At 70.7% G+C, this 57,232-nt stretch carries 50 protein-coding genes, 1 pseudogene and 1 riboswitch (2 of these 52 cut by a window edge); of the genes and pseudogenes, 36 read left to right on the top strand and 15 right to left on the bottom strand.

The genetic code is table 11. The features are described from left to right. From ABZ876_RS03960 to ABZ876_RS03940, 5 genes are all read left to right on the top strand, one after another. Positions 1-118, top strand: partial view of a UbiX family flavin prenyltransferase gene (locus ABZ876_RS03960; RefSeq protein WP_361773771.1) — the 3' portion only. 566 nt of this gene lie to the left of the window's left edge; the window shows 118 of its 684 coding nt (coding positions 567-684); the start codon falls outside the window, past its left edge; it ends in the stop codon at positions 116-118. A gap of 124 nt (positions 119-242) precedes the next feature. Continuing rightward, positions 243-698 carry an Lrp/AsnC family transcriptional regulator gene (locus ABZ876_RS03955; RefSeq protein WP_361773768.1) on the top strand — a complete coding sequence of 152 codons (456 nt, stop codon included), beginning with the start codon at positions 243-245 and terminating at the stop codon, positions 696-698. Positions 699-811: 113 nt separating this feature from the next. Beyond that, positions 812-1,975, top strand: a complete 1,164-nt coding sequence (gene mqnE / locus ABZ876_RS03950; protein ID WP_361773765.1) for an aminofutalosine synthase MqnE — start codon at positions 812-814, stop codon at positions 1,973-1,975. Between the two features lie 74 nt (positions 1,976-2,049). Then, entirely contained in the window at positions 2,050-2,574 is a 525-nt protein-coding gene (locus ABZ876_RS03945) for a GNAT family N-acetyltransferase (RefSeq protein ID WP_361773762.1), read from the top strand. Positions 2,575-2,695: 121 nt separating this feature from the next. Next, the gene (locus tag ABZ876_RS03940; protein WP_361773759.1) at positions 2,696-2,995 is read left to right on the top strand and encodes a DUF4229 domain-containing protein; all 300 of its coding nucleotides are present in this window, start codon (positions 2,696-2,698) and stop codon (positions 2,993-2,995) included. A 53-nt stretch (positions 2,996-3,048) separates the two neighbouring features. Here ABZ876_RS03940 and ABZ876_RS03935 read toward each other — a convergent pair whose 3' ends face one another. Continuing rightward, positions 3,049-4,110, bottom strand: coding sequence for a YihY/virulence factor BrkB family protein (locus ABZ876_RS03935; RefSeq protein ID WP_361773757.1), 1,062 nt, complete (start codon positions 4,108-4,110; stop codon positions 3,049-3,051). A gap of 536 nt (positions 4,111-4,646) precedes the next feature. Between ABZ876_RS03935 and ABZ876_RS03930 the strand changes: the two genes are divergently transcribed. Continuing rightward, a complete protein-coding gene (locus ABZ876_RS03930) occupies positions 4,647-6,584 on the top strand; it encodes an AMP-binding protein (protein WP_361773754.1) in 1,938 nt (645 codons plus the stop codon). Positions 6,585-6,669: 85 nt separating this feature from the next. Here the strand turns inward: ABZ876_RS03930 and ABZ876_RS03925 are convergent, their stop codons facing one another. Beyond that, entirely contained in the window at positions 6,670-9,474 is a 2,805-nt protein-coding gene (locus ABZ876_RS03925; RefSeq protein WP_361773751.1) for an AAA family ATPase, read from the bottom strand. 184 nt (positions 9,475-9,658) lie between these two features. On the opposite strand from ABZ876_RS03925, the gene ABZ876_RS03920 reads away from it, so the two are divergent. Beyond that, positions 9,659-10,453: a hypothetical protein gene (locus tag ABZ876_RS03920; protein WP_361773748.1), complete on the top strand. Its 795-nt coding sequence runs from the start codon at positions 9,659-9,661 to the stop codon at positions 10,451-10,453. A gap of 336 nt (positions 10,454-10,789) precedes the next feature. Here the strand turns inward: ABZ876_RS03920 and ABZ876_RS03915 are convergent, their stop codons facing one another. Then, positions 10,790-10,993, bottom strand: a complete 204-nt coding sequence (locus tag ABZ876_RS03915; RefSeq protein ID WP_043442843.1) for a cold-shock protein — start codon at positions 10,991-10,993, stop codon at positions 10,790-10,792. Positions 10,994-11,347: 354 nt separating this feature from the next. Between ABZ876_RS03915 and ABZ876_RS03910 the strand changes: the two genes are divergently transcribed. The 6 genes from ABZ876_RS03910 to ABZ876_RS03885 all read left to right on the top strand — a co-directional run bounded on the left by ABZ876_RS03910 (position 11,348) and on the right by ABZ876_RS03885 (position 17,414). Further along, positions 11,348-12,196 carry a menaquinone biosynthesis protein gene (locus ABZ876_RS03910; protein ID WP_361773745.1) on the top strand — a complete coding sequence of 283 codons (849 nt, stop codon included), beginning with the start codon at positions 11,348-11,350 and terminating at the stop codon, positions 12,194-12,196. A gap of 57 nt (positions 12,197-12,253) precedes the next feature. Beyond that, the gene (locus ABZ876_RS03905; protein ID WP_361773742.1) at positions 12,254-13,996 is read left to right on the top strand and encodes a serine/threonine-protein kinase; all 1,743 of its coding nucleotides are present in this window, start codon (positions 12,254-12,256) and stop codon (positions 13,994-13,996) included. A 50-nt stretch (positions 13,997-14,046) separates the two neighbouring features. Next, positions 14,047-14,772: a prepilin peptidase gene (locus ABZ876_RS03900; RefSeq protein WP_361773739.1), complete on the top strand. Its 726-nt coding sequence runs from the start codon at positions 14,047-14,049 to the stop codon at positions 14,770-14,772. Positions 14,773-14,842: 70 nt separating this feature from the next. Continuing rightward, entirely contained in the window at positions 14,843-16,057 is a 1,215-nt protein-coding gene (mqnC, locus tag ABZ876_RS03895; RefSeq protein WP_361773736.1) for a cyclic dehypoxanthinyl futalosine synthase, read from the top strand. Between the two features lie 7 nt (positions 16,058-16,064). Beyond that, complete coding sequence (locus tag ABZ876_RS03890; protein ID WP_361773733.1) at positions 16,065-16,670, top strand: hypothetical protein; 606 nt, start codon at positions 16,065-16,067, stop codon at positions 16,668-16,670. A gap of 48 nt (positions 16,671-16,718) precedes the next feature. Beyond that, a complete protein-coding gene (locus ABZ876_RS03885; protein ID WP_361773730.1) occupies positions 16,719-17,414 on the top strand; it encodes a demethylmenaquinone methyltransferase in 696 nt (231 codons plus the stop codon). A gap of 107 nt (positions 17,415-17,521) precedes the next feature. On the opposite strand, the gene ABZ876_RS03880 is transcribed toward ABZ876_RS03885, so the two are convergent. Both ABZ876_RS03880 and ABZ876_RS03875 read right to left on the bottom strand, forming a co-directional pair. Next, positions 17,522-17,860, bottom strand: a complete 339-nt coding sequence (locus ABZ876_RS03880) for a PASTA domain-containing protein (protein ID WP_361773727.1) — start codon at positions 17,858-17,860, stop codon at positions 17,522-17,524. 93 nt (positions 17,861-17,953) lie between these two features. Beyond that, positions 17,954-18,460 (bottom strand): GNAT family N-acetyltransferase, encoded by a 507-nt coding sequence (locus tag ABZ876_RS03875; RefSeq protein WP_361773724.1) that lies wholly within the window; start codon positions 18,458-18,460, stop codon positions 17,954-17,956. A gap of 49 nt (positions 18,461-18,509) precedes the next feature. Here ABZ876_RS03875 and ABZ876_RS03870 point away from each other — a divergent pair, with 49 nt between their 5' ends. The 3 genes and pseudogenes from ABZ876_RS03870 to ABZ876_RS03860 all read left to right on the top strand — a co-directional run. Then, positions 18,510-19,844, top strand: coding sequence for a geranylgeranyl reductase family protein (locus ABZ876_RS03870; protein ID WP_361773721.1), 1,335 nt, complete (start codon positions 18,510-18,512; stop codon positions 19,842-19,844). A 71-nt stretch (positions 19,845-19,915) separates the two neighbouring features. Further along, a complete protein-coding gene (locus tag ABZ876_RS03865; RefSeq protein WP_361773718.1) occupies positions 19,916-20,437 on the top strand; it encodes a hypothetical protein in 522 nt (173 codons plus the stop codon). Then, positions 20,428-20,845, top strand: a pseudogene (locus ABZ876_RS03860) (FAD-dependent oxidoreductase); the annotation flags it as partial. The gene ABZ876_RS03865 and the pseudogene ABZ876_RS03860, both read left to right, overlap by 10 nt. A gap of 156 nt (positions 20,846-21,001) precedes the next feature. On the opposite strand, the gene ABZ876_RS03855 reads toward ABZ876_RS03860, so the two are convergent. Further along, the gene (locus tag ABZ876_RS03855) at positions 21,002-21,811 is read right to left on the bottom strand and encodes a C40 family peptidase (protein ID WP_361773715.1); all 810 of its coding nucleotides are present in this window, start codon (positions 21,809-21,811) and stop codon (positions 21,002-21,004) included. A gap of 820 nt (positions 21,812-22,631) precedes the next feature. On the opposite strand from ABZ876_RS03855, the gene ABZ876_RS03850 reads away from it, so the two are divergent. The 14 genes from ABZ876_RS03850 to nuoN are packed head-to-tail and all read left to right on the top strand — an operon-like array spanning position 22,632 to position 38,754. Then, on the top strand, positions 22,632-22,991 hold the full coding sequence (locus ABZ876_RS03850) for an NADH-quinone oxidoreductase subunit A (RefSeq protein WP_003992243.1): 360 nt from the start codon (positions 22,632-22,634) through the stop codon (positions 22,989-22,991). 13 nt (positions 22,992-23,004) lie between these two features. After that, positions 23,005-23,559: an NADH-quinone oxidoreductase subunit B family protein gene (locus tag ABZ876_RS03845; protein WP_361773712.1), complete on the top strand. Its 555-nt coding sequence runs from the start codon at positions 23,005-23,007 to the stop codon at positions 23,557-23,559. Next, entirely contained in the window at positions 23,556-24,353 is a 798-nt protein-coding gene (locus ABZ876_RS03840; protein ID WP_361773709.1) for an NADH-quinone oxidoreductase subunit C, read from the top strand. The genes ABZ876_RS03845 and ABZ876_RS03840 overlap by 4 nt, the downstream gene beginning before the upstream one ends. Beyond that, the gene (locus tag ABZ876_RS03835) at positions 24,350-25,681 is read left to right on the top strand and encodes an NADH-quinone oxidoreductase subunit D (RefSeq protein ID WP_361773706.1); all 1,332 of its coding nucleotides are present in this window, start codon (positions 24,350-24,352) and stop codon (positions 25,679-25,681) included. Before ABZ876_RS03840 ends, ABZ876_RS03835 begins: the two co-directional genes overlap by 4 nt. After that, positions 25,678-26,613: an NADH-quinone oxidoreductase subunit NuoE gene (nuoE, locus tag ABZ876_RS03830; protein ID WP_361773703.1), complete on the top strand. Its 936-nt coding sequence runs from the start codon at positions 25,678-25,680 to the stop codon at positions 26,611-26,613. The genes ABZ876_RS03835 and nuoE overlap by 4 nt, the downstream gene beginning before the upstream one ends. Next, positions 26,613-27,965 carry an NADH-quinone oxidoreductase subunit NuoF gene (nuoF, locus tag ABZ876_RS03825; RefSeq protein ID WP_361773700.1) on the top strand — a complete coding sequence of 451 codons (1,353 nt, stop codon included), beginning with the start codon at positions 26,613-26,615 and terminating at the stop codon, positions 27,963-27,965. The genes nuoE and nuoF overlap by 1 nt, the downstream gene beginning before the upstream one ends. Next, positions 27,962-30,466, top strand: a complete 2,505-nt coding sequence (locus ABZ876_RS03820; RefSeq protein ID WP_361773697.1) for an NADH-quinone oxidoreductase subunit G — start codon at positions 27,962-27,964, stop codon at positions 30,464-30,466. Before nuoF ends, ABZ876_RS03820 begins: the two co-directional genes overlap by 4 nt. Then, positions 30,463-31,830, top strand: coding sequence for an NADH-quinone oxidoreductase subunit NuoH (nuoH, locus tag ABZ876_RS03815; RefSeq protein WP_361773694.1), 1,368 nt, complete (start codon positions 30,463-30,465; stop codon positions 31,828-31,830). Before ABZ876_RS03820 ends, nuoH begins: the two co-directional genes overlap by 4 nt. Further along, positions 31,823-32,434, top strand: a complete 612-nt coding sequence (nuoI, locus tag ABZ876_RS03810; protein ID WP_361773691.1) for an NADH-quinone oxidoreductase subunit NuoI — start codon at positions 31,823-31,825, stop codon at positions 32,432-32,434. The genes nuoH and nuoI overlap by 8 nt, the downstream gene beginning before the upstream one ends. Beyond that, the gene (locus ABZ876_RS03805) at positions 32,431-33,273 is read left to right on the top strand and encodes an NADH-quinone oxidoreductase subunit J (RefSeq protein WP_361773688.1); all 843 of its coding nucleotides are present in this window, start codon (positions 32,431-32,433) and stop codon (positions 33,271-33,273) included. The genes nuoI and ABZ876_RS03805 overlap by 4 nt, the downstream gene beginning before the upstream one ends. After that, positions 33,270-33,569: an NADH-quinone oxidoreductase subunit NuoK gene (gene nuoK / locus ABZ876_RS03800; protein WP_071384283.1), complete on the top strand. Its 300-nt coding sequence runs from the start codon at positions 33,270-33,272 to the stop codon at positions 33,567-33,569. Before ABZ876_RS03805 ends, nuoK begins: the two co-directional genes overlap by 4 nt. A gap of 15 nt (positions 33,570-33,584) precedes the next feature. Then, on the top strand, positions 33,585-35,531 hold the full coding sequence (gene nuoL, locus ABZ876_RS03795; protein ID WP_361773686.1) for an NADH-quinone oxidoreductase subunit L: 1,947 nt from the start codon (positions 33,585-33,587) through the stop codon (positions 35,529-35,531). Between the two features lie 5 nt (positions 35,532-35,536). After that, positions 35,537-37,108 (top strand): NADH-quinone oxidoreductase subunit M, encoded by a 1,572-nt coding sequence (locus ABZ876_RS03790; protein ID WP_361773683.1) that lies wholly within the window; start codon positions 35,537-35,539, stop codon positions 37,106-37,108. Beyond that, the gene (gene nuoN, locus ABZ876_RS03785; RefSeq protein ID WP_361773680.1) at positions 37,105-38,754 is read left to right on the top strand and encodes an NADH-quinone oxidoreductase subunit NuoN; all 1,650 of its coding nucleotides are present in this window, start codon (positions 37,105-37,107) and stop codon (positions 38,752-38,754) included. Before ABZ876_RS03790 ends, nuoN begins: the two co-directional genes overlap by 4 nt. A gap of 67 nt (positions 38,755-38,821) precedes the next feature. On the opposite strand, the gene ABZ876_RS03780 is transcribed toward nuoN, so the two are convergent. Next, entirely contained in the window at positions 38,822-39,424 is a 603-nt protein-coding gene (locus ABZ876_RS03780; protein ID WP_361773677.1) for a Uma2 family endonuclease, read from the bottom strand. A gap of 199 nt (positions 39,425-39,623) precedes the next feature. On the opposite strand from ABZ876_RS03780, the gene recQ reads away from it, so the two are divergent. Further along, entirely contained in the window at positions 39,624-41,600 is a 1,977-nt protein-coding gene (gene recQ / locus ABZ876_RS03775) for a DNA helicase RecQ (protein ID WP_361773674.1), read from the top strand. A 43-nt stretch (positions 41,601-41,643) separates the two neighbouring features. On the opposite strand, the gene ABZ876_RS03770 is transcribed toward recQ, so the two are convergent. From ABZ876_RS03770 to fahA, 7 genes are all read right to left on the bottom strand, one after another. Further along, on the bottom strand, positions 41,644-44,385 hold the full coding sequence (locus ABZ876_RS03770; protein WP_361773948.1) for a fumarate reductase/succinate dehydrogenase flavoprotein subunit: 2,742 nt from the start codon (positions 44,383-44,385) through the stop codon (positions 41,644-41,646). A 32-nt stretch (positions 44,386-44,417) separates the two neighbouring features. Then, positions 44,418-45,185 (bottom strand): ABC transporter ATP-binding protein, encoded by a 768-nt coding sequence (locus tag ABZ876_RS03765; protein ID WP_361773671.1) that lies wholly within the window; start codon positions 45,183-45,185, stop codon positions 44,418-44,420. Continuing rightward, the gene (locus ABZ876_RS03760) at positions 45,169-46,032 is read right to left on the bottom strand and encodes an ABC transporter permease (RefSeq protein ID WP_361773668.1); all 864 of its coding nucleotides are present in this window, start codon (positions 46,030-46,032) and stop codon (positions 45,169-45,171) included. Before ABZ876_RS03760 ends, ABZ876_RS03765 begins: the two co-directional genes overlap by 17 nt. After that, a complete protein-coding gene (locus ABZ876_RS03755; protein ID WP_361773665.1) occupies positions 46,029-47,372 on the bottom strand; it encodes an ABC transporter substrate-binding protein in 1,344 nt (447 codons plus the stop codon). Before ABZ876_RS03755 ends, ABZ876_RS03760 begins: the two co-directional genes overlap by 4 nt. A gap of 15 nt (positions 47,373-47,387) precedes the next feature. Next, positions 47,388-47,615, bottom strand: a complete 228-nt coding sequence (locus ABZ876_RS03750; RefSeq protein ID WP_030347217.1) for a ferredoxin family protein — start codon at positions 47,613-47,615, stop codon at positions 47,388-47,390. Positions 47,616-47,648: 33 nt separating this feature from the next. Further along, positions 47,649-48,425, bottom strand: a complete 777-nt coding sequence (locus ABZ876_RS03745) for a GntR family transcriptional regulator (RefSeq protein ID WP_361773662.1) — start codon at positions 48,423-48,425, stop codon at positions 47,649-47,651. 269 nt (positions 48,426-48,694) lie between these two features. After that, complete coding sequence (fahA, locus tag ABZ876_RS03740; RefSeq protein WP_361773659.1) at positions 48,695-49,909, bottom strand: fumarylacetoacetase; 1,215 nt, start codon at positions 49,907-49,909, stop codon at positions 48,695-48,697. Positions 49,910-50,131: 222 nt separating this feature from the next. Between fahA and ABZ876_RS03735 the strand changes: the two genes are divergently transcribed. The 3 genes from ABZ876_RS03735 to ABZ876_RS03725 all read left to right on the top strand — a co-directional run bounded on the left by ABZ876_RS03735 (position 50,132) and on the right by ABZ876_RS03725 (position 53,778). Beyond that, entirely contained in the window at positions 50,132-51,394 is a 1,263-nt protein-coding gene (locus ABZ876_RS03735; protein WP_361773656.1) for an ATP-grasp domain-containing protein, read from the top strand. 52 nt (positions 51,395-51,446) lie between these two features. Further along, entirely contained in the window at positions 51,447-52,649 is a 1,203-nt protein-coding gene (locus tag ABZ876_RS03730; protein WP_361773653.1) for an FAD-dependent oxidoreductase, read from the top strand. Between the two features lie 259 nt (positions 52,650-52,908). Continuing rightward, a complete protein-coding gene (locus ABZ876_RS03725; protein ID WP_361773650.1) occupies positions 52,909-53,778 on the top strand; it encodes an HAD family hydrolase in 870 nt (289 codons plus the stop codon). Here the strand turns inward: ABZ876_RS03725 and ABZ876_RS03720 are convergent. Further along, positions 53,775-54,284 (bottom strand): transglycosylase SLT domain-containing protein, encoded by a 510-nt coding sequence (locus ABZ876_RS03720; protein ID WP_361773945.1) that lies wholly within the window; start codon positions 54,282-54,284, stop codon positions 53,775-53,777. The genes ABZ876_RS03725 and ABZ876_RS03720 overlap by 4 nt on opposite strands. Before the next feature lie 19 nt (positions 54,285-54,303). Beyond that, a riboswitch (cyclic di-AMP (ydaO/yuaA leader) is annotated at positions 54,304-54,503 on the bottom strand. A 736-nt stretch (positions 54,504-55,239) separates the two neighbouring features. Between ABZ876_RS03720 and ABZ876_RS03715 the strand changes: the two genes are divergently transcribed. After that, entirely contained in the window at positions 55,240-56,250 is a 1,011-nt protein-coding gene (locus ABZ876_RS03715; RefSeq protein WP_361773648.1) for a polyprenyl synthetase family protein, read from the top strand. A gap of 577 nt (positions 56,251-56,827) precedes the next feature. Next, on the top strand, positions 56,828-57,232 hold the start of the coding sequence (locus ABZ876_RS03710) for a DUF2092 domain-containing protein (RefSeq protein WP_361773645.1). 879 nt of this gene lie beyond the right edge of the window; 405 of the gene's 1,284 nt are visible here — the first part of the coding sequence; the start codon lies at positions 56,828-56,830; its stop codon lies beyond the right edge, outside the window.

Below are 57,232 nucleotides of genomic sequence, written 5' to 3'. Positions count from 1 at the left end.
GCACATCCAGGACCTGGTGGACTTCGTGGCGGGGCGGGCGCTCGACGCGGTGGGCGTCGAACACCGGCTCTACCGTCGCTGGAAGGGCGAGCTGGGCGGCGGAAGCCGTACGACCTGAGGGCCGGCCGCACGTCGGCCGACAGCGGTAACCCCCTCACTTCCGGGGCCCCGGCAGACCTCATCAGACCTTTTCGTACCTCTTCAGATCTCTTCAGACCTCTTCAGTGGAAGGCATCGATCGCATGGACGCGGTGGACAGGCAGCTCATCCAGGCCCTGAGGGAGAACGGTCGGGCCTCCTACGCGGAGCTGGGACGCCTCGTCGGCCTGTCCGGGCCCAGCGTCACCGATCGCATCAACCGCCTCGAGGCGGCCGGCGTCATCACCGGTTACCGTGCGACCGTCAACGCCGCCTCCCTCGGCCTCGGGGTCACCGCCCTCATCGGTATCTCGCTCTCCGACGCCGCCGACCACGAGGACGTGGCGCACCGGCTGAAGGACCTTCAGGAGATCGAGGACTGCTGGTTCATCGCCGGCGACGACTCGTTCATGCTCAAGGTGCGCGTGACCGACGTGGACGGCCTGGAGAAGACCATCCGCAGGCTGTCCGGTACCAAGGGTGTCTCCCGTACGCGGACCACGATCGTGCTGTCCACCAAGTGGGAGAACCGGGTGGGGGAGCTTCCGGAGACCCACTAGGCGAGAAGCGCCGGGTGCAGTGCGCCGGGTGGGGACGCCGGGTGGGGGGCGCCGTCCGCCCGGACGGCGAAGGGTACGGTGGGGTGGGTTTGTCCTGAGGGAGAGGCAGAAGCATGGATGTCGGGCTCAAGCGTGAGCTGGAGGACAAGGTCCGGGCCGGTGAGCGGCTGACCCGCGAGGACGGCATCGCGCTGTACGAGTCGGACGATCTGGCCTGGCTCGGCGGCCTCGCGCACGAGGTACGGACCCGCAAGAACGGTGACGTGGTCCACTTCAACGTCAACCGTCACCTCAACATGACGAACGTGTGCACCGCGTCCTGCGCGTACTGCTCGTTCCAGCGCAAGCCGGGCGAGAAGGACGCGTACACGATGCGCATCGAGGAGGCGGTCAAGCTCGCCAAGGCGATGGAGTCCGAGAACCTCACCGAACTGCACATCGTCAACGGCCTTCACCCGAACCTGCCGTGGCGTTACTACCCGCGCTCGCTGCGCGAGCTGAAGGCCGCCCTGCCGAACGTCTCGCTGAAGGCGTTCACGGCGACGGAGATCCACCACTTCGAGACGATCTCCGGTCTTTCGGCGTCCGAGATCCTCGACGAACTGATCGACGCCGGTCTGGAGTCGCTCACCGGCGGCGGTGCCGAGATCTTCGACTGGGAGGTCCGGCAGCACATCGTCGACCACAGGACCCACTGGGAGGACTGGTCGCGCATTCACCGCCTGGCGCACGAGAAGGGTCTGAAGACCCCGTGCACCATGCTGTACGGCCATATCGAGGAGCCGCGCCACCGCGTGGACCACGTACTGCGGCTGCGTGAGCTGCAGGACGAGACGGGCGGATTCCAGGTCTTCATCCCGCTGCGCTACCAGCACGACTTCGTGGACCTGAAGGACGGCAAGGTCCGCAACCGCCTTCAGGCGCGCACCCAGATGGCGACGGGCGCGGAGGCACTGAAGACCTTCGCGGTCTCCCGTCTGCTCTTCGACAACATCCAGCACGTCAAGGTCTTCTGGGTGATGCACGGTGTGCAGACCGCGCAGCTGGCCCTCCAGCACGGTGCGGACGACATGGACGGCTCGGTCGTCGAGTACAAGATCACGCACGACGCGGACAACTACGGCACGCCGAACAAGCTGACCCGTGAGGACCTGCTGGACCTGATCCGTGACGCGGGTTTCCGCCCGGTGGAGCGGAACACGCGGTACGAGATCATCCGCGAGTACGAGGGCCCGGACCCGGCGCGCCGCGACGAGCCCCAGCCGATGCGGATCTGACCCCTCCAGTGAGTGGGGGTGAGGGGCGCCACACCTGCTTGAACCCCAAATGAGGTAATAGATAGCCTCGCGCCATGCCCCTTACCTTCGCTCTCGATCCCGCCGTCACCCCTGCCCTGCGCGACGGCGTGCTCGATCTGTGGACGGATGTCTCCAACGCCGACGGGGCCGTCGGATTCGTGCCGCCGGTCACCCGGGAGGTGGTACGGCCGGAGCTGGTCCGGCATCTGTCTGCGATGAGCGAGGGGCGCACCCGGCTGCTCGTCGGGTACGAGGCGGAGGGGCGGGTGGCCGCAAGCGCGTTCCTCACCTTCAACACGCACCGGCTGATGACGCACTGGCTGTGGCTCTACACGGTGATGGTGCACCCCCGGCACCAGGGCAAGGGCTACGGCCGCGACCTGCTGGCCGCCGCCGCGGACGCGGCCCGCGGCTTCGAGGGCGTCGAGGCGATACGGCTCACCTGCCGCGGCGGCCTCGGTCTCGAGCACTTCTACGGTTCGTGCGGCTACAAGGAGGTGGGCCGGGTGCCCGGGGCGATCCGGGTGGCGCCCGGCGACGACCGGGACGACATCACGATGGTGCTGCCCCTGGGATGACCCCGCCGGTGCGGTCCGGCCGGCCGGTGCGCCGCACCCCCCTGCAAGATCAGGCGCCGCGCGTGCTTCACTGGACGGTGACCAACAGGGGGATTCCCACGGAACGGAAGAGTGGATAGAGATGCTCCGCTACACGCTGATGCGCCTCGGTATCTTCGCGGGCTGCCTCGTCGTCGTCTGGGGCCTCGTCTACTCCGGCCTCGCCCCGCGCGGCCTCGGTGCCTCCAACGGCCTGTGGATCGTCCTGCTCGCCATGGTGATCTCGGCCCCGATCAGCTTCGTGCTGCTCCGTGGAGAGCGCGACCGGGCCTCCGTGCAGGTCGCGCAGAAGGTCGACCGTATGAAGGCCGGACTCGACGCGAACCGCGCCCAGGAGGACGGGGCCGACGACGCGGCGCGCACCCAGCGCCAGACCTCGTGAGCTGACGCCCGCCCCGCGGCGGGCCGCCGTTCCTGGCCGCCCCCGGACCACGACTAGGTGCCCCCCGGCGGGTGTCCCTCCTGGCCGTCGCCGTCGGTGGGCGGGTGTCCCTCCTGGCCGTCGCCGTCCGTGGGCTGGTGCGGGGGCCGGTCGAAGTGGACCGTGATCTTCTCGAAGCCCTTGAAGGACTGCGTCGCCGCGTACGACCGGTAGGCGCGCAGATCCCCCGGGCTGAGGTGGACACGATCGGTGAACGGGCTCAGCAGGCTGCGGGGCCACAGCCGCAGGCACCGCACCGCACAGATCTCCGCCGTGCCGAGGTACACCAGCGCGCCGAGGTAGAGCCAGGCGATCAGGCCGAGCACGATCCCGAAGAACCCGTACGTCGCCGTGGTGCCCTTCAGGACGTGGCCGACGTAGTACGAGCCGCCCCACTGGAGCACCTGCCAGGCGCAGGCACCGGCGAGGGCCGGGGCGTACATCAGGCGTACCGGCAACCGGCGGCGCGCCAGGATGCGGTAGCTCAGCATCAGCAGACAGGCGTTGAGCACGACGGCCACGGCCGCGGCGGCGACCCGCACACCGACCGCCAGCCGGGCGCCGAACACGCTGGCCGCGGACTCACCGGCGGACAGGGCCGTGGTGACACAGAGCCCGAGCGCGAGCAGCGACAGGAACTTCAGGCCCTTCAGCCGCGAGCGCAGCGGATCGGGACGGGCGTGGCGGGGCACCGCGAAGATCTTGTTCAGGGCGAGCTGGGCGGCCTGCGCGATGCCCAGGGCGCCGTAGAGACTGACAGCGATACCCACGCCGAGGGCGACACCACTTCCGTGGAAGGAGTGGATGTTGTGACCGAGCTGGTCGCCGATCACCGGGAACTCGCTCAGTGCCGAATTCAGCAGCGCCTGCTGGAGGTGCGGGTTGCCGCTGAGTATGGAACCGAGCAGGGCCACGAGGAAGAGCAGCAGCGGGAACAGGGACAGAAAACCGTAGTACGTCAAAAGCGCGGTCAGATATGCGGCCTGGTCGTCGAAGAACTTGTAGGCCACGGCCAGAGAAAAGCCCGCCCAGCGATGCCGTCGCTGGTACCCGTCCAGACGGGCCAGCACACTCATGTATCTCCCCGTACCCCCCTGAGCTGGACCCATGCGGAGTCCGGGCCGCGTCGGCGATGGGTCTCCGCAGGGTTCCGGCAGGGTCGGTCCTGGCTTCCGGTCGATGTTCCGGGCGCTTTTCCCGTAGACGATTCCGGCCTTTCCGGGAGGTGAGTCCTGCCTCCCCGGGAGGTGACCCCGCCGGTTTTCCGCCCCGGCCGTGAAGGTTTCCGCCCGGAATTGCCGACTCCCGGGTGGTGCGTGGGGGCTCACTCCTGGGGTGACCGTGGGTATGGCCATGCCAGGGCGGAGGACCGGGTCCGGACATGCGGTTCTCACGCGCCCGGGCGGCCTCCCGGCGGAGGTTGACGCGGAGGCTGCACACGCCTGTCCCCGGACCATCCCCGAACCCGTACAGACTCCCCACGCGGGCCCCGTACGATCCGGGTCCTAACCGGTGGTAACAGCGAGCCGCACCGCCGATGAACGTCTCCGTGCGCCCAGCGCGTACTTCATGCAGCGAAGCAGTGCACCGCTGCAGGCCCCAGGAGCTGCCCATGCCCATCTCGTACTCGTCGGTACCCATCCCCACGGCCCCGGCCGATCTCGACCACGACCGCGGCCCGGTGCTCGTGGAGCCGGAGATCCGGCGGCTGAACGGTGAGGTGCGGGAGGCGTATGTGCCTCCGCTGGTGCCGCAGGTGACCCATGGCTCGCTCGCCGACCTGCCGTTCGAGAACGCGGCCGAGGCGCCGGGCCACCGGGTCCTCAGCCGCCGTGACGCGGACGGCGAGTGGACGGACGTGACGGCTGCTCAGTTCGCCGAGCAGGTCCTCTCCGTGGCGAAGGGACTGATCGGCGAGGGCCTGATGCCGGGCGACCGGATCGCCGTCATGGCGCGCACGGCGTACGAATGGACGCTGCTGGACTTCGCGGCCTGGGCGGCGGGCCTGGTGACGGTCCCCGTCTACCCCACATCCTCCGTCTTCCAGACCCGCTGGATCCTCCAGGACGCGGGCGTCGTGGCCCTGGTGACGGAGACGGTCGGCCAGGCGGCGGCCCTCGGCCCGGAGCGCCCCCACATGCCCGACCTGCGCCATGTGTGGGTGATGGAGAAGGGGCATGTCGACCGCCTGGCGGAACTGGGGCAGCCGCTCCCGGACCAGGAGGTCTTTGTACGCAGGGGCGTTCTGGGCCCGGACACCCTGGCCACCCTCGTCTACACCTCGGGTACGACGGGCCGCCCCAAGGGCTGCGCGCTGACACACGGCAACTTCCTCGCCGAGGTCGACAACGCCACCGAACTCCTCCACCCCATCTTCAGCGCGAGGAGCAGCGAGGAGCCGTCGACGCTGCTGTTCCTGCCCCTGTCGCACGTCTTCGGCCGGATGGTGGCGGTCGCGTGCATCCGCGCCCGGGTACGGCTCGGCCACGCGCCGAGCCTCCAGGCGCGGGACCTGCTGGCCGACCTGGCGAGCTTCCGGCCGACCTTCCTGCTGGCCATTCCGTACATACTGGAGAAGGTCTACAACAACGCGCGGGCCGCCGCCGAACGCGGCGGCCGGGCGGCGCTGTTCGACCGTGCGGCGGACGTGGCCCGCCGCTACGGCGAGGCGACGGAGGCCCGGCAGCACGGCACCGGCCCCGGCCCGAGCCGCGCCCTGAAGACGGCCCGCGCCTTCTACGATCCCCTCGTCTACCGCCGTATCCGCAACGCCCTGGGTGGCAGGGTCCGCCATGTCATCTGCGGCGGCTCCCCGCTGGGCCACCGCCTCGCCGCCTTCTACGCGGGCGCCGGCATAGGGATCTACGAGGGGTACGGCCTGACGGAGACGACCGGCGCGGCCACCGTGACCCCACCGCTCAAACCCCGGCTCGGCACGGTGGGCTGGCCGCTGCCCGGCACACGGGTGCGCATCGCGGCGGACGGTGAGGTGCTGCTCTCCGGCGGCCAGGTCTTCCGCGGCTACTGGGATCCTCGCGCGGGCGGGGTGGTCCCGGCCGGTCCCGACGGCTGGTTCCCCACGGGCGACATCGGCCGCCTGGACGACGAGGGCTACCTCGCGATCACGGGCAGGAAGAAGGAGATCCTGATCACCGCGGGCGGCAAGAACGTGGCCCCGGCGCCCCTGGAGAACTGGCTCCGCTCCCACCCCCTGATCTCCCAGTGCCTCGTCCTCGGCGACGGCCGCCCCTACGTCACCGCACTGATCACCCTGGACCCGGAGGGGATCGTGCACTGGCGCCAGATGATCGGCAAGCACCCGGTGCCTCCCGAACTCCTCCGTGACGACGAGGAGTTGCACCGGGTCCTGCAATGCGCGGTGGACGAGGCGAACAAGCTGGTCTCCCGCCCCGAGTCGATCCGCCGCTTCGCGGTCCTCCCCGTGGACTTCACCGAGGAGGCGGGCCACCTGACCCCGTCGATGAAGCTCCGCCGGGAGACGATCCTGCGGGAGTTCGCCCGGGAGGTGGAGGGGCTGTACGCGCCCTAGATCCGCTGGGGCACGGAGACGATCCGCCGCTTCCCGCCGGAGCCGCCGGTGGAGTGGCAGCCGCGACCGCCACGGCCATGACGGCTCAGTCGAGCAGGCCCGCGGCCGTCAGCAGGCGGGTCAGGTCGGTACGGGAGCGGACCTGCAACTTGCGGTAGATACGGGTGAGGTGCGCCTCCACCGTCTTGCGGGAAACGAACAGCGACGCCGCCGCCTCCACGTTGTTCAGTCCCCGGGCCACCGCCCGGGACACCTGGAACTCCTGCGGTGTCAGCAGGGAGAGCGCGTCGCCCGCCGTCGGCCGGCCGGCCGTCACGGTGCCGCCCGTGGCGGCCAGTTCGCTGGCCGCCCGCCGCGCCCAGGGCTCCGCGCCCAGCCGCTGGAAGCAGGCCAGGGCGGCCGTCAGGGGGGCGCGGGCGGCGGCCGGGCGGCGGTGGCGGCGCAGTACCTCCGCCTCGCACAGCTGCGTGCGGGCGAGGTCGAAGGGCCCCGTGGTGCGTCCATGGGCGTCCAGCGCGCGGGCGAAGTGCGCCTCCGCCTCCTCGGGCGTGGGCGCCAGCAGGCCCCGGCAGCGGGCGGCGGCCGCCTCCGCCGACGCCAGGCCCGTCTCCCGGGCCCGTTCCTCCAGCCAGGCCGTCACCCTGTCGGCCCGGTCCGGGTGGCCGGCCCGCAGCTGTGCCTCCGCCAGGTCGGACGCGAACGGGACGACCTCCGGGTTGCCGACGCCCTGTTCCCGTGCCAGGGCCAGGGTCTGTTCCAGCTGGCCGGCGGCCGTCTCATGGTCACCGTGGGTCAGGGCCGCCAGCCCGAGGACCGCCGTCAGATGGAACTCCTGGCAGCCGATGCCGTGTGTCCCGCACTCCCGGCGCGCGTGCGCCACATGTTCCTCGACGGCCACCCGGTCACCGCGCAGCGCCTCCAGTCGGGCGAGGCCGTACAGGGTGTAGCTGACGCAGGTGAGCTGGCCCAGCTCCTCCGCCCAGCGCAGGGACTCGGTCAGGTCGCCGCGCGCCGAGGCCCACTGGCCGATGCGGGTCTCCAGCTCGCCGCGCACCGCCAGGGTGAAGGCCAGCACGCCCACCGCGCTGTGGCGGCGCGCCGACTCCACCGCCGTGTTGAGCAGCCGGCGCCCCCGGGCGAACTCCTCCGCCCTGCTCCACGCCTGCCCGGCGATCGCGTACACCGGCTGGTCGCGTACGGGGTCCCCGGCGCCGTCCCGGTCGGCGGCCCGAAGCATCGCCGTGCCCCGCGCCACCTGCCCGGCCATGACGAGCGCCGCGCCGAGCATGGTCTGGCTCAGCCAGCGGTCCCGGCCCCTGGGCGCGGCGAGCGCCACGGACTGCTCGGCGACCCTGATCGCCGCCGGGACATGCCCGTCCAGGCGGGCGGGGGCGGTCGCCTCGGCCAGCAGGACGCAGGCGCGCGCGGGATCGGTCGCGCGTACGGCGTCGGCGGCGTCCAGCAGCAGGCCGTACGCCCGGGCCGGCTCCCCCTTCCAGGTGTACATCCGGCCCAGCAGGGCCTGGATGTCCGCGCGCATCGCCGCGTCGGGCGTGATCCGCAGGGCTTCCTCGCACCACGGCGGGCCGTACGGCGATCCGCTCAGCAGGGCGTCGGAGGCGGCGCGGTGGAGCCGCTCGGCGCGCACCGCGGCCTCGGGGGTCAGCTCGGCGGCGCGGCGCCAGGCCAGCGCGGACTCCCCGTACGCGCTGCGGCGGCGCGCCTCCAGGGCCGCTTCGGCCAGCGCCGCCGCGGCCTCCTCGTCGGGGCCCGCGCTGGCCGCCGCCCGGTACCAGGCGTGCAGCGCGCCCGTGCTCACCGCCGCGAGGGCGTGGAAGGCGGCGAAGCGGTGGGCGAGCGGAGCCCGGGTGAGGACCAGCGGGCGCAGCACGGGGTGGTGGAAGTCCAGGCCGTCGAGGGTGGCCCGGACCAGGCCCGCCTGTTCCGCGGGGGACAGCGCCTCCAGGGACAGGCCGGCCACCTCCAGGGCCTTGCGCAGGGTGCCGGCGGCCGTGGAGCGGCTCGCGGCGAGCACCGCCAGGGCCCGGCGCGCGGTGTCGGGAAGATCGTCCATCCGGGCCGCCCAGGCCCGTTCGAGATGGCGGCCCAGCGAGGGCGGGGCGGGCAGCGGCTGCTCCCCGCGCGCCTGTTCCGGCGTCAGGCCGGACGCCATCTCGCGCAGGGCCAGGGGGTTGCCCCCGCTGATCCGTACGAGTTCGCCGAGGACCGCGGGGGCTACCCGACGGCCCGCCTCCGCCAGCAGCGCCGCGCACTCGGCCGTCGCGAGCCCGCCCACCTGCACGGCGGGGATGCTCCGGCGTTCGCCCGACTCGCCGTGGTCCTCGCGCGAGGACAGCGCGAGCGCGACCCGTTCGCAGGACAGGCGGCGGGCGACGAACAGCAGGACACGCTGGGAGGACGGGTCCACCCAGTGCAGGTCGTCGACCAGGACCACCACCGGGTGCCGGTCGCCCAGGGCGGCGAGCACGTTGAGGGCGCCCATGCAGGCCGCGTACGGATTGCCCGGGGCCTGGCCGGACAGCGCGAGGGACCCCTCCAGGGCGGAGCGCTGGGCCTCGGGGAGATCCCTGAAAAGGGAGGAATGCGGCATGAGCAGATCGCCCAGGACGGCGAACGGCAGGACGGTCTCGGTCTCGATGCCCCGGGCCCGCAGGACGGTCGCCCGCCGGCCTGCCTGTTGGGCCGCGTAGTCCAGCAGGGCCGTCTTGCCGATCCCGGGCTCGCCCCACAGCAGCAGGGCCGCCCCACCGTCCGCACCCGCCACGAGCAGGTCGTCCATCAGTCCGCGCTCGCGCTCGCGACCGACGAAACCGGCCGGTGTCCGCTGCCCCGCCGTGCTCTCGACCCGCTGCGGAGGTCCCCCTCGCATGTGCCACCCCCTGGCGCCCGCCCACGTCCATCATGGGGCACGACGGGTGGGTCAAGAAGGGTGAACGCGGACACAGGTGCAGGGACTTCCCCGAAGCGGGCGCAACGGCGGGGGACTTGAATGGTGCTCGCACCACACCGGAATGAGGCAGGCGAAGACGGATCGCGGAGCGGGGGAAGGGCCGATGCCGACGGCATCAGCGGGAGCAGGACCGAGGCTCGACTCGATCGAGATCAAGGTGACGTTCTCGGACGCCGGCGCGGCCGCCGCGATCGGGACGCTGGCGCCGGACCACGGGGGGGCCCGGCGCCGCGTCTACTTCTGTGAGGCCCTCGCCCGCTCCCGGGTACCCGGTGAACTGCCGCTGTCGGATGCGGGGGTGATCCTGCGGCTGCGGGACGGGGGCGGGCGAGGCGGTGACGTCACGGCCAGGCTGCGGCCGTGCCGGCGGTCCCGGATCGGCGAGCGGTGGCTGGGTTTCCGGGGGCAGGGGCCGGATTCCTTCGGCCTGACGGGCGACTGGTCGGGGGAGCACCGGACGCTGTCGGCGTCCTTCACGACCGACTGCGGCAGTGACGCGGTCGAGGCCGTGGCGTCCGGTGCGCAGCCGCCGTCCTGGGCCCTGTCGGAGCGGCAGCGGGCGTTCCTGGCCGACTGCGCGGACGTGCGGCTCGGCTGCGGGCCACTGGACGTACTGGGGCCGGTGCACTCCGTGCGCTGGGACGGCGTACGCCTCGACCACCATGAGGTGAACCTGGAGAGCTGGACCCTGGACGGTCCGCGGCCCCTGCGCTGGCTGGAGGTCTCCGAGCGGGTGCCGCCCGAGGGGGCGGAGGTCGTCCAGGCGTCCCTGACGGCCCTCCTGCGCAGGCAGGGCCTGGATCCCGGCCCGGAGGAGGGGACGAAGACCCGGCGGGTCCTGGAGGCCCTGTCACTCGGATCCCGGCCCCCGCAGCGGATCCTTTGGTCGTCGAGCTGAGGCCAGGGGCGATTCTTACAGGGCCTGTGGGACTTTTATGATCTTTGGGACCTCTGGGACCTCTGGGACCTATGGCCCCCTGTGTCTCCTGTGGCCTTTGGGATCTCTGGGGCCTGTGGGACATCGGAGGGCATTGGCCTGTGGCCCGGGGGTCATGAGGGATATGCGGGCCGGCTGGAAAAGGACGGCGGCGCAAAAAAGCAGGAGCCCCCTGCGCCGGTCGGCGCGCGGGGCTCCTTGGGTACTGCTTCCGTTCCGGATCAAGCATCGGACTCTGGGCCGGAAGGCCGTGAGCCGGAGGCCTGGAACCGAAGGCCGAAACTCCGGTTCAGCGACTCAGATGGCCGTGACGTTCTCCGCCTGGGGGCCCTTCGGGCCCTGGGTCACGTCGAAGCTCACCTGCTGGTTCTCCTCAAGCGAGCGGAAGCCGTTCGCATTGATCGCGGAGTAGTGGACGAAGACGTCGGGGCCGCCGCCTTCCTGGGCGATGAAACCAAAGCCCTTTTCGGCGTTGAACCACTTCACGGTTCCGGTAGCCATAAGCCCTCCTTGGGCCCAAAGGGTTTGCCCTGCTCCAGAACCTGCAAGTGTGAAAACTGAAGCGCCGCACAACTGCACGTCTCGGGAACGACGAGAGCCCGCGGTCACATGCTCCGCAGGCTCTGTACTGCAAGGAAACCAAACTGCAACTTGCGGCGAGCCTAGCACGCGGGCAGCCGGAAGCAATAGAGGCCAAGATCACTTCACCCAAATGTTTGAACGGGTGTGAGCTGAACTGACGCAACAGTGTCGCATGCTGGACACGGGGTTGACTCCAGCGATCCGGGAGGTGTCCTTAAGTCGCTCGGGCACCCTGAAGCAAGCACCGTACCGCACGGGGTCTAGTCTCGCGATGTGGACAATTCTCGCACCCGGCCGCGCGTCGGCCACATTCAGTTCCTGAACTGCCTGCCCCTGTACTGGGGGCTCGCGAGAACCGGAACGCTCCTGGACCTGGAGCTGACCAAGGACACCCCCGAGAAGCTCAGCGAGCAGCTGGTGCGGGGCGATCTCGACATCGGCCCGATCACCCTGGTCGAGTTCCTCAGAAATGCCGACGACCTGGTCGCCTTCCCCGATATCGCGGTGGGCTGCGACGGCCCCGTGATGTCCTGCGTGATCGTCTCCCAGCTCCCGCTGGACCGGCTCGACGGCGCCCGCGTCGCCCTCGGCTCCACCTCGCGGACCTCCGTACGCCTCGCCCAGCTGCTGCTCGCCGAGCGGTACGGGGTGACGCCGGACTACTACACCTGCCCGCCCGACCTCAGCCTGATGATGCAGGAGGCGGAGGCCGCGGTCCTCATCGGCGACGCCGCCCTGCGCGCCAACCTCCACGACGGCCCGCGCTACGGCCTCGCCGTGCACGACCTCGGCGCACTGTGGAAGGAATGGACGGGCCTGCCGTTCGTCTTCGCGGTGTGGGCCGCCCGCCGCGACTACCTGGAGCGCGAGCCGGACTCCACCCGGCGGGTGCACGAGGCGTTCCTGGCCTCCCGCAACCTGTCCCTGGAGGAGGTCGTCAAGGTCGCCGAACAGGCAGCCCGCTGGGAGGCCTTCGACGCGCAGGTGCTGGAGCAGTACTTCACGACGCTCGACTTCCGCTTCGGGGGCCCGCAGCTGGAGGCGGTCGCCGAGTTCGCCCGGCGGGTCGGGCCGACCACGGGCTTCCCGGCGGACGTGAAGGTCGACCTCCTGAAGCCGTAGCGGGCTCCCCCGTGGGCACTACCCTGCTGGGAAGTCGTACGGGGGAGGAGTGGCGCCATGCAGCCGCTGGAGGCCGGAGAACCCACCGCGGTCGGGCCCTACCGACTGCTCGGCAGGCTCGGCTCGGGCGGGATGGGCCGTGTCTACCTCGGGCGCAGCGCGGGCGGGCGCACGGTCGCGGTCAAGGTCGTGCACCCGCACTTCGCGCTGGACGAGGAGTTCCGTGCGAGGTTCCGCCGCGAGGTGGAGGCCGCGCGGCGGGTCGGCGGGGCCTGGACCGCGCCCGTGCTCGACGCGGACCCCGAGGCGCCGGTGCCGTGGGTCGCGACCGGATACGCGGCGGGGCCGTCCCTGGCCGCCGCGGTGACGGACGGCGGGCCGCTGCCCCCGCATTCGGTGCGGGCGCTGGGAGCGGGCCTGGCGGAGGCGCTGTCCGCGGTGCACGGTCTCGGCCTGGTGCACCGGGACGTGAAGCCGTCCAACGTCCTGCTGACCCTCGACGGCCCCCTCCTGATCGACTTCGGCATCGCCCGGGCGATGGACGGGACGGCGTCGCTGACCTCCACGGGCGTCTCGGTCGGCTCGCCCGGCTACATGTCCCCCGAGCAGATCCTGGGCAAGGGCGTCACCGGCGCGGCGGACGTCTTCTCGCTGGGCGCGGTGCTGGCGTACGCGGCGACCGGTCGCTCCCCGTTCCCCGGCGACTCCTCGGCCGCTCTGCTGTACAAGGTCGTCCACGAGGAACCGGAACTCGACGGCGTCGAAGGCGAGTTGCGGGAGCTCGTGGCCGCCTGCCTCGTCAAGGACCCGGCCGCCCGGCCCGCTCCGCAGGAGGTGGCCGGCAGGCTCGCACCGCAGGGCGCGGCCCGCCTGGTGACCGGCGGCTGGCTGCCGGGCCCGCTGGTGGAACAGGTCAGCCGCAAGGCCGTACAGCTGCTGAACCTGGAGGCGTCGGGGCCACCGCCCTCGGGACCGGTGGACTTCAGCAGGGCGTCGCTGGGCGAGCCGCCCGCGGCGGCCACGGCATTTGCGGGCTCGTCCTCCTCGACGCCCGAAGTGCCGGTATCCGAGGGCCGGTTCGGGTCGCCGCCCTCGGGGGCCTTCGGACCTCCGCCCGTCATGACCGTTCCTCCGGCCCCTGCCACCCCGCTCGCCCCCGTGCCCGAGGCGCGGCCCGAGGACGCCGTACCCGACACCGCGGACGGTCCCGGAAAGCTCTCCGTGAGCCTCGCCGCGACCTCCGTGCCCGGATCCGGCGGCCGTGGCCGGCGCCTGAGCTGCACGGTCGCCCTCGCGGTGGCGGGAGCGCTGGCCGCGGTGACGGTCGGGTCCCACTTCGTCTTCGGTCTGTTCGACGGCGGCTCCTCCGGCGGGGGCAGCGCCGCCGGAGGAGCCCCCAGCTCCCCGGCCCGCTCGGCAAGCGCGTCGCAGCCGGCGGCCGGGGAATCCGCCGTGCCCCCCTTCTACCTCGGCACCTGGGAGGGTGACGCCCTCGCGCTCGGCGGCACGCTGCCCGCGGGCACATTCCGCGTCACCCTTCGCGAGGCGGCCGTCGGCGGCGAGATCGGCACCTTCCGGTCCACCGACCAGCTCGGCGGCGTCTGCGACGACGTACTGTTCCTGAAGCGGGCCTCGGCGCGGCAGCTCGTCGCCACGAGCGTCGCACGGAAGTCCAATCCGTCGACGTGTACGACCGGAAGCCACGAGGTCCGCCTCACACCCGCCGGCGCCGACCTTCGGTACGAGACGGACAACGCGGATGCCGGGAACCCGACTTCGCGGATGGGGAAGGTCAACTAGCCCACCGGCAAGGCCAGTCGGGGGTGTCCTTCCGCGCTTACCCTGAGCGCGTGGATCTGGACCTCTGGGTGGCCGCCGGTGCCGCGGTGTGGGGTGCGGGCGTCGGTGTGCTGGTGCCCCGGGCCGCGTACCGGCTCTGCGTCGAGCCCGAGCAGCCGTGGCGGGACCGGTGCCCGGACGGGCACCCGATCGACGGGTGGGTCGGACGGGCCCGGTGCGCCGACGGGCGGCCATACGGCCCCGGGACCGCCCTGGTGTGCATGGCCACCGCCGTGGTCTGCGGCGCCCTCGCCCTTGCCACCGGCACCCGCCCCGAGCTCGCCGTCTGGCTGCTGCTCGCCCCTGCCGGTGTGTTGCTGACGCTCGTCGACTTCCGGGTCCAGCGGCTGCCGGACGTGCTCACCCTGCCGCTCGCGGCGGCCGCGCTGGTCCTGCTCGCGGCCGCCGCGGCCCTGCCCGGGCACGCGGGGCACTGGCGTACCGCGCTCCTCGGGGCCCTCGCGCTCGGCGGCGCGTACTGCGTGCTCTTTTTCGTCAACCCGAACGGCATGGGCTTCGGCGACGTCAAGCTCGCCCTCGGGCTCGGCGGGATGCTCGGCTGGTACGGCTGGCCGACCGTGGTCCTCGGCACCTTCGCCGGGTTTCTCTTCGGCGGGCTGTACGGGCTCGGGCTCGTTCTCGCGCGCCGGGCCGGGCGGCGCACTGCGATCCCCTTCGGGCCGTTCCTCATCGCCGGCGCCTTGGTGGGACTGCTGACGGGTGCGCACGCGGCCTGACGTCGGCCCGCCAAAACCCCTGGCGTAGGCTGGTCCGGTCTGTCCACAACCCTTACGAAAGGGACGCCCGGTGACCGAGAAGGCCGACCTCACGCCCATTGACGTCACAGCCGTCCTCGACCGTGCGGCAGCCGGTGGGCGGATCACTCCCGAAGAAGCGCTGGTCCTCTACCGGGACGCGCCGCTGCATGCGTTGGGCTCCGCCGCCGACGCCGTACGCCGCCGTAACTACGCCGGTGTCGAGCACATTGCGACGTACATCATCGAGCGGAACATCAACTACACGAACGTCTGTGTGACGGCGTGCAGGTTCTGCGCCTTCTACGCGGCCCCCAAGGACACCGCCAAGGGCTGGACCCGGGACCTCGACGACATCCTGCGCCGGTGCGCCGAGACCGTCGAACTCGGCGGCACCCAGATCATGTTCCAGGGCGGCCACCACCCGGACTACGGCGTCGAGTACTACGAGAAGCACTTCCGCGCCATCAAGGAGGCCTTCCCGCAGCTGGTCATCCACAGCCTGGGGGCGTCCGAGGTCGAGCACATGGCCCGGATCTCGGGCGTCGGCGTGGAGGAGGCAATCACCCGGATCCACGCGGCCGGGCTGGACTCCTTCGCCGGAGCCGGCGCCGAACTCCTGCCCGAGCGGCCCCGCAAGGCGATCGCGCCCCTGAAGGAGAGCGGTGAGCGCTGGCTGGAGATCATGGAGACCGCGCACAACCTGGGCGTCGAGTCCACGTCCACCATGCTCATGGGCACCGGCGAGACCAACGCCGAGCGCATCGAGCATCTGCGGATGATCCGTGACGTCCAGGACCGCACGGGCGGCTTCCGGGCCTTCATCCCGTACACCTACCAGCCCGAGAACAACCATCTGAAGGGCCGCACCCAGGCGACCCTCTTCGAGTACCTGCGGATGATCGCGATCGCCCGCCTCTTCCTGGACAACGTCCGGCACATCCAGGGCTCCTGGCTGACCACCGGCAAGGAGATCGGCCAGCTGTCCCTGCACTACGGCGCGGACGACCTCGGCTCGATCATGCTGGAGGAGAACGTCGTCTCCTCGGCCGGGGCCAAGCACCGCTCCAACCGTCAGGAGATCATCGACCTGATCCGCAAGGCGGGACGGGTGCCGGCGCAGCGCTCGACGACGTACGAGCACCTCGTCGTCCACGACGACCCGGCGAACGACCCCGCCGACGAGCGGGTCGTGTCCCATATCTCTTCGACGGCGATCGAGGGCGGCACGGCCCATCCCGAGCTGAAGCTGCTCGCCTCCAACTAGGCCCCGGATGCTGACGATCCACGCCGATTCCAGGGGCCGTGCGCTCGCCGTCCGCGGCGAGTGGATCGCGGACGCCGGGCCGCTGGAGGAGGTCGTCGCCGCGCATCCGTCGGCGCGCGTGCGGGAGTGGCCCGGCATTCTCACATCGGGGCTCGTCAACCTCCATGGCACCGAGCTGCTGGAGGAGGAGTACCACCCGGATCCGCGGGAGGCCGACCGGCTGGGCACCGAGCCGCTGACCGGGGACGCGCTGGCGGCGCTGGACCTGGACGACGTCCGCTGGGGCGCGAGCGCCCGGCGCGGGGTGCAGCGGATGCTGGCGCACGGCACGGTCGCGGCGGCCTGTGAGCCGCTGCGCAACCGCGCGGTCCAGGACGCCGTCCGGCGCACCGGACTGGGGATCGTGGGCCGGCTGGGGCGCCCCGCCGGTGTTCCCTCCCTCGACCCGTGCGCCTGCGGCCTGCCGCTGGAGTTCCCGCCCGCGCGCGAGCGCGGCTCCGCGGCCCGTTTCGCCGTGTTCGACGTCGCGGACGAGGCGGAGCTGACGGAGCGCGGATCCGGTACGTGCCTGGCGACCGTCGTGGCCGGCCGCCTGGTCTACCGCCGCCGCTGAACGCCCCGCTGCCGTGTCGCCGTACCCCCTGCTGCCACAATGGGGAGCGTGACCCGCGCATCCCTGGACAAGCAGCCGCACCAAGTCGCCTCGATGTTCGACGACGTGGCGGAACGGTACGACCTGACGAACGACCTGCTGTCGCTGGGCCAGGACCGGGTGTGGCGCAAGGAGGTCGCGAAGGCGGTCGACGCGCGGCCCGCGCAGAAGGTCCTGGACCTGGCGGCGGGCACGGCGACCTCGTCGCTGCCCTTCACCCGCGCCGGGGCCTACGTGGTGCCCTGCGACTTCTCGCTCGGGATGCTCCGGGTCGGCAAGCGGCGGCACCCCTGGATGCCGTTCACGGCGGGCGACGCCACGCGGCTGCCGTTCCGGGACGACGTCTTCGACGCTGTGACGATCTCCTTCGGGCTGCGCAACGTGCAGGACACCGACGCGGCGCTGCGCGAGCTGTACCGGGTGACCAAGCCGGGCGGGCGCGTTGTGATCTGCGAGTTCTCGCATCCCACGTGGGCGCCCTTCCGCACCGTCTACACCGAGTACCTGATGCGCGCGCTGCCGCCGGTGGCCCGCGCGGTGTCGTCCAACCCGGAGGCGTACGTCTACCTCGCCGAGTCCATCCGCGCCTGGCCCGACCAGCCGGCCCTCGCCGAACGGCTGCGCACGGCAGGCTGGTCCGGTGTGGCCTGGCGCAACCTGACCGGTGGCATCGTCGCGCTGCACCGGGGGTTCAAGACCGGCTGACCCGGCAACCCCCTGCGCTCGGGTCAGGCCGAGCCGGGAACCCCGTGGCACTCGGCTCCGGCCGACCGGGCAGGCCGCCGACGCTCAGGGCCGGCCGGGGGCCTGGCTCACCTGAGCACCTCGAACCTGCCTCCCGGCTCGTCGAGTTCGCGGCGCAGTCCGCCCGGCGGCGGAATGGGCAGCCGTGGCTCGCGGACCCCGGCTCCTCCGCCGCCCTCGCCCTCGGCGAGGTCGAACCACACGGTGACCACGGCACCGCGCGGCACCTCGGCGCCGGGCAGGGGATATTGGCGTACGACGTAGTCGACGACGGTGTGATGGAAGTCCGGCCGGTCGGGAGCGGCGAGGGCCACCCCCTGCTTCTCGGCGGTCTCGCGTGCATCCATCGCCATCAGACCGACCAGCCGCGGCACGCGCACTTCGGGTGTTTTGGGTGTTATAGGCAAAGATGTCACCCCCAGCGGTACTGGAAGGGTAACCGGCCGACGACGTCACCCGGAAGCGTCGCGTTTCTTTCCGTAACAATCGGATACGCACTGTCACCACGCCAGCCGGTAGCAGTGCGCCTCCTGCTGTGACACCGGTGTCGTGAAGACCTCGGCGAGACTCATGCCCAACCGCCGGGTGACCGCGATCGAGCGGGCGTTACGGGCGTTGACCATGGCCACCACGCCGTTCACCCCCGCCGCGCGCACCCGCTCCAGGGTCATCCGCGCGGCCGCCGTGACATACCCCTTGCCCCAGTGCTCCCGCCCCAGCCGCCAGCCGATCTCGATCTCGCCCCGCGGCCCCCACTCCTGCGGCCACGGCTGGGCTCCCGTGAAACCGATGACCCGACCGGATTCATCGAGCACGGTCCACAGGCAGAAGCCGTGCTCGGCGTCGTGCCGGCGCTGGCGCGCGGTGAGCTCCTCGTAGACGGACAGCTCCGCGGACCTGCCGCCGTGGAACTCCATCACGTCCGGGTGGTCGAAGACCCGGTGCCAGGCGACGGCGTCCTCGTCGGTGGGAACGCGCAACCGTACTACGGGGAGAGCTCGGTTCACGGGGGGCAGCCCTTCAGCCGGGTGATCGATTCTGCTGCATAGACTGCCCATGTCCAGTGCCCGTCGGCACGCAGATTTCGAACTTGGGGGAGATCCCGCCGTGACCGAGCCCCTCTCCGAGAACACCGCCGATGTGATCGTCGTGGGCGCGGGGCCAGCCGGCTCCACGACCGCGTACCACCTGGCCAGGGCCGGGCTCGACGTCCTCCTGCTGGAGAAGACCGAATTCCCCAGGGAGAAGGTCTGCGGCGACGGTCTCACCCCGCGCGCCGTCAAGCAGCTCGTGGCGATGGGCATCGACATCTCCGAGGAGGCCGGCTGGCTGCGCAACAAGGGCCTGCGGATCGTCGGCGGCGGCGTCCGCCTCCAGCTGGACTGGCCGGAACTCGCCTCCTACCCGAACTACGGACTCGTCCGCAAGCGCGACGACTTCGACGAGCAGCTGGCCCGGCAGGCGCAGAAGGCGGGGGCGCGCCTGTACGAACGCTGCAATGTCAGCGGCCCGGTCGTCGACGACCGCACCGGCCGTATCACCGGCGTCACGGCCAAGCTGGGCGAGGAGAAGCGCGAGGTCACCTTCCACGCGCCGCTCGTCGTCGCGGCGGACGGCAACTCCACCCGGCTCTCCCTGGCGATGGGCCTGCACCGCCGCGAGGACCGTCCGATGGGCGTCGCGGTCCGTACGTACTTCACGTCCCCGCGCCACGAGGACGACTACCTGGAGTCCTGGCTGGAGCTGTGGGACCGGCGCGGCGGCCAGGAGCGGCTGCTGCCGGGCTACGGCTGGATCTTCGGCATGGGCGACGGCACGAGCAACGTCGGCCTGGGCGTCCTGAACACCTCGGACTCCTTCAAGGAGCTGGACTGGCGCGAGGTGCTCAAGGCGTGGTGCGCGTCGATGCCCGAGGACTGGGGCTACACCCCCGAAAACATGACCGGCCCCATCCGCGGTGCCGCCCTGCCCATGGCCTTCAACCGCCAGCCGCACTACACCAAGGGCCTGCTGCTCGTCGGTGACGCGGGCGGACTGGTGAACCCCTTCAACGGTGAAGGCATCGCGTACGCCATGGAGTCGGGCCAGATCGCCGCGGACGTCATCGTCCAGGCCCTGGCCCGTGCCACCCCCGCCCAGCGCGAAATGGCCCTGCACAACTACCCGAAGATCCTCAAGGACACCTACGGCGGCTACTACACGCTGGGCCGCGCCTTCGTGAAGCTGATCGGCAACCCGAAGGTGATGAAGATCGCGGCGCAGCGGGGACTGACGCACCCGATGCTGATGAAGTTCACGCTGAAGCTGCTGGCCAACCTGACGGACCCGACGGGCGGCGACGCGATGGACCGGATCATCAACGGCCTGTCGAAGGTCGCACCCAAAGCCTGATCATTCAAGGCCGGGTCGCGCGGCAGAAGGCCGAGCGGCCCGGCGTGGGGCGCCGGTTGAACTCTCAGACGTTGACGATCTTCACCTTCGGCGAGCCGGGGAGTTCCTCGGCAGCCTTGCACAGCGCCGGGATGTGCGACTTGTCGGATGTGACGAGCAAGCACCGGGGGCGTGCAGAGCGCGGCCGTGGCCACCACGAGGGCGTCCACGAGGCATTCGCGTCCGTCAAGGCCCGAGGCGTCCAGCAGCTTGGCCGCGGCGTTTGTCACCGCCTCGTCGACAGGTTTTACGTCGAACCGGGACGGCAGGAACTGGAGCCGCTCGGCGGCCTCTCCGGTTCGGCGTACTTCCAAGGACGTCAGGGCGGACAGCGCCACTCGTCTGCCGCTCTGCTGAGCGACCTCGATGCGCGCTCGCATCCCTTCGTCGCCGTCGACGTGCAGCGAGAGTCCTTGGGCGTCGGGGACGAGCGTGCCCTCGCTCTTGGCCTTGATCTCGAGACGTTTGCTTACCACTCCTGTTCCGCCTGCCGCCGCGCTTCGGCGCAGACGGGGCCGAATGCCTTGAGGTCGGCGGCCACGAGGCGCAGCTGAAGGACGCCCTGAACGGCTCCGGCAGGACGACGCTCACGGACGCCGACCGGCTGGGCTGGTTCATGGACCCGGCGGTGACCGGGCTGGGCGGCCCGGACCACGCGGAACCGTGAGCCGCTCCTGATCCATCCCACGGGCACGCTCTACAACCGCCCGTCGGCGCGGACCGCCGTTCGGAACTTCTTCCTCGCGGGCGACTACGTCCGCACCGATGTCGACCTGGCGACCATGGAGGGCGCCAACGAGTCGGCGCGCCGGGCCGTCAACGCACTACTGGACGCGGACGGTTCGGCCGCCGAGCGCTGCCGGATCTGGGAGCTGTACCGCCCGCCGGAGCTGGAGCCCCTCAAGCGCGTCGACGAGGTCCGCTACCGCCTCGGTCTGCCGAACACCTTCGACCTCGGGTGAGGGTACGGGTGGGTGAAGGGATGGCATGAGCCGGCGCCTCCGCCCTTCGGGTGAGCCCGGGGAGGCGTTCGCCGGGGTGTGCCGGAACGTGCCGGAAGGGCCGCTGCCCCCGAGCGGCTGCGGCCCTTCTTCGGCGTGACTGCCGACGGATGCGGTTCAGAGCACCCGGACCGCGCCGGTCGGCGGGTCGTACGACAGAGGCTTCTCCACGACACCGCTGGAGGGGTTCTGGGCGCCGACGAACATTCCGTCGCCGACGTACACCGCCACGTGGTACGCGCTGCCCGCGCCGCCCCAGTAGAGGATGTCGCCCGGCTGAAGGTTGCTGAGCGAGACCTGGGTGCCGGCCGTCGACTGGTCCTGCGAGACGCGCGGCAGGCTGACGCCGATCTGCTTGAACGCGGTCTGCACGAGGCCCGAGCAGTCCCACGAGTTCGGGCCGGTGCTGCCCATGACGTACGAGTCGCCGATCTGCGCCTTGACGAAGGCGACGACGGCGGCGGCGGAACCGGTGGCCGTGGACGAGCTCGTCGAGGTGCTGCCGGACGAGGACGCTGCGGACAGCACGGTCCGCTCGGCGCTGCGCGAGGCGGCGGCCGCCTTCTTGCGCGCGGCCTCGGCCTTCCGCTCGGCCTCCGCCGCCTTCTTCTTGGCTTCCGCGAGGTCCGCCTTGGCCTGCTTCGCGGCGTTTGCGGCGGCCGCGTCGCGTTCGGCCTGCAGCTGGTAGTCGGCGGCGGCCTGCTGGGTGGCTTCCGCGGACTGCGCGACCTGCGTGGCCATGTCGGCCGTCAGGGTGGGCAGTTCGAGGGTCTGCGTCACCGGCTCGGCGGCGTTCGCCGAGGCCGACGCACCGGCTACGGCCAGCGTGCTGAGGACGCCACCCGCAACTCCGGCCCGCATCGCGATCGTCGACGCGCTGCGGTTGCGGGGCTTCCGGTGGCTGCGTATGTGAGCGGTGTGGGACATGAGTACAACGGGTATCAGGGGCTCCTCCATACCTTCAAGAAACGTGTGCTGCGCCACAGTTGTTCAATCGGCGCTCCAAACACTGGGTAAGTCGCTCTTTATTGACGCCGTAACGGGCATTGCGGACACCAGTGATCAAGCCTGTGATCACGTGTTTTCGACGTTACGTCCGGATTGCTCTGCGCCTATCACTGGTCGCGGCGCATGGCCAAGCCCGCCTTTTGCGACCCCGCACAGATGTGGCGCAGGTCACGGAACGGCCACCCTGGGGGCGGCGTCTCGCGCGTGGATGTCACCGCCGGCCGCTCGTGAACGGGCGCACCTTCACGTGCGGCCACGCCGGCCTCGCTTGTGAACGTGTGCACGCGTCCACAGGCGACCCGTCTCTCCCTCTCAGGTGTGAACGGGGTCCTCTATCAAGGGATCCGGCTCGGCGCGAATTTGCCTTGAGTAGCTGATCTTTGATAGTGCATGCCGCCCGTGACCAGCGAAGACGAGCGAAAATGTCACCTCTTGGTGATCGCTCGACTGCTTCGCGTACGAAGATCACCGCTCATCCGACTTCATGATCCTTCGCCGGGTGGTGGAGATCACAAACTACATGGGGACCCCCGTGTCGCAGATCACACAGCGCCGGGCATAAGATGCGGGGCAGTTGGGCTTGTGACCTGCTTCACATGTCTGCGATCTTCGCCGGGGCCAGCGAGGCTCGCGGGACTCGTGGGGCGGGTGGAAGTCCAGCGCTCCCCCAAGGTCTCGGCTTCGCTCGACCAGGGGGGACGCCCATGCAGTCAGTGCCGACTGAGAGGAGCGAGGAGCGGTGAACGCGTATGCGCCCATCCTCGTACTGGGAGCCCTCGGGGCAGGCTTTGCGATCTTCTCCGTGGTCATGGCCACGCTGATCGGTCCGAAGCGGTACAACCGCGCCAAGCTCGAGGCCTACGAGTGCGGTATCGAACCGACCCCCACGCCGGCCGGCGGCGGGCGCTTCCCGATCAAGTACTACCTGACGGCGATGCTCTTCATCGTCTTCGACATCGAGATCGTCTTCCTCTATCCGTGGGCCGTCACCTTCGACGCCCTCGGGATTTTCGGGCTCGTGGAGATGCTGCTCTTCGTGCTCACCGTCTTCGTCGCCTACGCGTACGTATGGCGGCGCGGCGGCCTGGAATGGGACTGAGGGGCCTTTAGCCATGGGACTCGAAGAAAAGCTGCCGAGCGGTTTCCTTCTGACCACCGTCGAGCAGGCCGCGGGCTGGGTGCGCAAGGCGTCGGTCTTCCCCGCCACCTTCGGCCTCGCCTGCTGTGCCATCGAGATGATGACCACCGGCGCCGGCCGTTACGACCTGGCGCGATTCGGCATGGAGGTCTTCCGCGGCTCGCCCCGGCAGGCGGACCTGATGATCGTCGCCGGCCGGGTCAGCCAGAAGATGGCGCCGGTTCTGCGGCAGGTGTACGACCAGATGCCGAACCCCAAGTGGGTGATCTCCATGGGGGTCTGCGCCTCCTCGGGAGGCATGTTCAACAACTACGCGATCGTCCAGGGCGTCGACCACATCGTCCCCGTCGACATCTATCTGCCCGGCTGCCCTCCGCGGCCGGAGATGCTGATGGACGCGATCCTCAAGCTGCACCACAAGATCCAGACCTCGAAGCTCGGCGTCAACGCCGAGGAGGCGGCCCGCGAGGCGGAGGAAGCGGCGCTCAACGCCCTCCCGACGATCGAGATGAAGGGGCTGCTGCGATGAGCGACGCGAAGAGCAACGGCACGAGCACGCCGGGCAACGGACCGGGCGGGCCGGGCGAAGGCGCGAACGGCAACGGCGTCAACCCGGAGAAGGACCTCGGCGCCGCCAACCTCCCGGGCATGCGTGGCGACCACGGCGAGGAGATCCGCGTCCAGCGCGGCATGTTCGGCGCCAACAACGGCGGCGACACCTCCGGATACGGCGGCCTGGTCCGCTCCATCCGGCTCCCGGGCGCCTCCACCCGCCCCTACGGCGGCTGGTTCGACGAGGTCGCCGACGAACTGGAGGGCGCCCTGGAGGAACAGGGACTCGTCCCGGAGAACGCCATCGAGAAGACGGTCGTCGACCGCGGCGAGCTGACCTTCCACATCGAGCGCGAGTACCTCCTCGCCGTCGCCCAGACCCTTCGCGACGACCCGGCGCTCCGCTTCGAACTGTGCACGGGCGTGAGCGGAGTGCACTACCTCGGCGACAAGGGCCGCGAACTGCACGCCGTCTATCACCTGCGCTCGATCACCCACAACCGGCTGATCCGCCTGGAGGTCAGCGCCCCGGACGCCGACCCGCACATCCCGTCGCTCGTCTCCGTCTATCCCACCAACGACTGGCACGAGCGCGAGACGTACGACTTCTTCGGCCTGATCTTCGACGGCCACCCGGCGCTGACGCGGATCATGATGCCGGACGACTGGCAGGGCTTCCCGCAGCGCAAGGACTACCCCCTCGGCGGCATCCCCGTCGAGTACAAGGGCGCCCAGATCCCGGCTCCGGACCAGCGGAGGTCGTACTCATGAGCACGCAGACTCCGTCCTCCGCCTCCTCGCGCGAGACGACCGAGGGCACCGTCTACACGGTCACCGGCGGCGACTGGGACGAGGTCGTCCAGTCCGCGGCCCGCGCCGACGACGAGCGCCTCATCGTCAACATGGGTCCCCAGCACCCGTCCACGCACGGCGTGCTCCGGCTCATCCTGGAGATCGAGGGCGAGACCGTCACCGAGGCCCGCTGCGGCATCGGATACCTCCACACCGGCATCGAGAAGAACCTCGAGTACCGCACGTGGACACAGGGCACCACGTTCGTGACGCGCATGGACTACCTGACGCCGTTCTTCAACGAGACGGCGTACTGCCTCGCGGTCGAGAAACTCCTCGGCCTCGAGGACCAGATCCCCGACCGCGCCACGCTCATCCGCGTGCTCCTGATGGAGCTGAACCGGATGTCCTCCCACCTGGTGTGCATCGCCACCGGCGGCATGGAACTCGGCGCCACCACCATCATGATCTACGGCTTCCGCGACCGGGAACTGATCCTCGACATCTACGAGCTGATCACCGGCCTGCGGATGAACCACGCCTACATCCGCCCCGGCGGACTCGCCCAGGACCTGCCGCCCGGCGCGGTCGACCAGATCCGCGAGTTCGTGAAGAAGATGAAGAAGAACCTCCCGGAGTACGACAAGCTCGCCACCGGGAACCCCATCTTCAAGGCCCGTATGCAGGACATCGGCTATCTGGACCTGGCCGGCTGCATGGCCCTGGGCGCCACCGGCCCCATCCTGCGCTCGGCTGGGCTGCCTCACGACCTGCGCAAGACACAGCCCTACTGCGGCTACGAGACATACGACTTCGACGTCCCGACCGCCGACACCTGCGACGCCTACGGCCGCTTCCTCATCCGCCTGGAGGAGATGCGCCAGTCGCTCAGGATCATCGAGCAGTGCCTGGACCGGCTGGCGCCCGGCCCGGTCATGGTCGCCGACAAGAAGATCGCCTGGCCCGCCCAGCTCGCCCTGGGACCGGACGGGCTCGGCAACTCCCTCGATCACATCAAGAAGATCATGGGCACCTCCATGGAGGCCCTGATCCACCACTTCAAGCTGGTGACCGAGGGCTTCCGCGTCCCGCCGGGGCAGGCGTACGCGGCGGTCGAGTCGCCCAAGGGCGAACTCGGCGTGCACGTCGTGTCCGACGGAGGCACGCGCCCCTACCGGGTCCACTTCCGCGACCCGTCCTTCACCAATCTGCAGGCCATGGCGGCGATGTGCGAGGGCGGCCAGGTCGCCGACGTGATCGTCGCCGTCGCGTCCATCGACCCCGTGATGGGAGGCGTCGACCGGTGACCACCAGTTCTTCGGAGCGGGGCGTCAGCCTGGGCATGCCCGAGCTGCCCGCGCCCGCCTACCCGGACGACGTCCGAGCGCGCCTGGAGCAGGACGCGCGCGACATCATCGGCCGCTACCCGGACTCCCGGTCCGCGCTCCTGCCGCTGCTGCATCTCGTGCAGTCGGAGGAGGGCCACGTCACCCGCACCGGGATGCGGTTCTGCGCGGACATCCTGGGCCTGACCACGGCCGAGGTCTCCGCGGTGGCCACCTTCTACACGATGTACCGGCGGGGACCCTCCGGTGACTACCAGGTGGGTGTCTGCACCAACACGCTGTGCGCCGTGATGGGCGGCGACGCGATCTTCGCCGCCCTCCAGGAGCACCTGGGCGTCGGCAACGGAGAGACCACCGGGGACGGCAAGGTCACCCTGGAGCACATCGAGTGCAACGCGGCCTGCGACTTCGCGCCGGTCGTGATGGTCAACTGGGAGTTCTTCGACAACCAGACGCCCGAGAGCGCCAAGCGCCTGGTCGACGACCTGCGGGCGGGACGGCAGGTCGACCCCACCCGCGGTGCCCCCTTGTGCACCTTCAAGGAGACCGCCCGGATGCTGGCCGGCTTCCCCGACGAACGGGAGGGGGCCGTCGAGGCGACCGGCAGCGCGGGCCCGCCTTCCCTGGTGGGGCTGCGGCTGGCCAAGGGAGAGACGGCCGCCGCGCGCGTCGTGCACCCGCGCGACGGCGGGCCGCACGACGAGCAGCGGGACGGAGCGCCGGCGGACACGGCGGTGCACGAGCCGTCACCGGCCGAACACCTCGGCTCGCACGACGCGCCGCAGGAGACATCGGCCTCCGACCCAGCCCACCCGTCACCCGGCAGTGCCCGTGACGGAGGGGATTCGCCCCACACCACCGATTCCGCTGGCCCCGTCGACGAGGAGGGGTAGTGATGACTTTGGCACCCCAGATCAACGAGACCAGCCCCGAGAAGCTCCTGGCACCCGTGCTGTCGGCCTTCTGGGACGAGGAGAAGTCCTGGACGCTGGACGTCTACCGGAGGCACGAGGGGTACGAGGGGCTCCGCAAGGCGCTCGCCATGTCGCCCGACGACGTGATCGCGTATGTCAAGGAATCCGGGCTGCGCGGCCGGGGCGGCGCGGGATTCCCGACCGGAATGAAGTGGCAGTTCATTCCCCAGGGCGATGGCAAGCCTCACTATCTTGTTGTCAACGCCGACGAGTCGGAGCCCGGAACCTGCAAGGACATTCCGCTCCTCTTCGCGAACCCGCACAGCCTCATCGAGGGCATCGTCATCGCGTGCTACGCCATCAGGTCGTCGCATGCCTTCATCTATCTGCGGGGTGAAGTCGTCCCCGTACTGCGGCGGTTGCACTCGGCCGTACGCGAGGCGTACGCGGCGGGCTACCTCGGCGAGAACGTCCTCGGCAGCGGACTCGACCTCGAACTCACCGTGCACGCGGGCGCGGGCGCGTACATCTGCGGTGAGGAGACCGCACTGCTCGACTCGCTCGAAGGCCGCCGTGGCCAACCGCGGCTCCGTCCCCCCTTCCCTGCCGTCGCGGGCCTGTATGCGTGCCCGACTGTTGTGAACAACGTCGAGTCGATCGCGTCGGTTCCCGCGATCCTGCACCGGGGCAAGGAATGGTTCCGGTCGATGGGCAGCGAGAAGTCCCCCGGCTTCACGCTCTACTCGCTCAGCGGTCACGTCGCCAGCCCCGGCCAGTACGAGGCCCCGCTCGGCATCACGCTCCGCCAGCTCCTCGACATGAGCGGCGGCATGCGGCCCGGCCACCGCCTGAAGTTCTGGACGCCCGGCGGCTCCTCGACGCCGATGTTCACCGACGAGCACCTCGACGTGCCGCTCGACTACGAGGCCGTGGGCGCCGCCGGTTCCATGCTCGGCACCAAGGCCCTCCAGTGCTTCGACGAGACGACGTGCGTGGTGCGGGCCGTCACCCGCTGGACCGAGTTCTACGCCCACGAGTCCTGCGGCAAGTGCACACCCTGCCGTGAAGGCACGTACTGGCTGGTGCAGCTGCTGCGTGACATCGAGGCGGGCAAGGGCACGATGGCCGACCTGGACAAGCTCGCCGACATCGCCGACAACATCAACGGCAAGTCCTTCTGCGCCCTCGGCGACGGCGCCGCCTCGCCGATCTTCTCCTCCCTCAAGTACTTCCGCGAGGAGTACGAGGAGCACATCACGGGCCGGGGCTGCCCCTTCGACCCGGCCAAGTCCACGGCCTGGGCGGACAAGCCCGCGGAGGTGACCGCATGACTGTGACCACCAGCGCCCCCTCGGGAGGGGGCCAGGCGGCGGTCCCCCCGGAGGACCTCGTCACGCTGACGATCGACGGCATCGAGATCAGTGTGCCCAAGGGCACCCTGGTCATCCGCGCCGCCGAACAGCTCGGCATCGAGATCCCCCGCTTCTGCGACCACCCCCTCCTGGACCCGGCAGGCGCCTGCCGCCAGTGCATCGTCGAGGTCGAGGGGCAGCGCAAGCCCATGGCGTCCTGCACGATCACGTGTACGGACGGGATGGTCGTGAAGACTCATCTCACCTCGCCCGTCGCCGAAAAGGCCCAGAAGGGTGTGATGGAGCTCCTGCTCATCAACCACCCGCTGGACTGCCCCGTCTGCGACAAGGGCGGCGAGTGCCCGCTGCAGAACCAGGCCATGTCGCACGGCCACGCCGAGTCCCGCTTCGAGGGCAGGAAGCGGACGTACGAGAAGCCCGTGCCGATCTCCACCCAGGTGCTGCTCGACCGGGAGCGGTGCGTGCTGTGCGCCCGCTGTACCCGGTTCTCCAACCAGATCGCGGGCGACCCGATGATCGAGCTGCTCGAGCGGGGCGCGCTCCAGCAGGTCGGCACCGGCGAGGGCGACCCCTTCGAGTCGTACTTCTCCGGGAACACCATCCAGATCTGCCCGGTCGGCGCCCTCACCTCGGCGGCGTACCGCTTCCGCTCCCGCCCCTTCGACCTGGTCTCCTCGCCGTCCGTGTGCGAGCACTGCTCCGGCGGCTGCGCGACGCGCACGGACCACCGGCGCGGCAAGGTCATGCGCCGTCTCGCGGCCGACGACCCCGAGGTCAACGAGGAGTGGATCTGCGACAAGGGACGGTTCGCGTTCCGGTACGCGCAGTCGAGGGACCGGCTCGACACCCCGCTGGTGCGGGGCGAGTCCGGGGAACTGGAGCCCGCCTCCTGGCCCCAGGCGCTCCAGGCCGCCGCCGAGGGGCTGCTCGGCGCACGGGGCCGGGCCGGTGTGCTGACCGGTGGACGGCTCACCGTCGAGGACGCCTACGCGTACAGCAAGTTCGCGCGCGTGGCGCTCGACACCAACGACATCGACTTCCGCGCGCGTGTGCACAGCGGCGAGGAGGCCGACTTCCTGGCCGCCAGGGTCGCCGGACGCGGCCGTGACCTCGACGGGACGGGCGTCACTTACACCGCCCTGGAGAAGGCGCCCGCCGTCCTGCTCGTCGGGTTCGAGGCCGAGGAGGAGGCGCCCGGCGTCTTCCTGCGGCTGCGCAAGGCCTGGCGGGGACACGGCCAGCAGGTGTTCGCCCTCGCCACGCACGCCACCCGGGGCCTGACGAAGGCCGGCGGCACCCTGCTGCCCGCCGCACCCGGCACCGAGACCGAGTGGCTGGACGCGCTGGCCGGCCGCGTCGGTCTGGAGGAGGACGGCGTACGGGCCGCCGAGGCCCTGCGCACCGAGGGAGCCGTGATCGTCGTCGGTGAGCGCCTCGCCGACGTGGAGGGCGGCCTCACCGCCGCCGTACGGACCGCGGCCGCCACCGGCGCTCGGCTGGTGTGGATCCCGCGCCGGGCCGGGGAGCGCGGCGCGGTCGAGGTGGGCGCGCTGCCCACGCTGCTGCCGGGCGGGCGCCCGGCCACCGACCCGCGCGCGCGGGACGAGGTCGCCGCCGCCTGGGGTGTCGCCGAACTCCCCCAGCGTTACGGCCGGGACACGGGCCAGATCGTCGAGGCCGCGGTCTCCGGCGAACTGCGGGCCCTGGTGGTCTCCGGTGTCGAGGTCGCCGACCTGCCCGATCCGGCACGCGCGCGTGAAGCACTCTCCTCGGTGGGCTTCCTGGTCTCGCTGGAACTGCGTCCCAGTGAGGTCACCGAACACGCCGACGTGGTGCTGCCGGTCGCGGCGGTCGCCGAGAAGGCAGGCACCTTCCTCAACTGGGAGGGCCGGGCGCGCTTCTTCGAGGCGGCGCTCAAGCCCGACCAGATGACCCGGGCCCTGGCGCCCACCGACGCGCGCGTGCTCCACATGCTCGCCGACGCCATGGACGTCCACCTGGGGCTGCCCGATCTGCGGACCGTGCGGACGGAGCTGGACCGGCTCGGCCCCTGGGACGGACTGCGGGCCGCCAACCCCCTGGAGATCGGCGGCCAACCGCTCCGCCCGGCCGCCGGGGAGGCGGTCCTCGCCGGTCACCGGCTGCTGCTCGACCAGGGACGGCTCCAGGAGGGCGACGAGGCACTCGCCGGTACGCGCCACGCCGCACGCGCGCGGGTGTCGGCCGCCACCGCCGCCGAGGCCGGGGTCAAGGACGGTGACCTCCTGGCCGTCAGCGGCCCGTCGGGATCGGTGGAACTCCCGCTTCAGATCACCGAGATGCCGGACCGGGTGGTCTGGCTCCCGCTGAACTCCACCGGCGGGGGCGTCGCCTCCGACACCGGTGCGCTGCCCGGCAACCTCGTCCGCATCGGCCCGGCGACGCCCGCCGCCGGGACCCCCAAGGAGGTGGAGGCATGAGCCCGTACCTCGCCGCTGAAGACCTTTCCATGTTCGGCCGCGACCCCTGGTGGCTGGTCGCGATCAAGGCGGTCTTCTGCTTCGCCTTCCTGATGGTGACCGTGCTGTTCTCCATCGTCTGGGAACGCAAGGTCGTCGCCTGGATGCAGCTGCGCATCGGCCCGAACCGGCACGGACCCTGGGGCATGCTCCAGTCGCTCGCCGACGGTGTGAAGCTGATGCTGAAGGAAGACCTCATCGTCAAGCGCGCCGACAAGGTGGTCTACCTCCTCGCGCCGATCGTCGCGGCCATCCCGGCCTTCATGGCGATCGCGGTGATCCCCTTCGGGCCCGCCGGCAACGAGATCTCGGTCTTCGGCCACCGCACGGCGATGCAGCTGACCGACCTGCCGATCGCCATGCTCTACATCCTTGCGGTCGCCTCGGTCGGCATCTACGGCATCGTCCTCGCCGGCTGGAGCTCGGGGTCCACCTACCCGCTGCTCGGCGGCCTGCGCTCCTGCGCGCAGATGATCTCGTACGAGATCGCCATGGGCGCCGCCTTCGCCTCCGTGTTCCTCTACTCCGGGTCGATGTCGACGTCGAGGATCGTCGAGCAGCAGCACGACCGCTGGTTCATCCTGCTGCTGCCGGTCTCGTTCATCATCTACATCGTCACGATGGTCGGTGAGACCAACCGCGCCCCCTTCGACATGCCGGAGTCCGAGGGCGACCTGGTGGGCGGCTTCAACACCGAGTACTCCTCGATCAAGTTCGCGATGTTCATGCTCGCCGAGTACGTGAACATGGTGACGGTCTCCGCCGTGTCGACCACGCTCTTCCTGGGTGGCTGGCGGGCGCCCTGGCCGATCAGCTCCTTCTGGGCCGGCGCGAACCACGGCTGGTGGCCGCTGCTCTGGTTCGTCGTCAAGGTGCAGCTGCTGCTGTTCTTCTTCATCTGGCTGCGCGGCACGCTTCCGCGCGTCCGCTACGACCAGCTGATGAAGCTCGGCTGGAAGGTCCTCATCCCGGTTTCCGTGGTGTGGCTGATGCTCGTCGCGACCGTACGGGCGCTGCGTAACGAGAACTACGGATTCTCCGACATCGCCCTGTATGTCGCCGGTGGTGTCCTCACGCTGCTGCTGCTGTCGTTCCTCGTCGACATGTTCCGCGCGAAGGGCAAGGAGGCCGAGCGGCCCGCGGCGGCGGGGCCCGCCGTGTTCGACCCGATGGCGGGCGGCTTCCCCGTTCCGCCGCTGCCGGGGCAGACGCTGCCGCCGGTGCCCAGGCGCCGTTCGCGCCGGGAGCGGGAGCTGATTGTCAGTGGTGGACCGGACACTGTCAGTGACGGATCTACGGATGGAAAGGAGGCGTCCGATGGCTGAGGAGCCCAAGGAGACCGGGCAGGCGAAGCCCGGCTTCCAGAACCCCGTGGCCGGCTTCGGCGTGACCTTCAAGGCCATGTTCAAGAAGCGGCTGACCGAGCAGTACCCGGAGCAGAAGAAGACCACGGCTCCGCGGTTCCACGGACGGCACCAGCTCAACCGCCATCCGGACGGCCTGGAGAAGTGCGTCGGCTGCGAGCTGTGCGCCTGGGCGTGTCCCGCCGACGCGATCTACGTGGAGGGTGCGGACAACACCGACGAGGAGCGCTACTCGCCGGGCGAGCGCTACGGGCGGGTGTACCAGATCAACTACGCCCGCTGCATCCTGTGCGGCCTGTGCATCGAGGCGTGCCCCACGCGCGCGCTCACGATGACGAACGAGTTCGAGCTGGCCGACTCCAGCCGCGCCGACCTGATCTACACCAAGGAGCAGCTGCTCGCCGGCCTCGACGAGGGCATGGTCGACACGCCGCACGCCATCTACCCGGGGATGGACGAGCAGGACTACTACCGGGGCCTGGTGACGGAGGCAGCGCCCGGCACGGCGCGTCAGGCCGCCGTCTCCCAGGGAGAACAGCCCGAAGAACAGGGGGCGGACGCATGAGCCCGCAACTCGCCGCCTACACCGCCTCCACCGGAGAAGCCTTCCAGTTCTGGGTCCTCGGCACGATCGCGGTGATCGGCGCCCTGGGCACCGTCTTCATGAAGAAGGCCGTGCACAGTGCGCTCTGCCTGGCCGGCACCATGATCGTCCTGGCGGTGTTCTACCTCGCCAACGGCGCCTACTTCCTGGGCATCGTGCAGATCGTCGTCTACACCGGCGCGATCATGATGCTGTTCCTGTTCGTGGTGATGCTGGTCGGTGTCACCGCGGCGGACTCCCTGAAAGAGACCATCAAGGGCCAGCGCTGGCTGGCTCTTCTGTGCGGGGTCGGATTCGGCGTCCTGCTGCTCGCGGGCATCGCCAACGCGTCCCTGAAGGACTTCGACGGCCTGGGCAAGGCGAACGCGAACGGCAACGTGGAGGGGCTCGCCGCCCTCATCTTCACCAAGTACGTCTTCGCCTTCGAAATCACCGGCGCCCTGCTCATCACGGCCGCGGTCGGCGCCATGGTGCTCACCCACCGCGAGCGCACCGAGCGGGCCAGGACCCAGCGGGAGCTGTCCGAGCAGCGCGTGCGGGAGGGCAAGCACGTTCCGCCGCTGCCGGCCCCCGGCGTCTACGCCCGGCACAACGCGGTGGACATCGCGGGCCTCCTCCCGGACGGCACCGCGTCCGAGCTGACCGTGAACAAGACGCTCCGCGACCGCGGTCAGATCCGTGACGTGTCCGACGAGGCCATCAGCGATCTGAAGGCGCTGGAACAGCGCGCCGCCGAGCGCCTGGAACGGACCGAGGACGAGCGGCCGGCGCTCAAGAGGACCGAGGAGGCGTCGAAGTGAACCCGGTCAACTACCTGTATCTCTCCGCGCTGTTGTTCACCATCGGCGCCACCGGTGTGCTGATCCGGCGGAACGCGATCGTGGTCTTCATGTGTATCGAGCTGATGCTGAACGCCTGCAACCTCGCGTTCGTCACGTTCTCCCGGATGCACGGCAATCTCGACGGCCAGATCATCGCCTTCTTCACGATGGTCGTCGCCGCAGCGGAGGTCGTGGTCGGGCTCGCGATCATCGTGTCGCTGTTCCGTACCCGCCATTCGGCCTCGGTCGACGACGCCAGCCTGATGAAGCTGTAAGGGGTCGGAAGAATCGTGGAGAACCTGATTGCGCTGCTGATCGCGGCGCCCCTGCTCGGAGCGGCCGTCCTGCTGTGCGGTGGCAGAAGGCTGGACGCGGTCGGCCACTGGATCGGCACCGTACTGGCCGCCGCCTCCTTCGTCTTCGGCGTCGTCCTCTTCACCGACATGCTGGGGAAGGCCGCCGACCACCGGACCCTGACGCAGCACCTGTTCAGCTGGATCCCGGTGGGCGGCTTCCAGGCCGACGTCACCTTCCGGCTCGACCAGCTGTCGATGACGTTCGTCCTGCTGATCACCGGTGTGGGCTCGCTCATCCACCTGTACTCGGTCGGGTACATGGAGCACGACGAGCGCCGGCGCCGCTTCTTCGGCTATCTGAACCTGTTCCTCGCGGCGATGCTGCTGCTCGTCCTCGCCGACAACTACCTTCTGCTGTACGTCGGCTGGGAGGGCGTCGGTCTGGCCTCCTACCTGCTGATCGGCTTCTGGCAGCACAAGCCCAGCGCGGCGACCGCGGCGAAGAAGGCCTTCCTCGTCAACCGCGTCGGCGACATGGGCCTGTCGATCGCGATCATGTTGATGTTCACGACGTTCGGGACCTTCGCCTTCGGTCCGGTCTTCGCGGACGTGGACAGGACGGGCGAGGGCAAGCTCACCGCCATCGGTCTGATGCTGCTGCTCGCCGCCTGCGGCAAGTCCGCGCAGGTACCGCTCCAGTCCTGGCTCGGTGACGCGATGGAGGGCCCGACCCCGGTCTCGGCCCTCATCCACGCCGCGACCATGGTGACCGCCGGTGTGTACCTGATCGTCCGCTCCGGCGCGATCTTCAACGCCGCGCCCGACGCACAGCTGGCCGTCACCGTGGTCGGCGCGGTCACGCTCCTGTTCGGTGCGATCGTCGGTTGCGCGAAGGACGACATCAAGAAGGCGCTGGCCGGGTCGACCATGTCGCAGATCGGCTACATGGTGCTGGCCGCCGGCCTCGGCCCCATCGGCTATGTCTTCGCGATCATGCACCTGGTGACGCACGGCTTCTTCAAGGCCGGGCTGTTCCTCGGCGCCGGCTCGGTCATGCACGGCATGAACGACGAGGTCGACATGCGAAGGTACGGCGGCCTGAGGAAGTACATGCCGGTCACGTTCGTCACCTTCGGCCTCGGCTACCTCGCCATCATCGGCTTCCCGGGCCTGTCCGGCTTCTTCTCCAAGGACAAGATCATCGAGGCGGCGTTCGCCAAGGGCGGCACCGAGGGCTGGATCCTCGGCGGCGCGGCCCTGCTGGGCGCGGCCATCACCGCGTACTACATGACCCGCGTGATGCTGTTGACGTTCTTCGGCGAGGAGCGCTGGCGCAACGCCCCGACCCCGTCCCCGGCCGAGCCCAGCGTGGAGCCCGCCGCTAAGACCCGGGGCGAGCACGCCGAACCGCATCCGCACGAGTCGCCGGGGGTCATGACCATCCCGATGATCGTGCTGGCCTTCGGTTCGGTGTTCGCGGGCGGTCTCTTCTCGGTCGGCGACCGCTTCCTGCACTGGCTGGAGCCCGTCACCGGGCACTCGGAGGGCCACTCGCCGGTCAGCGCACTGACGGTCACCGCCGCCACCCTGGTGCTGCTCGTCGTGGGCGCCGGCATCGCCTACGCCCAGTACGGCCGCCGTCCGGTGCCGGCCGTCGCCCCGCGCGGGTCGCTGCTCACCCGGGCAGCCCGGCGCGACCTGCTCCAGGACGACTTCAACCATGTCGTCCTGGTGCGCGGCGGAGAGCACCTCACCCGGTCCCTGGTGTATGTGGACCACACCCTGGTCGACGGTGTCGTCAACGGCACGGCCGCCTCGGTCGGTGGTCTGTCCGGCCGGCTGCGCCGACTCCAGAACGGCTACGTGCGGTCGTACGCGGTCTCGATGTTCGGCGGTGCGGCGGTGCTCGTCGCCCTGACCCTGCTGATGAGGGCGGTCTGATAGCGATGTCCTTTCCCCTGCTGACAGCGACGGCGGTGCTCCCGGCCGTGGGGGCGATCGCCACGGCCGCGGTCCCGGCCGCCCGGCGCACCACCGCCAAGTGGCTGGCGCTGGTCGTCTCACTCGCCACGCTCGCGCTCGCCGCGGTGACCGGGTTCCGCTTCGATCCGGGCGGCGCCCGCTACCAGTTCACCGAATCGCACGCCTGGATCAAGGACTTCGGGGTGCGGTACGAGCTGGGCGTGGACGGCATCGCGGTGGCGCTGATCGCGCTGACCGCGCTGCTGATCCCCTTCGTGATCCTCGCGGGCTGGCACGACGCCGACCCACTGGAGACCGGAAGCCGCCGCTGGCGGCCGACGCAGGGCTTCTTCGCCCTGATCCTGGCCGTCGAGGCGATGGTGATCCTCTCCTTCGAGGCCACCGACGTCTTCCTCTTCTACATCTTCTTCGAAGCCATGCTGATCCCGATGTACTTCCTCATCGGCGGCTTCGGGGACCACGCCCACGAGCACGGCGAGCAGGCGGCGTCCACGCAACGCTCGTACGCCGCCGTGAAGTTCCTCCTCTACAACCTGGTCGGCGGCCTGATCATGCTGGCCGCGGTGATCGGTCTCTATGTGCAGGCGGGGAACTTCTCGCTCCCGGAGATCGTGCAGGCACGGGCGAACGGCTCGCTGCACATGGCCACCGGCACGGAACGCTGGCTGTTCCTCGGCTTCTTCTTCGCCTTCGCGGTGAAGGCGCCGCTGTGGCCGCTGCACACCTGGCTGCCCAACGCCATGGGGGAAGCCACCGCCCCGGTGGCCGTCCTGATCACGGCGGTCGTCGACAAGGTGGGCACGTTCGCGATGCTGCGCTTCTGCCTCCAGCTGTTCCCGGAGGCGAGCAAGTGGGCGACGCCCGTCATCCTCGTGCTGGCGCTCATCAGCATCATCTACGGGGCGCTGCTCGCGGTCGGCCAGCGGGACATCAAGCGGCTGGTGGCGTACGCCTCGATCTCGCACTTCGGCTTCATCATCCTGGGCATCTTCGCGATGACCACTCAGGGCCAGTCCGGAGCGACGCTGTACATGGTGAACCACGGGATCTCCACCGCCGCCCTGATGCTGGTGGCGGGCTTCCTGATCTCGCGCCGCGGCTCGCGTCTGATCGCCGACTACGGAGGTGTCCAGAAGGTCGCGCCGGTGCTCGCCGGCACCTTCCTGATCGGCGGTCTGGCCACGCTGTCCCTGCCGGGTCTCGCGCCCTTCGTGAGTGAGTTCCTGGTCCTGGTCGGCACGTTCACGCGCCATCCGGCGATCGGCATCATCGCCACCTTCGGGATCGTTCTCGCCGCGCTGTACACCCTGGTCCTCTACCAGCGGACGATGACGGGCCCCGTGAAGACGGAGGTCGCCGCGATGCCGGACCTGCGCGTGCGCGAGCTGCTCGTCATCGCCCCGCTGATCGTCCTGCTGATCTTCCTGGGCGTCTATCCGAAGCCCGTCGCCGACATCGTCAACCCGGCGGTCCAGCAGACCATGTCCGACGTACACCAGACCGATCCCAAGCCCGAGGTGGAGGCGGCCAAATGAGCACAGCAGCCGTCCACAGCCTGTGGACAACCGCGGCCGACCCGATCTCGAAGATCCAGGCGCCGAAGATCGAATACGGGCAGCTGTCGCCGACCTTGATCGTCATCGGCGCGGCGCTCGTCGGCGTGCTGATCGAGGCGTTCGTCCCGCGCGCCTCCCGCTACTACGCGCAGGTGTTCGTCTCGGTCATCGCGCTCGCCGCCGCGTTCGCCGCGGTCGTGGCGCTCGCGGCCGACGGCTACGGCACCACCAAGGCGCACATCGCGGCGATGGGGGCGATCGCGGTCGACGGCCCGTCCCTGTTCCTGCAAGGCACGATCCTGCTGGCCGGCCTGCTCGGTGTGTTCACCTTCGCCGAGCGGCGCCTCGACCCGGCCGCGCACGGCAACCGGGTCGACTCGTTCGCCGCGCAGGCCGCGTCCGTGCCGGGCAGCGACAGCGAGAAGGCCGCCGTGAAGGCCGGCTTCACCACCACCGAGGCCTTCCCGCTGCTGCTGTTCGCGGTCGGCGGCATGCTCGTCTTCCCCTCGGCCAACGACCTGCTGACCCTCTTCGTGGCCCTGGAGGTCTTCTCCCTGCCGCTGTACCTGCTGTGCGCCCTGGCCCGCCGCAAGCGGCTCATGTCGCAGGAGGCCGCGGTCAAGTACTTCCTGCTCGGAGCGTTCGCCTCCGCGTTCACCCTGTTCGGCATCGCGCTGCTGTACGGGTACTCCGGCTCGGTGTCGTACGCGAGGATCGCCCAGGTCGTCGACGGCACGGTCACGAACGTCGACCCGGCGCTCGCGAACACCATGGGCAACGACGCGCTGCTGCTGGTCGGGGCCGCATTGATCGGGATGGGCCTGCTGTTCAAGGTGGCCGCCGTCCCGTTCCACATGTGGACCCCGGACGTGTACCAGGGCGCGCCGACCCCGGTGACCGGCTTCATGGCGGCGGCGACCAAGGTGGCCGCGTTCGGTGCGCTGCTGCGGCTGCTGTACGTCGTCCTGCCGGGCATGCGCTGGGACTGGCGGCCGGTGATGTGGGCGGTCGCGATCGTCACCATGCTGGGCGGCGCGATCGTCGCGATCACACAGACCGACATCAAGCGTCTGCTCGCCTACTCGTCGATCGCGCACGCGGGCTTCATCCTCGCGGGTGTCATCGCGACGTCGAAGGACGGCGTGTCCTCCGTCCTCTTCTACCTGGGCGCGTACTCCTTCGTGACGATCGGCGCCTTCGCCGTCGTGACGCTGGTCCGCGACGCGGGCGGCGAGGCGACGCACCTGTCCAACTGGGCGGGGCTAGGGCGCAGGTCGCCACTGGTGGCGGCCGTGTTCGCGGTGTTCCTGCTGGCCTTCGCGGGTATCCCGCTGACCTCCGGGTTCGCCGGGAAGTTCGCGGTGTTCAAGGCCGCGGCGGAGGGCGGGGCGATCCCGCTGGTCGTGATCGGTGTGATCTCGTCCGCGATCGCCGCGTTCTTCTACATCCGCGTGATCGTCCTGATGTTCTTCAGCGAACCGCGCCCCGAGGGCCCGACCGTCGCGGTTCCCTCGCCGCTGACGACGACGGCGATCGCGGTGGGCGTTGCGGTCACGCTGGTGCTGGGTGTGGCGCCCCAGTACTTCCTGGATCTGGCGAGTCAGGCGGGGGTCTTCGTGCGCTGACGAGCCCACGCCGCAAACGACGGCCCGGTGCCCGCTCGGGGGGTGCCGGGCCGTTTCGCGCGCGGTCCTACTGGTTCGGCGCGCGGCGCGCCTTGATCTGGGTGAGGTCAAGGTCCACGGGGAACGGGACGTCCACCTTCATACGCTCCCGGAAGATACCCACGCTGGTGTACGTGCCGGTCGTGGGCTCCAGCTCGAAGGCGTGCACCGCGGCACGGCCCTTCTCGTTCTCGACCCGCCAGTAGTGGGGGATCTTGGCCCGGGCGTACTTCATGGGCTTGGTCTCGCGGTCGCGGGAGACGGAGTCCTCCGAGACGACCTCGATGGCCAGGACGACGGCAGCGGCCGGGAACCGGGTCTGCTGCGGGTCGTCCACCACATCCTCACGCACGACGACCACGTCCGGCTCGGGCCTGTTCTGACGGTCGATGTCGATGGTGAACTCGCGAACGACCTCAAGGTCCGCGGGGGCCCCGGACTGGAGCTGCCAGTTGAAGAAGTCGACCGCGCGTGCGTGAAAGACGGTCTGCGGACTCACGAAGACCAGGCTCCCGTCGATCAGCTCCGTATGCGGAGGCAGATTCGGAAGCCGGTCCAGGTCGTCGGCGGTCCAGCCGCCCTCCGGCGGGATCGGCCAGTCGGATGCGGACGCCCTCGGTGCGACGCTCATCAGTGCTCCCATGGGACGGAGTCTCGCCGGTGCATTCAGACTATCGGCGGGAAACGGGCAGGCCTCCCACGTACGTGTGAGCGACTGCCGTGTCCTTGACCTGGGGTGCACGCCGCGGCCTGTGGATAACTCCGGGCCTGACGGCGCGGCCCTCTATCGTGGACGTCGTGGTCGAGGGACGACACACGGGGGACGGGCGATGGACGGGACGGCTGTGATGACCGAGGCGGGCGTGATGCCGGCGCCGAACGGCGGGAGCGAGGCGCGGGCCACGCTGCACCGGGTCTTCGGGTACGAGACCTTCCGCGACGAGCAGGAAGAGATCATCGAGCATGTGGTGGCCGGCGGTGACGCGGTCGTCCTCATGCCGACCGGCGGCGGCAAATCCCTCTGCTACCAGATCCCTGCCCTGGTCAGACCCGGCACGGGCGTGGTCGTCTCGCCGCTGATCGCGCTGATGCAGGACCAGGTGGACGCATTGCGGGCGCTCGGCGTGCGCGCCGGGTTCGTCAACTCCACGCAGGACTTCGACGAGCGGCGCGTGGTGGAGGCGGAGTTCCTGGCCGGTGAGCTGGACCTGCTCTATCTGGCCCCGGAGCGGCTGCGCCTGGAGTCCAGCCTCGACCTGCTCTCTCGCGGCAAGATCTCGCTGTTCGCGATCGACGAGGCGCACTGTGTGTCCCAGTGGGGCCACGACTTCCGCCCCGACTATCTGGCCCTGTCCCTGCTCGGCGAGCGCTGGCCGGAGGTCCCCCGGATCGCGCTCACGGCGACGGCGACGCGCGCCACGCACCAGGAGATCACCCAGCGGCTGAACATGCCGGGGGCGCGTCACTTCGTTGCGAACTTCGACCGGCCCAACATCCAGTACCGGATCGTCCCCAAGGCCGACCCCAAGAAGCAGCTGCTCACGTTCCTGCGCGAGGAGCACCCCGGCGACTCGGGCATCGTGTACTGCCTCTCGCGGAACTCGGTGGAGAAGACGGCGGAGTTCCTGACCCGCAACGGCGTCGAGGCGGTGCCGTACCACGCGGGCCTGGACGCGGGGACGCGCGCCGCGCACCAGTCCCGGTTCCTGCGCGACGACGGACTGGTCGTCGTCGCGACCATCGCGTTCGGAATGGGCATCGACAAACCGGACGTACGGTTCGTCGCGCATCTGGACCTGCCGAAGTCGGTCGAGGGCTACTACCAGGAGACCGGCCGCGCGGGGCGCGACGGACTTCCGTCCACGGCCTGGATGGCGTACGGGCTGAACGACGTCATACAGCAGCGCAAGCTCATCCAGTCCGGGGAAGGCGACGGGGAGTTCCGCCGCCGCGCCCAGGCGCACCTGGACGCGATGCTGGCGCTGTGCGAGACGGCCCGGTGCCGCCGTGGCCAGCTGCTGGCCTACTTCGGACAGGACACCGAGACGGGCGGCTGCGGCAACTGCGACACGTGTCTGGTGCCGCCGGAGACCTGGGACGGCACCATCGCGGCCCAGAAGGTGCTGTCCACGGTGTGGAGGCTGGACCGGGAGCGCCGGCAGAAGTTCGGCGCGGTGCAGATCGTCGACATTCTGCTGGGACGGCGCACGGCCAAGGTCATCCAGTTCGACCACGACCAGCTGTCGGTGTTCGGCATCGGCGAGGAGCTGACCGAGGGCGAATGGCGGGGCGTCATACGGCAGCTGCTGGCGCAGGGACTGCTCGCGGTGGAGGGCGAGTACGGGACGCTGGTGCTCACCGAGGCCAGCGGGGCGGTGCTGCGGCGGGAGCACGAGGTGCCCCTGCGCAAGGAGCCGCCCAAGCCCGTGGTCGCGCGGTCCGCGGTCCCGAAGGGCGAGCGTGCGCCGAAGGCCGCGGCCGAGCTTCCGCCGGAGCTGTTGCCCGTCTTCGAGGCGCTGCGCTCCTGGCGGGCGGCCCAGGCGAAGGAGCAGGGCGTCCCGGCATACGTGATCTTCCACGACGCGACGCTCCGGGAGATCGCGGCGGTCCGCCCGAAGACGGTGGCGGAGCTCGGCACGATCAGCGGAGTGGGGGAGAAGAAACTCGCGACGTACGGGGAGGGGGTGCTCGGGGTGCTGGCCGCTCTGGACGGCGGTCCCGTGGACGGCGGTTCGGCACCGGAGGAGGCCCCCGACCCGGAGTGGCCGGAGCCCGGGGACGAGCCCGAGCCGGAGGACTGGATATAGATACGGCCGGGGAGCGCCGCCTTCCCTCCCCGGCCGAAGGCGGCTACAGCGCCCGCCCCGCATAGGCCCGGACGTCGGCGTCGGAGTCCGTGACCGCGGTGGCCAGTGCCTCGCGGGCATCCTCGTCGGCCGGTGCGTGCCGTGCCAGCGCCAGCACCGCCGCCTTGCGGACGTCGGCGTTGGCGTCCCCGAGCGTCTTGGCCAGTGCGGGTACCGCCACCTCGGCGTCCGCGGCGGACAGCGCGGTCGCGGCACCGGCCCGCACCTGCCAGGCGGCGTCCGCCAGCGCCCTCACGGCCCGGGCGGCCGGAGCACTCGCGCACCCGGCGGAGGCGAGCGCCTCCAAGGCGGCGGCGCGGACCAGCACATCGGGGTCCTCGATCAGCTCCTCCAGCGTTCCGCCGGCCGAGGCGGCTCCCGCCAGGTTCCCGAGGGCCTTGGCCACGGCGACCCGGACCTCGCGGGAGGGATCGGCCGCCGCGCGGCCCAGCACCTCGGCCGCGTCGACCGACACGAGGGCACGGACGGCCTCGATGCGGACGGTGGTGTCGGAGTCGGTGAGGGCGCCGGCGAACAGTTCGGCGTCGCCGAGGCGCAGCGCGCGGAGTACGTCGAGGACGGCGGACCGGACCACCGGGTCGGGCTCGGACAGGGCCTCGACGAGGCCGTGGCGCAGGGCCGGCTCGGGCGGCAGTGTCTCGACCAGTTCGCGCAGCGAGGCCGCCGCGGCGGCGCGGACGTCGCCGTGCGGATCGCACAGGGCGGTGGCGAGCGCGGGACCGGTTCCGGGTGGCACGGTCTCGGTGAGCACACCCACCGCGGCCCGCCGGACCTCGCCGTCGATGTCCGCCAGGTAGGGCTGGAGAACGTCCAGCTCCGGCTCCTCGTCGGCAAGCGCGACGAGCTCCAGAAGCCGGGCGGAGGTGTCCGTGCCCCGTGCCGCCGGGCCGTCCGCCGTGGCCGGGCCGACGGCATCGCGGGTGCGGGGGCCGGCCGGTGGGGCGGGAGCCCTGTCGCGCGCCCCGGCCGTCGCCACGTTCTCGGCGTGGACCTCGCCCAGGTCGCGGGACATACCCCCGGTCGGGGCGAAGCCCTCGACCGGGACCAGATAGGGAGCCACGGGACGGGCCGTGAACTCCATGGCGCCAGAGGGGGATTTGTACAGATCCAGGTGATGGAACCAGGAGGCGTCGTCGCGCCCCGGATGGTCCAGACGGTCGTGGTAGAGACCCCAGCGGGACTCCGTGCGGGCCAAGGAGGCGCGGGCGGCCATCTCCGCGCAGTCGCGGATGAAGGTGACCTCCGCGCAGCGCATCAGCTCGTGCGGGGTGCGGGCGCCCATCGCGGCGATGTCGGCCCGCATCCGCTCGAACGCCTCCAGCGCCAGGGACAGCCGGGCCCCGGACTTCGGCGGGGCCACGTAGTCGTTCACGAAGCGGCGCAGCTTGTACTCGACCTGGGGCTGCGGCGGGCCGTCCGGGTTGCGCAGGGGGCGGTAGATCAGTTCGTGGGCCTCGCGGAGCTGATCGTGCGGCAACGCGCCCTCGTACGTCCGGTACCGGGCGGCATCCGCACCCGCCAGGTCGCCGAAGACGAAGGCGCCGATCATGTAGTTGTGCGGCACGCAGGCCAGGTCCCCGGCGGCGTACAGACGGGGCACGGTGGTACGGGCGTGGTCGTCGACGCGTACTCCGGAGGCCGAGTGACCGCCGCACAGGCCGATCTCGGAGATGTGCATCTCGACGTCGTGGGTGCGGTAGTCGTGGCCGCGGCCCGAGTGGAAGGTGCCGCGCGTGGGCCGCTCCGTGGAGTGCAGGATCGACTCCAGCGCCGTGATCGACTCCTCGGGCAGGTGGCTGAGCTTCAGGTAGACCGGGCCCCGGTCGGAGGCCACCTCCGCCGCGAACTCGGCCATCATCTGCCCCGACCAGTAGTCGGAGTCGACGAAGCGTTCGCCGTGCCGGTTGACCTGGTAGCCGCCGAAGGGGTTGGCCACGTAGGCGCAGGCCGGGCCGTTGTAGTCCTTGATCAGAGGGTTGATCTGGAAGCACTCGATTCCGGTCAGCTCGGCGCCCGCGTGGTAGGCCATGGCGTAGCCGTCGCCGGCGTTGGCCGGGTTCTCGTACGTGCCGTAGAGGTACCCGGAAGCCGGCAGGCCGAGGCGGCCGCACGCGCCGGTCGCCAGGATCACCGCGCCCGCACGGACGACGACGAAGGCGCCCGTGCGCGTGTGGAGGCCCACCGCGCCCACCGCACGGCCGTCGCCGCCCGCCGTCAGTACCCTCACCGGCATCACCCGGTTCTCGATCCGGATCCGCTCCCGCATCTCGCGCCGCCGCAGCTGCCGGTACAGGACCTTCTTGACGTCCTTGCCCTCCGGCATGGGCAGCACATAGGAGCCCGACCGGTGCACCTGGCGCACCGCGTACTCGCCGTGCTCGTCCTTCTCGAACTTCACGCCGTAGGACTCCAGCCGCCGCACCATCGCGAAGCCGCGGGTCGCGGTCTGCCGGACGGTCGACTGGTCGACGATGCCGTCGTTGGCGCGGGTGATCTCGGCGACGTAGTCATCGGGCTCGGCGCGGCCGGGGACGACCGCGTTGTTGACGCCGTCCATGCCCATGGCGAGCGCGCCGGAGTGCCGCACGTGTGCCTTCTCCAGCAGCAGCACGTTCGCGCCGTGTTCGGCGGCCGTCAGCGCCGCCATGGTGCCGGCCGTGCCGCCGCCGATCACGAGCACATCGCAGGAGAGCTCCTCGGCGTCGGCGAGGGCGGGGATCTCCATGGGGGTGTCCACCAGGGTTGCCTTTCCGGTGTTCAGGAACCGAGCGAGGTGAGAACGTCGCGCCGCAGCGCGCGCCGTGCCGGGTCGTCGAGCGCCGTCCGGTCGCGCGGGCGCGGTACGTCCCGTACGGCGTTGATCACCCCCGTGCCGAGCAGCGCCACCCGGTCGCCCAGATACAGGGCCTCGTCCACGTCGTGGGTGACGAAGACGACGGTCGCGCCCGTGCCGTGCAGCACTTCCACCAGCAGGTTCTGCATCCCGGCGCGGGTCTGGGCGTCGAGGGCGCCGAAGGGTTCGTCCATCAGGACGGCGCGCGGGTCGGCGGCGAGGGCGCGTGCCAGCTGTGCGCGCTGGCGCTGGCCCCCGGAGACGCGGTGCGGTAGGTGCCGCGCCCGGTCGGACAGTCCCACCCGGCCGAGCCAGGCCTCCGCCCGGTTACGGCGGTCGGCGCGCGGTACGCCCTTGATGGCGAGGGGAAGTTCGACGTTGGCCCGCAGGGTGCGCCAGGGGAGCAGGGCGTCCTCCTGGAAGACCAGCGCACGGTCCGCGGCGGGGCCGTTCAGCGGCCGGCCGTCCTGTTCGGCCGACCCGGCCAGGGTGGGCAGCAGTCCGGCCAGCGTCCGCAGCAGGGTGGACTTGCCGCACCCCGATGGGCCGACGACGGTGAGGATCTCGCCCGGTGCCACCTCCAGGTCGACGCCGTCGAGCACGGGGGCGCCCGGGCGGCCCAGCGTGGCCTTCCGCAGGGAGAGCGCGGCTCCCGCCCGGGCCGGGGCACGGACGTCAGACGAGCTGGTCATCGGGTACCTCCTGCACGGCCTCCGGGCTGCTGAGGACGGGGGCGGGCACGGTGTCCCGTACCCGGGGGGCGCGGTCCGCGGCGGCGTACGACGTCCGGGGCAGCCAGCGCGTCAGACGGCGGCCCAGCAGTTCCACCGCCGTGGAGGTCACCCAGCCGAGCACGCCGATGGTCACCATGCCGACGAAGACCCCCGGGTAGTCGACGACCGTGTAGTCCTGCCAGGTGCGGTAGCCGACGCCGTACTGGCCGGAGATCATCTCCGCGGAGATCACACAGATCCACGAGACACCGATGCCCACCGACAGCCCGCCGAAGATGCCGGGCAGCGCGCCCGGCAGGACGACGGAGCCGAGGATCCGCCACCGGCCGCCGCCCATGGTCCGCACCGCCTCCTCCCACACCGGGGTCAGCGCGCGCACCGCGTGCCGGGTGGAGACCAGCACAGGGAAGAAGGCGGCCGTGCAGGTGATGAAGACGATGCCCTGTTCGTTGCTGGGGAAGAGCAGGATCGCCACGGGGACGAGCGCGATCGCCGGGATCGGGCGGACCACTTCGAGAAGCGGGCCGAGCAGGTCCTCGGCGAGCCGGGCGCGGGCCACGAGCAGACCCGTGGCGACGCCCAGGACGGCCGCCAGCAGGAAGCCGGTGAGGATGCGTGTGAGACTGTCGGTCAGGTCGGTCCAGTAGTCGCCGCCCACGAGGCGGTCCGCGAACGCCCGGGCCACGTCCGTGACCGTCGGGAACTGCGAGAAGCGCAGCCACAGGTCGATGTCCAGGCCGGTCAGCAGCTGCCAGACGCCGAGCGCGGCGGCCAGGGAGGCCACCCTCAGCGCATACCGGCTCACGACGCACGTCCCAGCGCGTCGGCGTACGAGAGGGTGCGCGCCGCGGGATGTCCCGCCACATACGTCCTGGCCGTCTCCGGGGCGACGAAGGGGAGCAGCCGGCCGCCGTCGGCCACCCACACCGCCCTGTCGGCGAACCACAGGGTGCCGGTGGTCGCGTCGGGCACGTACGCCGCCCGGATGCCGGTGCGGTGCCTCGCCACGTACTTCAGCAGTCCGGCGGCCGACGTGAAGGTCTGCGTCTTCGTCGCGCCCTTGGGCCACACCTCGCTCGCGGCCGGCGCGGGCGCCGCGGCGAGCCGCTTGGCGTACGCCGCCCCGAGGGCCTTGCGCACGTACCGGTCGTCCACGAAGGAGTCCACGGCGATATCGCCGGTCAGCTTGGCCGACTTCAGGACCGAGACGTCCTGTTTCAGGGCGGAGACCAGTTCGGGCCTGATCGCGGGGTCGAAGGTGGAGATGCCGTGGGCGCCGTTGTAGAGGTAGACGACCTCGGGAGGCAGACCGGTGGCCTTCGCGACCTTCTCGGCGGCGGCCACCGGGTGGGTGCCGAGATAGCCGGTGGCCTCCGTCTGCGCCTTGAGAAACGCCTCGAGGACGGCCGGGCGCTGCTCGGCGAAGTCCTCACGCGCGGTGACCCCGTGGAACGTCGGCAGGTTCAGCTGCGCACCGTCGTAGAGCGCCTTCGCCTTGCCCTGGTAGGCGAGCAGGCCCGGCCATGCCACAAACTGGCTCAGCGCGTCCGCGCTGCCCGCCGCGAGGGACGAAGCACCCACGGCCGGCTGCTGGTTGAGCTTCTCGATGTCCTTGTCCGGGTCCATCCCGGCGCGCTGAAGGGCGCGTACGAGGGTGCCGTCGGCGGCGGAGCCGACGCTGGTCGAGACCTTCCTGCCCTTGAGGTCCCGAAGGGAGGACAGCTTCGCATCCGGCGCGGTGACGACGGTGTTGAGGCCGCCGCGCAGGTTGTAGCCGGTGACCGAGACCAGGTGGGTCGGGCGGTTCAGCTGTTTGCCCCGGGCCGCGTTGATGAGGAGAGGGAAGTCGCCCATCGAGCCGATGTCGATCTTCCCCGCGGTCATCTGGGCGGTGATGGGAGCACCGGTGGCGTAGTCCTGCCAGACGACGTTGTAGGTGTGGCCGTCGTGGAGGGCGTTCAGCTTCTGCTCGAAATAGCCGAGGGAGCGCAGCAGGGTGCCGGCGGTGACGGTGTTGATGGTCTTGGACTGGTAGCCCACGGTGACGGTCACCGTGGAACCGGCGTCCGCCCGTGCCCCCGTGCCGCAGGCGGCGAGCGGGAGGAGGAGAGCGGTCGCGGCGATGGAGACTGCCGTGCGTTTCATGGGAGTTCAGGCCTCTCAGCGGAGCAGATAGGGCATGTTGACCGTGACCGCTCCGGTGGGACAGCGGGCCGCGCACGGTCCGCAGTACCAGCATTCGTCGACGTGCATGTAGGCCTTGCCGCTGCTCTCGTCGATGGCGAGGGAGTCCAGCGGGCACATGTCCACGCACAGGGTGCAGCCGTCGATGCACTTCGACTCGTCGATGGTCACGGGCACGTCGGCCCGCTGGGGTGCCAAGGGCATGGCTGTCTCCGGGAAGGTCGAGCAGGGGCGTTGTCACAGGGACCGGCGCAGCAGGCCGCTCATCGTGATGCGGTCGCCGCGGAAGCGGATGAACTCCAGGTCGACGGGGCGGCCGTCGGCCAGGTGGGTGAGGCGTTCCAGCATCAGGAGGGCGGCACCGCGCGGGGCCTGGAGCACGGCGGCGGAGTGGGCGTCCGCGTTCACCGCCTCCAGGGTGATCTCCGCGTGGCCGAGGCTCCGGCCGGTGACGGCTTCCAGGAGGCGGAAGACGTCGGTGTTCTCCAGGTCGGCGCCGAGCAGCCGGGTGCCGAGGTCGAGCGGGATGTAGGTGAGGTCGAGGGAGAGGGGGAGACCGCCCAGACTGCGCAGGCGTTCGATGTAGAGGACGTCGGCGCCGGGCTGCACCCCGAGGCGTTCGGCGACGGGCGCCGGTGCGGGGGCGGGGCCCATCGTGCGGACCTCGTTGGTCACCCGGCCGTGTTCGCGCAGGGTCTCCGCGAGGCCCATCAGCCGGTCGAGCCCGTGAGGGTACTTCCGGGCGACGACGACCGTGCCCACGCCGGGGAGCCGGTCGACCAGGCCCTCGGCGCGCAGCAGGTCCAGCGCCTGGCGGACGGTGTTGCGGGAGGCGCGGTAGTCGGTGCCGAGGGTCGTCTCGTGGGGCACCGTGCCGTCCGGGAACCCGCCGGTGAGGATCTGGCGGCGGAGCAGGTCTGCCAATTGGCGGGCCCGGTCCGCGCGCAGGCGACGCCGTCGGGCGGCGACGGTGGTCGCGCCGTGGCCGGCGTGGTCTCGGATGCGGTCGGGCATGTTCCGGACCTTAGCGACGGGGCGCGGGGAGTGGTGTTGCCGGAGTATTGCGCCATGTGGTGGAGCGTCACGCGGCCGCTCGACCTGGCGTTTTACGGACAGCGGGGAAAGATCTGCCACTGTCCTCCCAGCGTGCGGCACGCCCGTACGGCACCGCCAGCGGGGCGGTGGCGCCGACGTCAGCGCCGCCGCCCGGCCCGCGTCCCCACCGCGGGGGCGGCGACCGGGCCGGCAACCGGGCCGGTGAGCGGAGCGGCCCGGCATGGGCCTCAGCCGCCCGTCACCACCCGGCCCGTCACCTCACCGAGGCCCACCCGCGTCCCGTTCGGGCCCGGCGCCCACGCGGTCAGCGTCACGACGTCCCCGTCCTCCAGGAAGGTCCGCTTGCCGTCCGGGAGTTCGAGCGGGTCCCGGCCGTTCCAGGTCAGCTCGAGGAGCGAGCCGCGCTCGTGCTCCGCGGGGCCGCTCACGGTGCCCGAGCCGTACAGATCGCCGGTGCGCAGCGACGCCCCGTTCACCGTCATGTGCGCCAACTGCTGGGCAGCCGTCCAGTACATGGTCGAGAACGGCGGCTCGGACACCACATGGCCGTTGATCGCGACGGAGATGCGCAGGTCGTAGCCCGAGGGTTCCTCGTGTGCGTCGTCCAGGTACGGCAGCAGCGGGTGCGTGCGCTCGGGCGGCGTCACCCGCGCCTCCTCCAGGGCGTCCAGCGGGGTGATCCACGCCGAGACGGAGGTGGCGAACGACTTGCCGAGGAACGGCCCGAGCGGCACGTACTCCCAGGCCTGGATGTCCCGCGCCGACCAGTCGTTGAGCAGGCAGAGCCCGAACACATGGTCGCGGAAGGCGGACAGCGGAACGGGCCGGCCCATCTCCGAGGGCACGCCCACCACGAATCCCACCTCCGCCTCGATGTCCAGGCGGACCGAGGGGCCGAAGACCGGTGCCGGGTCCGTGGGCGCCTTGCGCTGCCCCTGGGGGCGTACCACGTCCGTGCCGGACACCACCACCGTTCCCGCCCTGCCGTGATAGCCGATCGGCAGGTGCTTCCAGTTGGGGGTCAGGGAGTCCGCCGCGTCCGGACGGAAGATCTGCCCGACGTTGCGGGAGTGGTTCTCGGAGGCGTAGAAGTCGACGTAGTCCGCGACCTCGAAGGGCAGGTGCAGGGTTACCTCGGAGAGCGGGAGCAGCAGGGGCTCGATGGTCTCCCGGTGCGCGGGCACCGTCACCCACGCCGTCAGCGCCCGGCGCACGTCCGACCAGGCGGTGCGACCGGCGGCCAGCAGGGGCCCCAGGGAGGGCCGGGCCAGCACAGAGGCGTACGGGGAGCCGAGTGCCCGGGCGGCCGCGCCCGCGTCGAGCACATGGTCGCCCAGGCGGACGCCGACCCTCCGTTCGCCGGAGCCGATCGGCGAGAACACGCCGTAGGGGAGGTTGTGCGGTCCGAAGGGGTCGCCCTCGGGGACGTCGAAGGGGGGCATGGGATGCTGCCTCGCTTTCGTGCACGTCAGGTGTTCGGTGCATGGGGGTGTGTTCCATGTGGTCGCCGCACACGTTACGGGTGAGTTCCCTGTCTTGGGCAGTGTCTAAAGAGTTCGCAATGTCCGAATAGGCCTTGTCGGAGTACCCAATTCCGGCTTAGCGTCCTTTGGGGACACGGACGGGGTGGGTCCGGACCGTAGGGGGGACACGTGGGGGGACCCGTGGCCAGGAGCACCGGCGCGCCGTTCGACGCGGACCGTGAGGTGCCGGGGCTCATCGTGAAATTCGGCGACTACCCGCTGCACCACGGCGGGGTCGGGGCCATCCGCAGTCTGGGCCGGCTCGGGATACCGATGTACGCCATCACCGAGGACCGTTACACGCCGGCCGCGGTCTCCCGCTATCTGCGGCGCGCCTTCGTGTGGCCGACCACCGGGACGGAGGAACCGGAACGGCTCGTGGAGGGCCTGCTGCGCATCGGACGCCGCATCGGCCGGCCGACGGTGCTCGTCCCCACCGACGAGGAGGCCGCCGTCCTGATCGCCGAGCACCAGGACGCCCTCGCCGGCCCCTTCCTGTTCCCGAAGGTGGACGCCAAGCTGCCGCGTCGCCTCGCCAGCAAGCAGGGCCTGCACGAGCTGTGTGTGGAACACGGCATCCCGAGCCCGCAGGCCGCCTTCCCGCAGTCGTACGACGACATCGTGCGCTTCGCCGAGAAGGCCCGCTTCCCGCTCGTGGCCAAGAACCGCGAGGCGTTCGTACGCCGTGAACGGCCCGCCGTGAACGGCACGACCCGGATCACCACCCCGGAGGGGCTGCTCACGCTCGCCCGCGACTGGGGCGAGCGCCCCGGTGTGATTCTCCAGGAGTACCTGCCGCGGGAGGAGGCCGAGGACTGGATCGTGCACGCGTACTTCGCCCAGGACTCGACCCCGCTCGCCATGTTCACCGGCGTCAAGGTCCGCTCCTGGCCGCCGCACGCCGGTATGACGGCGAACGCGTACGTCGTCGACAACCCGGAACTCGCGGACCTCGCCGCACGTTTCATCAAGCAGATCGGCTTCACCGGCATCGTCGACCTGGACCTGCGCTTCGACCGTCGCGACGGCCGGTACAAACTGCTGGACTTCAACCCGCGCATGGGCGCCCAGTTCCGCCTCTTCGAGAACGAGGCGGGCGTGGACGTCGTCCGCGCCATGCATCTGGACCTGACCGGCCGCACGGTCCCGGAAGGGGAACAGCGCGCCGGTCACCGGTACATCGTGGAGAACATCGACCTGCCGGCCCTGCTCGCCTACCGGCGCAGCGGCTATACGACGCCGCACGCGCCGGCCCGCGCGATCGGTACGGAGCTTGCCTGGTTCGCGGGTGACGACCCGCGGCCTTTCTTCACGATGATCGCGCGCTTCGTGCGGCCGGGCGCGAAGCACCTCTATCAGTTGTGGCGGACCAACCGCCGCGGCTCCACCACCAGTACGCGCTAGCGCGTACTGCTCCGCCACGAAGTAGGCACGTCGCGTCCTGGGGAGGGACTTCGTGATTCAACCGGTAGCAGTCATCGGTGCCGGGCCGTTCGGTCTATCCACCGCCGCCCATCTGCGGGCGCGCGGTATCCCGGTGCGCGTCTTCGGCGAGCCCATGGTGAGCTGGCGCGACCACATGCCCCAGGGCATGCTGCTGAAGTCGACCCCCGTCGCCTCGAACATCGACGCACCCCAGCGCGGCCACACCCTGGCCGACTACTGCGACGCGGCGGGCATCGCCCGGCTGGTGACCGACGAGGACATCATCCCGATCGAGACGTTCATCGCCTACGGCGAGTGGTTCCAGCAGCAACTGGTGCCCGAGCTGGAGCGGGTCAAGGTCGTCTCGGTGGATCGTCGGCAGGGCGGCGGCTTCGAACTGAAGCTGGACTCCGGCGAGCAGTTCGCGGCGCGGGCGGTCGTGGTGGCCACCGGACTGTCGGGCCTCGCCCACCTCCCGCCGGAGCTGGCCGCAGCAGCGGCGGACGGTCCCACTCCCACGGGGCCGGTCTCCCACAGCTCCCAGCACCATGACCTGGCCCGCTTCTCCGGCAAGGAGTTGCTGGTCGTCGGCGCGGGACAGTCCGCCCTGGAGACGGCGGCGCTCGCGGCGGAGGCCGGCGCGCGGGTGCGGGTGGTCTCGCGCGGCCAGGGCAGGGTGGCCTTCGGCGCGCCCCCGTGGGAGCAGCCGAAGTTCCGTCCCGAATCGCCCTTCGGCCGCGCCTGGTCGCTGTGGGCGCTGAGCTACTATCCGCACCCGTACCGGTTCCTCCCGGGCCAGGCCCGTCACTACATGGTCCGCCGGGTCCTCGGCCCGCTCGGCGCGTGGTGGCTGCGCGACCGATTCCAGAGCAAGGTGCAGGTGCGCGAGGTCGTCGCCGTGGTCGGCGCGTCCGCGCCGGACGGCAGCCCCGTCCTGACGGTCCGGACGCACACGGGCCGCACGGAGGAACTCACCGCGGACCATGTGATCGCCGCCACCGGCTACCGCGTGGACATCGCGGCGATGGACTTCCTGGGCCATGAACTGCGGACGGAACTGGCGGTGAGCCGGGGCACTCCGCGGCTCGGCGCGGGTTATGTGTCCTCCGTGCCGGGCCTGTACTTCACGGGCCTGCCCGCGGCGGCCTCTTACGGGCCGGTGATGCGCTTCGTGTGCGGCACGGAGTTCGCCTCGCCCCGGCTGGCGAAGCACCTGGCGGCGGCACACGGCTGAGCGGCACACGGTTGAGCGGCACACGGTTGAGCGGCATCCGGATCACGGATCACGGATCACGGATCACGGAGGGGGCGCGGCACCGTCGCGTCCCCGGGCCGCAGGACGGTTCACGCCGGGGCCGCAGGCCGTCCGTCGTGTTCCGGAGGGGCGCGCGGCAACTACGGTGCGCTGCTAGGGGAGTTCGCAGTACGCGGGATACCGGACGTCCTCCGGTTCGCGCCGAGTCGGCGGGGCGATCCATCCGTATTCTCTGATCATGGCCGCACCCTTCGCATATTCACTCGTCGCCACCGACCTGGACGGAACGCTGTTGCGTGACGACGACACGCTCTCCGACCGGTCAAGGGCCGCCCTGGCGCGGGTCTCGGCGGCAGGCGCACAGCATCTCGTCGTGACGGGGCGCCCGGCGCCCAGGGTGCGGCCGCTGCTCGACGACCTCGGCAGCGAGGGGCTCGCGGTGTGCGGACAGGGCGCGCAGGTGTACGACGTCGGCGCGAACCGGCTGCTGTTCTCCGTCACCCTGGACCGGGAGTTGGCCGAGACCGCGCTCGGCAAGATCGAGGCGGAGGTGGGGCAGGTGTACGCGGCCGTCGACCAGGACGGGGTCGACGGGCTCACGCTCGTCGAACCCGGCTACCGGATGCCGCATCCCACGCTGCCCGCGGTACGGGTCGAGCGGCGCGACGACCTGTGGTGCGAGCCGATCAGCAAGGTGCTGCTGCGCCATCACGCCCTCTCGGACGACGAGTTGGCGACGGCGGCCCGTGCGGCGGTCGGTTCTCTCGCGACGGTCACCATGTCCGGGCCCGGCACCGTGGAACTCCAGCCGTGCGGCATCACCAAGGCGACGGGGCTGGCACTGGCCGCCGACCACCTGGGCCTCGGCCCGGGGGAGACCATCGCCTTCGGTGACATGCCCAATGACATCCCGATGTTCGCGTGGGCCGCGTACGGGGTGGCCATGGCCAACGCCCACCCCGAACTCAAGGCCGTGGCGGACGAGATCACCGTGTCGAACGAGGACGACGGCATCGCCGTCGTCCTCGAACGACTCTTCGGGGTGCACCGGACACCGGCCGACATCATCGGCGGCCGGGAGCCCGGCGGCTATGAGGAGCGGTACTAGTACGCGCTGTTGACGTTGTCGATCGAGCCGTAGCGGTGGGCGGCGTAGTTGCACGCGGCCGTGATGTTCGCCACCGGGTCGTACGGGTCGAACGCCGTGCCGGGCACGTGGTACGCGGCGAAGGTCGGGTCGATGATCTGGAGCAGACCCTTCGACGGGATCCCCTTACGGGCGTTGGAGTCCCACAGGTTGATGGCCTTGGGGTTGCCGGACGACTCGCGCATCACGTTGCGGTAGATGCCGTCGTACGTGCCGGGGATGCCGTGCTGGGCCATGACCTCCAGCGACTGGCGGATCCAGCTGTCGAGGTTGGTGCCGCGGGTCGTCAGGGTCTTGACGGTGGCGGCGCTGGCGGCGGTGGCCGTCGCCGGCGTACCGGTCGCGGCGGAAGCGCTGGTCGCTCCCATGACCGGCAGGGCGAGAACGGCGGCACCCGACCCCGCGAGTGCGAGGGCACGGGTGAGACGGGCGGCCTTGGAGGCGCGGTCCTGACGGCGTGCGGGCAGGGCGAAAGCGGGCATGTCGCATTCCTCTCCGGCGCCTGCGAGGTGAGCTGTCGGGTTCGGGCGGGGAGGTGCCCGGCCGTGTCCTCGATGTCGAGGCCACGGCTTCACCCCTGGCCGTTCCGGCGCGGTGTCCGAATCGGCGGCTTACCTGGGTCCCCCGCTCCTGCCGTCGTGGTCGGTGGGCACTCGAGCGGCGGCAGGATTCGGCGTTCCGCTCGTATCGAGGGGAAGGTATGCGAGAGCACATGTCGGGAACAAGCGGTCAAGTCACAGTCCTTCCGAATTGACCTTGAAATGGGGGAATAGAGAAGGTGATCCAGTTTGTTGGGAGCGATTCAAATTCCCGTTAGCAAATGCGGAGTTGGTGGGACGCCTGCGGTATCCCGCCTGTCGCGAACGTGAGCTATTTCACTCCCGCCCCCCGGGTCACCATCGGCGCTTAATGACATAAATGGTCTATTCGGGCAAAACGGTCACATTCCTCGTGTTGTGGTTGTCCGGCAGGGGAGTTCCCGGGGTGCGGGTATGGGGTGCGGGGGTGTGGGCAGCCGTACCGAGGAAGGCGGGAGTCCGTGCTCCGGCTTCCGTGGCGTATGGGGTGGCGGCTTGCGGTCGACGGACGCGGGGAGGGGTGGCCCCGGGGGCTTTTGGGCTGGGGGGCAAGGGGCCGGTCCCGGTCGCGAGGGGTGTTTGCCGGGTATATCAGGAATGTATGTTCGTATCAGATGATCAAGGACATGCCGTTCGCGATCCGATACCGCCCGGCCTGGAACAGTGGGCGCTCGTGGTGATCGAAACGTGACCGGATACGCTGACTTGAGGGATGACGGCGACAGATCGACAAACTCGATGAGCCACGTCGACGGGCGACGTCATCGACCAAGTGACCGTGCTTGAGACCGACCGCGTGATCGTCAGCAGACATCAGCAGACATCAGCAGACAGGAGACCCCACGTGACCGTCGTCGGGCCGTTCGGGCTGAGCGTGCGGGACCAGGCTCTTGAAGCCGATGTCCAGGCCGGATTGGCCGCTGTCGAGGAGGGGCTGCTCGAGGCCACCAAGAGTGAGGTGCCCTTCATCACGGAGGCCGCGCAGCACCTGGTGCGTGCGGGCGGGAAGCGGTTCCGGCCGCTGCTGGTGATGCTCGCGGCGCAGTTCGGCGACCCGTACGCGCCGGGGGTCGTGCCCTCGGCCGTGGTCGTGGAGCTCACCCACCTCGCCACGCTGTACCACGACGACGTGATGGACGAGGCCGAGGTGCGGCGCGGGGTGGACAGCGCCAACGCCCGCTGGGGCAACGCGGTCGCGGTCCTGACGGGTGACTTCCTCTTCGCGAGGGCGTCGCACATCCTGGCCGATCTCGGCCCGGAGGCGGTCCGGATCCAGGCGGAGGCCTTCGAGCGGCTGGTCACGGGACAGATCCTGGAGACGGCGGGTCCGCGGGACGGCCGTGACCCGGTGGAGCACTACCTCGACGTCCTCGGCGGCAAGACCGGCTCGCTGGTGGCCGTGGCGTGCCGCTTCGGCGCCATGATGTCGGGGGCCGACGAGACGGTCGTGGACGTGCTCACGCAGTACGGCGAGCGGCTGGGCGTGGCGTTCCAGCTGGCCGACGACGTCCTGGACATCGCGTCGGACTCGCGCGAGTCCGGGAAGACGCCGGGGACGGACCTGCGTGAGGGCATTCCCACCCTCCCGGTCCTGCGGCTGCGTGAGCGGGTGGAGCGCATGGGGCTGCCCGAGGACATCGCCCTGTGCGAGCTTCTGGACTCCGACCTCACGGACGACGCCCGGCATGCCGAGGCCCTCGCCCGCCTGCGCGCCCACCCGGCCCTGGAGATGGCGCGCCGCGACACGGTCCGCTATGTGGAGGACGCCCGCTCGGGCCTGGCCCCGCTGCCGGACTGCGGTGCGAAGGCGGCCCTGATGGAGCTGTGCGACGCGGTGGTGCACCGGGCGGGCTGAGGCCGCTCCGCTCGTGCTGTGCCGTCAGGGTGCGGCCTCTGGCCGCCATCGCGTGTCGGCCGCGGGGACCATGCCGGGCACGCCGCACTCACCGGCGGCGTCCTCTCCGTAGGACTCCAGGAACTCCCGGGACCCCCGGGACTCCAGGACCTCTGGTTCCCGGACTCCCGGACCACGGCCGGGCCTCCGGTCCCCGGACTCCCGGACCACGGCCGGGCCTCCGGTCCCCGGACTCCCGGGCCTCTGGTTCCCGGACTCCCGGGCCTCTGGTTCCCGGACTCCGGACCTCTGGTTCCCGGACTCCGGACCTGGACCTTGACTCCGGACCGGGACCTGGGACTCCGGACCCGGAACCCCTCCCCCCTGACCCTTGACCCCTACGGGTCGGAGTAGCCCCCGTCCCGCCGTGTCATACCCCAGGATTACGCGGAGTTGAGTCCGCGGGCTGACGCTTCTTCCGGGCCGATTTGGTCAGATGGGTGACACCACCTCACAGGAGTTCGGGTGAGAATGGCGGCACAGGGGTGGACCAGGGCACGCACGGTAGGCCGCCGCCGATGACGGAGGTAAGGCACACATGGCACCGTACGAATCCGACGGCAGCACGCCCGCCGGCGAGGCCGAGGACGTACGCGACGGGCGGCGCACGGCCGCGCGGTACGTCGTCCCGGTCGCGGTGGTGGGGGTGGCGGCCGCAACCATCGGGCTCGTCCCGGCGTTCGCCGGATCCGGCGACCCGGACCTGCCGAAGATCAGCGCCCAGCAGCTCATCGAGAAGATCGCCAGGTCGGACGTCCAGCAGATGTCCGGCACGGTGAAGATCAGCACGGACCTGGGCCTGCCCAACCTGGGCGGCCTGGAGAGCAGCCGCGCCTCGGGCGCGCTCTCGCAGGGCGGGGGCGACAAGGGCGGCTCGGCCGCGGATCCGAGCTCCAAGCTGCTGGAGCTGGCCTCCGGCACGCACACCCTGCGGGTCGCCGCC

Source organism: Streptomyces sp. NPDC046931 (genome assembly GCF_040644655.1).
GTDB lineage: Bacteria > Actinomycetota > Actinomycetes > Streptomycetales > Streptomycetaceae > Streptomyces.
The sequence above is the reverse complement of the archived record's forward strand: the minus strand, read 5'-3'. Positions and strand labels throughout refer to the sequence as shown.

Excerpts from the sequence above, each read along its gene's own strand:
- ABZ876_RS03770 (WP_361773948.1), bottom strand. The coding sequence starts at position 44,385 with ATGGAGATCCCCGCCCTCGCCGACGCCGAGGAGCTCTCCTGCGATGTG.
- ABZ876_RS03805 (WP_361773688.1), top strand. The coding sequence starts at position 32,431 with ATGAGCCCGCAACTCGCCGCCTACACCGCCTCCACCGGAGAAGCCTTC.
- ABZ876_RS03905 (WP_361773742.1), top strand. The coding sequence starts at position 12,254 with ATGCAGCCGCTGGAGGCCGGAGAACCCACCGCGGTCGGGCCCTACCGA.
- ABZ876_RS03790 (WP_361773683.1), top strand. The coding sequence starts at position 35,537 with ATGTCCTTTCCCCTGCTGACAGCGACGGCGGTGCTCCCGGCCGTGGGG.
- ABZ876_RS03925 (WP_361773751.1), bottom strand. The coding sequence starts at position 9,474 with ATGCGAGGGGGACCTCCGCAGCGGGTCGAGAGCACGGCGGGGCAGCGG.
- ABZ876_RS03890 (WP_361773733.1), top strand. The coding sequence starts at position 16,065 with ATGCTGACGATCCACGCCGATTCCAGGGGCCGTGCGCTCGCCGTCCGC.
- ABZ876_RS03915 (WP_043442843.1), bottom strand. The coding sequence starts at position 10,993 with ATGGCTACCGGAACCGTGAAGTGGTTCAACGCCGAAAAGGGCTTTGGT.
- ABZ876_RS03930 (WP_361773754.1), top strand. The coding sequence starts at position 4,647 with ATGCCCATCTCGTACTCGTCGGTACCCATCCCCACGGCCCCGGCCGAT.
- ABZ876_RS03935 (WP_361773757.1), bottom strand. The coding sequence starts at position 4,110 with ATGAGTGTGCTGGCCCGTCTGGACGGGTACCAGCGACGGCATCGCTGG.
- ABZ876_RS03755 (WP_361773665.1), bottom strand. The coding sequence starts at position 47,372 with ATGAAACGCACGGCAGTCTCCATCGCCGCGACCGCTCTCCTCCTCCCG.
- ABZ876_RS03835 (WP_361773706.1), top strand. The coding sequence starts at position 24,350 with ATGAGCACGCAGACTCCGTCCTCCGCCTCCTCGCGCGAGACGACCGAG.
- ABZ876_RS03725 (WP_361773650.1), top strand. The coding sequence starts at position 52,909 with ATGGCCGCACCCTTCGCATATTCACTCGTCGCCACCGACCTGGACGGA.
- ABZ876_RS03920 (WP_361773748.1), top strand. The coding sequence starts at position 9,659 with ATGCCGACGGCATCAGCGGGAGCAGGACCGAGGCTCGACTCGATCGAG.
- nuoI (WP_361773691.1), top strand. The coding sequence starts at position 31,823 with ATGGCTGAGGAGCCCAAGGAGACCGGGCAGGCGAAGCCCGGCTTCCAG.
- ABZ876_RS03765 (WP_361773671.1), bottom strand. The coding sequence starts at position 45,185 with ATGACCAGCTCGTCTGACGTCCGTGCCCCGGCCCGGGCGGGAGCCGCG.
- ABZ876_RS03945 (WP_361773762.1), top strand. The coding sequence starts at position 2,050 with ATGCCCCTTACCTTCGCTCTCGATCCCGCCGTCACCCCTGCCCTGCGC.
- ABZ876_RS03745 (WP_361773662.1), bottom strand. The coding sequence starts at position 48,425 with ATGCCCGACCGCATCCGAGACCACGCCGGCCACGGCGCGACCACCGTC.
- nuoN (WP_361773680.1), top strand. The coding sequence starts at position 37,105 with ATGAGCACAGCAGCCGTCCACAGCCTGTGGACAACCGCGGCCGACCCG.
- mqnE (WP_361773765.1), top strand. The coding sequence starts at position 812 with ATGGATGTCGGGCTCAAGCGTGAGCTGGAGGACAAGGTCCGGGCCGGT.
- nuoH (WP_361773694.1), top strand. The coding sequence starts at position 30,463 with ATGAGCCCGTACCTCGCCGCTGAAGACCTTTCCATGTTCGGCCGCGAC.
- fahA (WP_361773659.1), bottom strand. The coding sequence starts at position 49,909 with ATGCCCCCCTTCGACGTCCCCGAGGGCGACCCCTTCGGACCGCACAAC.
- ABZ876_RS03855 (WP_361773715.1), bottom strand. The coding sequence starts at position 21,811 with ATGTCCCACACCGCTCACATACGCAGCCACCGGAAGCCCCGCAACCGC.
- ABZ876_RS03820 (WP_361773697.1), top strand. The coding sequence starts at position 27,962 with ATGACTGTGACCACCAGCGCCCCCTCGGGAGGGGGCCAGGCGGCGGTC.
- ABZ876_RS03955 (WP_361773768.1), top strand. The coding sequence starts at position 243 with ATGGACGCGGTGGACAGGCAGCTCATCCAGGCCCTGAGGGAGAACGGT.
- ABZ876_RS03845 (WP_361773712.1), top strand. The coding sequence starts at position 23,005 with ATGGGACTCGAAGAAAAGCTGCCGAGCGGTTTCCTTCTGACCACCGTC.
- ABZ876_RS03940 (WP_361773759.1), top strand. The coding sequence starts at position 2,696 with ATGCTCCGCTACACGCTGATGCGCCTCGGTATCTTCGCGGGCTGCCTC.
- ABZ876_RS03780 (WP_361773677.1), bottom strand. The coding sequence starts at position 39,424 with ATGAGCGTCGCACCGAGGGCGTCCGCATCCGACTGGCCGATCCCGCCG.
- ABZ876_RS03840 (WP_361773709.1), top strand. The coding sequence starts at position 23,556 with ATGAGCGACGCGAAGAGCAACGGCACGAGCACGCCGGGCAACGGACCG.
- ABZ876_RS03870 (WP_361773721.1), top strand. The coding sequence starts at position 18,510 with ATGTCCAGTGCCCGTCGGCACGCAGATTTCGAACTTGGGGGAGATCCC.
- recQ (WP_361773674.1), top strand. The coding sequence starts at position 39,624 with ATGGACGGGACGGCTGTGATGACCGAGGCGGGCGTGATGCCGGCGCCG.
- ABZ876_RS03750 (WP_030347217.1), bottom strand. The coding sequence starts at position 47,615 with ATGCCCTTGGCACCCCAGCGGGCCGACGTGCCCGTGACCATCGACGAG.